Origin of the sequence: Rhodobacter sp. TJ_12 (assembly GCF_020023995.1) — a bacterium.
GTDB lineage: Bacteria > Pseudomonadota > Alphaproteobacteria > Rhodobacterales > Rhodobacteraceae > Rhodobacter.
Map to the genome: position 1 here is coordinate 1 of NZ_NRRD01000010.1, position 56,035 is coordinate 56,035.

A 56,035-nucleotide genomic window follows, 5' to 3' on the forward strand; every position below is an offset into this window, starting at 1 on the left:
CCCCGGCCCCCTGCCCCCCGGTCCCGTGACCGGCATCGCTCTCAAGCTGATGTCGGTCTTGTTCTTCATCGCCATGTCCAGCCTTGTCAAAGCCGTGGCCCCCCATGTGCCGCCGGGCGAGACGGTATTCTTCCGGTCGCTTTTCGCCCTGCCGGTGATCCTTGCTTGGCTGGCGCTTCGGCGCGAATTGCGCGTCGGGCTGAAGGTGCAAAACCCGATGGGCCATGTCTGGCGCGGCGTGGCGGGCACCACGGCGATGGGGCTGACCTTTTCCGGGCTCGCCCTTTTGCCGCTGCCCGAGGTGACGGCGCTGGGCTATACCGCGCCGCTTTTGGTGGTGATCTTTGCCGCAATGTTTCTGGGCGAGGAGGTGCGTGCCTTCCGGCTGTCGGCGGTGAGCCTTGGGCTGATTGGCGTGTTGATCGTGCTGTGGCCCCGGCTTGGCGGCGTCAGCGGCGACAACCCGACCGAAGCCTTGGGCGCGCTGGTGGTGGTGATGGGGGCGACCTTTGCCGCGCTGGCACAGGTGTTCATCCGCAAGATGGTCGCGACCGAGCGCACCTCGGCCATCGTGTTTTGGTTCACCATCACCTCGGCGGGGCTGTCGCTGATCAGCCTGCCCTTTGGCTGGGTGATGCCCGGCCCGCGCGAAGCGATCTTGCTGGTGTCTTGCGGCGTGCTGGGCGGCTTGGGGCAGATTTTCCTGACCTCGTCTTACCGCTTTGCCGATGCCTCGATCGTGGCGCCGTTCGATTACGCCTCGATGCTGTTTGCACTGGCGATCGGCTATTGGTTCTTTGACGAGGTGCCCACGCTGTGGATGCTTGGCGGCGCGGGGCTGATCATTTTCGCGGGCGTGATGATCATCTGGCGCGAGCATCGGCTGGGGCTGGAACGGCGGCGCGCGCGCAAGGCCGTCACGCCGCAGGGCTAATGGCGGCGCGAGCCTCCGTTCACAGCGAGTCACGGCGATTTGTCGCGCCAATATGACCCAGAACAATGACCCAAGGCCGATTCGGTGCTAGCTTGTGTCTGATGAAGCTGAAGGAGGCAGACATGACCCGTCACATCATCGACCATGCCGAGCCGAAGGCCGAAGGCACCCGCACCGCCCAATATGTGGATATCGACCGCAAGGATGGCGTGCATCCCGCCGTGGAAGAGTTGACCCAACGCCCCGAGGATCGGTCGGGCGCGAAAGTTCGGGAATTCGTGCGTATCGCGCGCGAAGAAGCCAAGGCGGAAGATTGATCCGGCTCTGACGCCGCGCGCTTTCGCCCATCGCAAACGCGTCCCCGGTTCGGGCCGGCGGTCGCGCAAACACTCACGGGACAAGATGCGCGAAGGGCACGCCTTTGGCGTGCCCCCGTAGCAAGGCTGGTTCCGTAGCAACTTCGGGCGGGCGCCGTTTCAGGGCCTGCCCGGAGGGTTGGCTCGACACGCGCCGCCTTAGGCGCGCACAAGCTTTTCGTAGCTTTCCGCGATATCGCGGGTTAGCGCGCCCACTTCGAAATGGAAGTCCCCGATCTGACCCACCGGGGTCACTTCGGCGGCCGTGCCGGTCAGCCAGCATTGTTCGAAGCCCGCCAGTTCCACGGGCTCGATATGGCGCTCGTGAACGGTGATCCCCTTGTCCTTCAGCATGGCGATCACCGTCTGGCGGGTGATGCCATTGAGGAAGCAATCGGGCAGCGGGGTGTGCACTTCGCCGTTTTTGACGAAGAACACATTCGCGCCCGTCGCCTCGGCCACATAGCCCCGGTAATCCATCATCAGCGCGTCCGAGCAGCCCTTGGCCTCGGCTGCGTGTTTCGACATGGTGCAGATCATGTAAAGACCCGCCGCCTTGGCCGCCGAGGGGATGGTATGCGGATCGGGGCGGCGCCATTTGGAAATGTCGAGCTTGGCGCCCTTCATCTTGGCATCGCCGTAATAGTTGCCCCATTCCCAACCGGCAACCGCCAGCCGCACCGGGTTGCGCCGCGCAGAGACCCCCATATCATCGCCCGCGCCCCGCCATGCCACGGCGCGCACATAGGCATCTTTCCAGCCATTCGCCTCAAGCATCGCGTATTTCGCGGCCTCGATCTGTTCGACCGAATAGGGGATCTCCATATCCAGCAATTCAGCCGATTTGCGCAGCCGCATCGAATGTTCCACGCCCTTGAAAATGCGGCCATTGTAGCAGCGCTCGCCCTCGAACACCGAAGACGCGTAATGCAGCGCATGGGTCAGGATATGGACCTTGGCTTCCCGCCAGTCGACCAGTTCCCCATCCAACCAGATCTTGCCATCGCGATCATCATATGCGCCGTCCATGCTGCCCTCCTTCGAGCCCTTATTTTCCATAAATTGCGCAAAACGGGCCAGCATAGGTCAGAAAGTTGCGCAATTACTGCGCTTCGGTAACAATTGATTCTTGGAAAGTCAACAAGACTGTCCTAAAAGGGTCAAAAGCGAGGTTCACATGGCCGATACCGGGGCACCCGGGGGCGAAACGCTCCTGTTTCTGACCGACGAACAACTGCGCAAGGGCATCGAGGCGATGTTCTTTGCCTATCGCGGCTTCACCGCCGACCCTGACCGCATTCTGGCCAAACATGATTATGGCCGGGCGCATCACCGGGCGATCCACTTCATCAATCGCGAACCGGGGCTGACGGTGACGACGCTCATTTCCGTGCTTGGCGTGACCAAGCAAAGCCTGAACCGGGTCTTGCGTACCTTGATCGAGGATGGGCTGGTCGAAAGCCGCGTCGGCACCCGGGACAAGCGCGAACGCCACCTGTTTTTGACCGAGGCCGGGCAAGAGCTGGAACATGCGCTCTCCAAGGCGCAGCGCGGTCGCTTGCGCGCCGCCTATCGCGCCGCCGGGCCGCAAGCGGTTGCCGGCTTCCGGCAAGTGCTGGAAGCGATGATGGACCCGGACCTGCGCCGCCATTACCAGATGCTCAAGGACGAGGAATGAGCGCCTCTGCGCCGCACCTGCTGATCGTCGATGACGATGAACGCATCCGGGGGCTTTTGCACAAGTTTCTGACGCGCAACGGTTTTTTAGTCACCGCCGCGCGCGATGCGGCGCATGCGCGCCGCCTGCTGGCGGGGCTTGAATTCAACCTGATCGTGCTGGATGTGATGATGCCGGGCGAGGACGGGCTTAGCCTGACGCGGGATTTGCGCACCAAGATGGCCACCCCGATCCTGCTTTTGACCGCACGCGGCGAAACCCGCGACCGGATTGAGGGGTTGGAGGCCGGAGCCGATGATTACCTGCCCAAACCCTTTGAACCCAAGGAATTGCTGCTGCGCATCAACGCGATCTTGCGCCGGGTGCCCGCGGCCACCGTCACCGGCCCGAAATTTCTGGGCCTTGGCCCGCTGCGCTACGAGGTGGAGCGGGGCGAATTGTGGCAAGGCGAGTCCCCGGTGCGGCTGACCGCGACCGAAGCGGCGCTGATGCGGATTTTCGCCGCGCGCCCGGGCGAGGTGATCGGGCGCGCCGATCTGATCGAGGAGTTGGGCCGCGACCGCTCTGCCAGCACCGAAGAGGGCGCGGGCGACCGCGCGGTGGATGTTCAGATCACCCGGTTGCGGCGCAAGATCGAGCCCGATCCGCGCGAGCCGCGCTATCTGCAAACGGTGCGCGGCGCGGGCTACATGTTGGCGCCGGATTGAGCATCACTGCTGCCTGAACGCGCAAGCCAAGCCCATGTGGCAGCGACAAAAAAGCGCGAATCGCCCCAACTTGCGGCATTTCGCCTCACCCCATTGTGATTGTCTGCTGGACTGACAAGGGCGTCGGCGTTAAACGGGTCGCATGGCTGGCTGCACCCTGTGCGGCCAGCAACGGCGCATCGGCTTGTAATTCAGGCTCGGGAAGGGAGAAGACTCGTGTCCCACGCAGAAGACTACGAAGGAACTCGGAGGGATTTCCTCTATCATGCCACCGCCGCGACGGGTGTCGTGGTGGCTGGTGCGGCCGTTTGGCCGCTCATTGACCAGATGAACGCTTCGGCGGACGTCAAGGCGCTCTCGTCGATTTTCGTCGACATCTCGAGCGTCGAGGTGGGCACCCAGCTGACCGTGAAATGGCGCGGCAAGCCGGTGTTCATCCGTCGTCGTGACCAAAAAGACATTGACCTTGCGCGTTCGGTGCCGGTGTCGTCGCTGCGCGACAAATCGGCCGAAAACGCCAACAAACCCGGCGCGGAAGCCACGGACCAAAACCGCACGCTCGACGAGGCGGGCGAGTGGCTGGTCATGATCGGCGTCTGCACCCACCTCGGCTGCGTGCCGATGGGCGGGGCTTCGGGTGATTTCGGCGGCTGGTTCTGCCCCTGCCACGGCTCGCACTACGACTCGGCTGGCCGTATCCGCAAGGGCCCCGCGCCGCGTAACCTTGACATCCCGGTGGCGGCCTTCGTCGACGACTCCACCATCAAGCTGGGCTGAGGGGAAGACATATGTCCGGAATTCCGCACGACCATTACGAGCCCAGAACGGGCATCGAAAAGTGGCTGCATGATCGCATGCCGATCGTCAGCCTGATTTATGACACCATCATGATCCCCACGCCGAAGAACCTGAACTGGTGGTGGATCTGGGGGATCGTCCTGGCCTTCACGCTGGTGCTGCAAATCGTCACCGGCATCGTGCTGGCGATGCACTACACCCCGCATGTTGATCTGGCCTTTGCCTCGGTCGAGCACATCATGCGCGATGTGAACGGCGGCTGGGCGATGCGCTACATCCACGCCAATGGCGCTTCGCTGTTCTTCTTGGCGGTCTACATCCACATTTTCCGTGGTCTCTACTACGGCTCCTACAAGGCGCCGCGCGAAGTGACCTGGATCATCGGCATGATCATCTACCTGCTGATGATGGGCACCGCCTTCATGGGCTACGTGCTTCCGTGGGGTCAGATGTCCTTCTGGGGCGCCACCGTTATCACCGGCCTGTTTGGTGCGTTCCCGGGCTTTGGCCCCGGCGTGCAAGAATGGCTTTTGGGTGGCCCGGCGGTCGACAACGCCACGCTTAACCGCTTCTTCTCGCTGCACTATCTGCTGCCCTTCGTGATCGTGGCCATGGTCGCGCTGCACATCTGGGCGTTCCACACCACGGGCAACAACAACCCGACCGGTGTTGAAGTGCGTCGCGGCTCCAAAGAAGAAGCCGAAAAAGACACCCTGCCCTTCTGGCCCTACTTCGTGATCAAGGACCTGTTCGCGCTTGCGCTCGTGATGGTCGTGTTCTTCGCGGTCGTGGCCTATATGCCGAACTACCTTGGCCACCCGGATAACTACATCCAGGCGAACCCGCTTTCGACGCCGACGCACATCGTTCCCGAATGGTACTTCTTGCCGTTCTACGCGATCTTGCGTGCCTTCACTGCGGACGTGTGGGTTGTGGCGATCGTCGACGGGATCACCTTCGGCATCGTGGACGCCAAACTGTTCGGCGTGCTGGCGATGTTCGGCGCGATCATCGTGATGGCGCTGGCGCCGTGGCTTGATACCTCGAACGTGCGTTCGGGCGCCTATCGTCCGAAGTTCAAACTGTGGTTCTGGCTGCTGGTTGCCGACTTCATCGTGCTGACTTGGGTGGGCGCGATGCCGACCGACTTCCCGTATGACTGGATCTCGCTCATCGCTTCGACCTATTGGTTCGCGTATTTCCTCGTGATCCTGCCGCTGCTTGGCGCGACTGAGAAGCCGCTGCCGATGCCGGCCACGATCGAGGAAGACTACAACAGCCATTACGGCAATCCGGCCGAGTGAGAGAAGAGGACTGAAATCATGAAAAAGCTTCTGATCTCTGCTGCTTCCGCGCTGATGATCGGCGCAGGTGGGGCGATGGCCGCGGGCGATCACCAGGTTCCGGATTACGCCTTCAGCTTCGAAGGTCCGTTCGGCACCTATGATGTCGCGCAGTTGCGCCGCGGCTTCCAAGTCTACGACCAAGTCTGCTCGGCGTGTCACGGCATGAAATTCGTGCCGATCCGCACGCTGTCCGACGACGGCGGCCCGCAATTCGACCCCGCTTGGGTGCGCGATTACGCGGCCGGTCTGGACTATGTCTACGATCCGGAAACGGACGAAGACCGTGACCGGAAGGAAACCGACATGTTCCCCGAGCGTAACGGCGACGGGATGGGTCCGGACCTTTCGGTGATGGCCAAGGCGCGTGCGGGCTTCTCGGGTCCGAACGGTCTGGGCATGAACCAGCTGTTCAAGGGCATCGGCGGTTCGGAATACATCCGCGCCTATGTCTCGCATTTTGAAGAAAACCCGGAATGTGCGCCTGACGGGATTGATGGCTACTACTACAACGCCATCTTCCAAAACGGCGGTGTGCCCGACAGCTGTAAAGACGCCAAAGGCAACAAGATCACCCACGGCAGCTGGGCGCAAATGCCGCCGGCGCTGTTCGATGACCTGATCGAATACGAAGACGGCACCCCGGCCACGGTCGACCAAATGGCCACCGACGTTGCGGCCTTCCTGACTTGGGCTGCCGAGCCGAAGATGATGGAGCGTAAGCAAATGGGCTTTGTGGCGGTGATGCTGCTCGGCCTGCTGACTGTGCTGCTTTATCTGACCAACAAACGGCTTTGGGCGCCCTACAAAGGCAAACGTCCCTAAGCCGTTCCCGAGCCTGAAATAAGAAAACGCGCCCTTCGGGGCGCGTTTTTATGTGTGCGGCGCCTTTGCTGATCGAAGAAAGGCACAAGACGCCATCGGTCGCAGCCTCGACATCGTGACGCCTGCCCGCAGACAGAAAGACCGATTTTGCGGGAAGGCGCCGCTTAGCCCTTGGTGCCGTAACGCGCCAAGAACATCTCGACCGCGCCATCAATGATCCGCTGGCGGCTTTCGTCGCTCACCTCATGGATCACACCGCAAACAAGGCAGTTGTGAATTTCAACCTTGCACAGTTCCGAAAACTGATCGGCGGCCAGATCGTAATCCTCGATCTGCAGTTCACCCCGCGCCACGGCGGTCTTGAGATATTCGACCAGCCGCGCGCGCACGAGCTGTGGGCCCGACGCATAAAATTGCCGCCCCAGTTCCGGAAAACGATCGCTTTCCGCCACGCAAAGCCTATAGGTCTGCCGCCCCAAATCCGACCGCAGGTAATCGATGATCACCCGCGCTGCATAGCGCAGCACTTGGGCCACGGGCTTTTCTTCGGCATAGATGAATTCCACCGCCTCATCGGCTTGGCGCTGGCATTCGCCGGTGGCGATGGCCATGAACAGCAAACGCTTGTCGGGGAAATAGCTGTAAAGCGTGGCCTTGGAGACGCCCGCCTCGCGGGCGATGTCATCGACCGATGCCCCTTCGAAGCCATCGCGCAAGAAAACCTTGCGCGCGCCCTCGATCACCTGATCGAATTTGCGACCCTTGCGGATCTTCGCCATTTGCTGTTCCATCCAGCGTCCCCCTAGGGCGATAATAGCCTTTCCGCCAGACCAACGGCAAGGGATCTGTATCGAATCAGGGCCTTGCAGGGCGGTCGGGGCTTGCGGGTCTTGTCCCCGCCCGGCCCCGCGCTAAACTGGGATCATGTTCAAGTTCCTTTCCGGCCTGCTGGCCGACCCGCAACCCCATACCGACCCGCTCACCTCTGAGGATGCGGAATTGGCGCTGGCAGCACTTTTGGTGCGGCTGGCGCGCGCCGACAATCATTATGACGCGGACGAACGCCAGCATATCGAACAGGTGCTGGCCGCGCGCCGGGGGCTCGGCCATGCCGAGGCCGCCGATCTGCGCCTGCGCGCCGAGGCCGCCGAGGCCGAAGCCCCCGATACGGTGCGCTTCACCCGCGCGCTGAAAGAGAAAATCGCTTACGAAGACCGGATCGGCGTGATCGAGGCGCTTTGGACCGTCGCCCTTGCCGATGATGCCCGCGCACCAGAGGAAGATGCGCTGATCCGGCTGGCCACCAACCTGCTTGGGGTCAATGATCGCGATTCGGGGCTGGCCCGGCAAAGGGTGGCCGCGCGGCGCGGCTAAGCCGTCCACATGCCCAAAGTTCCGGCGCTTGCCTGTCCTTTTGGCGGCTCCCCTTGGGTCAAGGCCAACTCGCCGTTGCATTCGGCACAAAAATCGCGCCAAGTTGACCGACCGGACAAACAGAAGCCGAGACGTGACCCAAGCCGTGACCGAACCCGCCCCCGTCATTGAAATCCGCAACCTGCACAAAAGCTATGGCCCCCTTGAAGTGCTCAAGGGCGTGTCGATCCGCGCCGAGAAGGGGCATGTCGTCTCGCTCATCGGCTCATCGGGGTCGGGCAAATCCACGCTTTTGCGCTGCTGCAACCTGCTGGAAGACAGCCAGCAGGGCGAAGTCGTCTTTGCAGGCGAGCCGGTGCGCTGGCAGGGCTCCGGGCTGGCCCGTCGTCCCGCCGACCGCGCGCAAGTCACGCGGTTCCGCACCAACCTGTCGATGGTGTTTCAGCAGTTCAACCTGTGGAGCCATATGACGATCTTGCAAAATGTCATGGAGGCCCCGGTCACCGTGCTCGGGCGCAAGCCCGCGGAGGTGGAGCCGCTGGCGCGCAGCCTTTTGGCCAAGGTGGGCATCGGCGACAAAGCCGACAACTGGCCCGCGCAGCTTTCGGGCGGGCAGCAGCAACGCGCCGCCATCGCGCGCGCGCTGTGCATGCAACCCGAGGCGCTTTTGTTTGACGAACCGACCTCGGCGCTTGATCCTGAATTGCAGCAAGAGGTGGTCAAGGTGATCAAAGACCTTGCCGCCGAACATCGCACGATGATCCTTGTGACCCATGACATGCGGCTGGCGGCCGAAGTGTCGGATCATGTCGTGTTTCTGCATCAGGGCCTGATCGAAGAGGAAGGCCCGCCTGAAACGCTTTTTGGCGCGCCCAAATCGGAACGCCTGCAACAATTCCTGTCGGCCACCGCGCCGGCCTGAGTGAAGACCCCAACTGTGGAGAGAGCCATGAAGAAGCTGATCCTGACTGCCGCGGCATTTGCGCTGACCGCGGGCACCGCTTTTGCAAACGACGTCGTGCGCATGGGCACCGAGGGCGCCTACCCTCCCTACAACTTCCTCAATGACGCGGGCGAGGTCGATGGCTTCGAGCGCGAACTGGGCGATATCCTGTGCGAAAAAGCCGGTCTGACCTGCGAATGGGTCACCAATGACTGGGACAGCATCATCCCGAACCTGCTGTCGGGCAACTATGACACGATCATCGCCGGGATGAGCATCACCGACGAGCGGATGGAAACCATCGACTTCACGCAAAACTACTATCCGCCGGCGGCCTCGGCCTATGCGGCGCTGTCGAGTGACGTCGATCTGATGGGCGGCGTGGTTGCGGCGCAGGTGGGCACGATCCAAGCCGATTACGTCGCCCAATCGGGTGCGACGCTTTTGGAATTCGCCACGCTGGATGACACGATCGCGGCAGTCAAAAACGGCGAAGCCGATGCGGTCTTTGCCGATAAAGACGCGATTGCCCCGTTTGTGACCGAAGGCGGCGACGTGGTGTGGGCTGGCGATGACGTGCCGCTGGGCGGCGGTATCGGCATTGGTGTGCGCAAATCCGACACCGAGCTGAAAGAGAAATTCAACGCCGTGATCTCGGAAATGAAAGCCGATGGCTCGCTCAACGAGATGATCCTCAAGTGGTTCGGCGACGAAGCCGCAACCTTCTGAAAATGACCGGGCGCGGGGGCAACTCCGCGCCCAATCCGCCCCATGTTCGATTTCTGCGCCGATCCCAAAACCCTTGAAGGCCTGTCTTGGCTGATGTGCTACCTGACCACGGGTAAGCACATGATGTTTTATAGCTCGTTCTTCGTCGTGCTGGCCTTGATGCTGATTGTGGCGCCCGTGGCGCTAGCCTTTGGCTTTGGCGGCGCGATTGCCGCGCGCTCGCCCATCGCGCCGCTGCGCTGGCTGGGCAAGACCTACACCTCCATGGTGCGCGGCATTCCCGATATCGTGTTTTTCCTCTTCGTGCCGGTGGCGATGGATCAGGGGCTGGAATATCTGCGTTATCTCTACAAATGCCCGCATGATGGCACGCCCGTCTGGGCCAATAACGAATTCAGCGTCTGCGCTGCCGCGAAATTGCCGCTTTCGACCTCGCCCCAGATCTGGCACGAGGTCTATGGCTTCGCGCTTGCCGTGATCGCGTTTGCCATCGTGTTCGGCGCCTTTGCCGCCAATGTGCTTTATGGTGCGATGAATGCGGTGCCGCGCGCGCAGTTGGAAACCGCCGAAGCCTATGGCATGTCGCCCGCGCAGGTGCGCCGCCGCGTGCTTATTCCGCAGATGTGGACCTATGCGCTGCCGGGCCTGTCGAACCTGTGGATGATCCTCATCAAGGCAACGCCGCTTCTGTTCCTGCTTGGCGTGGAAGACATCGTTTATTGGGCGCGCGAGTTGGGCGCGACGAAATCGCAAATCTATGACTATCCGCACCCCGACTGGCGTTTTTGGTATGTATTGGCGCTTTTGGTGTTTTACCTTGGCATGACGAAACTTTCGGAACTGGCGCTGGATCGGTTGTCCGCGCGGCTGTCGAAGGGCCAAGCCACGATGGCGGGCGAAGCACAACGGAAGGCCGCGGCATGAGCGATAGCTGCACCCAGATCATTGCGGATTATGCCTTCCGCTCGCTTGGCTATGGCGAACGGCTGCTGCCGCGCAGCGATTTCACGCTGTGCCATGAATTCACGCTGATCGGCTCGGGCCTGATCTGGAACGTCTATTTTGGCACGCTGGCGCTTTTGTTCGGCTTTTTCTTTGCCACGGGGCTGGCGCTAGCCAAGGCCGCGCCCAGCGCCGCGCTGCGCCGCCCGGCAGAGTTGTTCATCTTTGTGTTCCGGGGCTCGCCGCTCTTCATCCAGTTTTTCTTGGCTTATGAACTGCTGGTGATGCTGCCCAAGGCGGGCATCGATGTCTTTGGCATCACCATTGAAACCGCCTGGACGACGCGGGCTTGGGCTGGCGCGCTCTTTGTGCTGTTTCTCAACACCTCGGCCTATTCGGCGGAAATCTTCTATGGCGCGCTGCAAAGCGTGCCCAAGGGCGATATCGAGGCCGCCGATGCCTATGGCCTGACCGGCTGGACCAAGTTTCGCCGCGTGCTTTGGCCAACGATGCTGCGCCTTGCCTGGCCGTCCTATACCAACGAGGCGATCTTTCTGTTTCATGCCACGACGCTGGTGTTCTTTTCGGGCTTTCCCGCCTTTCAGCAACGCGGCGACGCGCTTTATTACGCCAAATTCTTTGCCGACAAGACCTTTAACCCCTTTATCCCCTACCCAATCACCGCCTTCTATTTCATCCTTGTGACGCTGGCGCTGATTGGTCTGTTTGGGATCGTCAACCGCCGTCTGAACCGCCACCTTCCGGGCCACCACCGCCCCAAGCTGAGGATCAGGCCGCAAATCATCAGGTGATATATGGACTGGCTCAAGGAACACCCCGAGGTGCGCACCATTCGTGTGGCAGCGGCCGACCTAAACGGGGTGGCGCGGGGCAAACGGATCCCCGCACGTTTTGCAAGCAAGGTGTTCAGCGAGGGCACACGCTTTCCCTTTTCGGTGATGAACCTCGACATCTGGGGCGAGGACATCGAGGAAAGCCCGCTGGTGTTCGAAAGCGGCGATTGCGACGGATTGCTGTTGCCGACCGAACGCGGGTTTTTGCCGATGCCCTGGCTGGAGGCGCCGACTGCGCTTTTGCCGATCTGGATGCATCACATGGATGGGCGGCCCTATGCGGGCGACCCGCGCCAAGCGCTGGCCCGCGTGGTGGCGCGCTACGCCGAACAGGGGCTACGCCCGGTGGTGGCGACCGAGCTTGAATTTTTCCTGATCGACGATTCCGGAAAAACCCTGCGCGTGCCACCCAGCCCCCGCTCCGGCAAGCGCCGCTCTGGCGGGGAAACGCTGTCGCTGCGCGCGCTCGATGCCTTCGACATCTTTTTCACCAAGCTTTACGAGGCCTGCGAGGCGATGGATATTCCCGCCGATACGGCGATTTCCGAAGCCGGGCCGGGACAGTTTGAAATCAATCTCATGCATCAGGCGGACCCGCTTAAAGCCGCCGATGACACATGGCTTTTCAAAATGCTGGTGAAGGGGCTCGCCCGGCAGCACGGCTTTGCCGCAAGCTTCATGGCCAAACCTTATGACATGTGGCCGGGCAACGGGATGCACACGCATTTTTCCGTGCTGGACGAAAGCGGGGCCAATATCTTTGACAATGGCACCGACAAAGGCTCGGATGCGCTGCGCCACGCGGTGGCGGGGTGTCTTGAGGCGTTGCCCGGCTCGACGCTCGTCTTTGCGCCGCATCAAAACAGCTACACGCGGCTGGTCCCCAATGCCCATGCCCCCACCGGCATCGGCTGGGCCTATGAAAACCGCACCGCCGCCTTGCGGATTCCGGCCTCCAGCCCCGCCGCGCGGCGAATCGAGCATCGCGTCGCGGGGGGGGATGTGAACCCCTATTTGATGATCGCGGCAATTCTGGGCGCGGCGCTGGTGGGGATCGAAGATGAAATGACCCCCGAGACGCCGATCAACGGCAATGCCTATAGCCAAAGCCTGCCGCAACTGCCCGCCACTTGGAACATGGCGATCAACAGCTTTGCCAATTGCCCAATCATCCGTCGCGTGTTTGAGGAAGAACTGATTGCGAACCTTCTGATGACCAAGCGGCAGGAACTGTATTACATGGCGGAACTGTCCGAAGAGGAACAGACCGAGCTTTATCTCGATACCGTTTAAGGGCACGCGGGGGTGGCCGCTGCGGCCAGCCCCTTGCCCAGCGCGCGCCCGAGGGCTAGGTTTCGGATGTCCAATCACGAGAACCTCATGCGCATCGGCATCCTGCAAACAGGCCAATCTCCCGACATTTTGCGGGAGGAAGCGGGCGATTACCCCGATATGTTCATGGCGCTTTTGGCGCCTCATGGCTTCGATCTGGTCACCTATGACGTTGAGCACATGCAGTTTCCCACCGACGTGCATGCCTGCGACGGCTGGCTGATCACCGGCTCGCGCCACGGGGCCTATGAAGAGCACGCCTTCATCCCCCCGCTCGAAGATTTTATCCGCAAGGCTATGGCCGCGCAGGTGCCGCTGGTGGGCGTTTGTTTTGGCCATCAGATCATCGCGCAGGCGATGGGCGGCAAGGTTGAGCGCTACGCGGGCGGCTGGGCCGTGGGGCCGCAAAGCTACGATTTCGAAGGCACGCCGATCACCCTGAACGCGTGGCACCGCGATCAGGTCACAAAGCTGCCTGAAGGGGCCAAAGTCATCGCCTGCAACGATTTTTGCGAAAATGCGGCGCTGATTTATGGTGACACGGCGTTCACCGTGCAGGCACATCCCGAATTCAAAGATAGCTTCGTCGAAGGGCTGATGACCGCGCGCGGCCCCGGGCTTGTGCCCGATACCCTTATGGCAGAGGCGCGCGAAAAACTGGGCAAAGGCAATGATTCCGCCGCGATTGCAGCGAAGATCGCGGCTTTCTTCCATCGGCACGAGGGCTGACCATGCCACAGCCGCGCCACCTGTGCCCCACCCCCGCGCCCCCCGGCATGGCCGAGGGGATGCCGCTGGCCCGGCTGATGCCCGACCCGATTGTCTGACTGTCTGCCCCCCTTCCCTTTCTTCGAAAGCAAAAGACATGTCTCAGATTCAGACCCATTGGACCGATCTTATCCCGCAGGCCGCGCAAGATTACATTGAAGGCCGCCGCTTGGATGAGGTGGAATGTATCGTGGCCGATATTGCGGGCGTCGCGCGCGGCAAGGCGATGCCCGCCTCCAAATTCGCCTATCAGGATCGGTTCTACCTGCCAAATTCGATCTATCTACAAACGATCACCGGCGAATGGGCCGACAACCCGATGGGCGCTTTTACCGAGCCCGATATGGTGCTGACCCCCGATTGGAACACCGCCTCGGCGGCACCTTGGACCGCCGATATCACGCTGCAAGTGATCCATGATGTGCATGACCAACAGGGCAAGCCGGTGCCGGTCGCGCCGCGCAATGTGCTGAAGCGGGTGGTGGCGCTTTACGAAGCGGCGGGGCTGAAACCCATTGTCGCGCCGGAGATGGAATTCTTTTTGGTCGCCCGCAATCTGGACCCGAACCAGCCGATTATCCCGCCGATGGGGCGCTCGGGGCGGCGTGCGGCGGGCAAACAGGCCTATTCGATGTCGGCGGTCGATGAATATGGCAAGGTAATCGATGACATCTATGACTTTGCCGAAGCTCAAGGCTTTGAAATTGATGGCATCTTGCAAGAGGGCGGCGCGGGTCAGGTGGAAATCAACCTTGCCCATGGCGACCCGGTCGCGCTGGCCGATCAGATTTTCTATTTCAAACGGCTGATCCGCGAGGCGGCATTGCGCCACGACTGCTTTGCCACCTTCATGGCCAAGCCGATTGAGGGCGAGCCGGGTTCGGCCATGCATATCCACCAATCGGTGATCGATACCGAAACGGGGCTGAATATCTTTTCCAACCCCGATGGTGGGGAAAGCGAGGCGTTCTTGCATTTCGTGGCCGGGATGCAAACGCATCTGCCCGCGGTGGTCGCGCTGCTGGCGCCCTATGTGAACAGCTATCGGCGCTACATTCCGGACTTTGCCGCGCCGATCAACCTTGAATGGGGCCGCGACAACCGCACCACCGGGCTGCGCGTGCCGATTTCCGGCCCCGAGGCGCGGCGGCTGGAAAACCGGCTCGCGGGGATGGATTGCAACCCTTACCTTGGCCTCGCCGCCTCGCTGGCTTGCGGCTATATCGGGCTGAAAGACAAGAAGATGCCCAGCCCCGAATGTTTGGGCGATGCCTATATGGGCGACAGTGATCTGCCCTATAACCTTGGCGATGCGCTTGATATTTTTGCCGATAGCGCACCGGTGCGCGACGTGCTTGGGGTGGAATTCTGCACCGTTTACGAGGCGGTGAAGCGCAATGAATACAAAGAGTTCTTGCAGGTCATCAGCCCGTGGGAACGCGAACACCTTCTGCTGAACGTGTGATCGATGAACCTGCTCTTCGCCAATGATCGCGCCGGGCAGTATCCGGCCAGTTTTTATGCCGAAACCCGCGACCCGGCCCCCGAACGCCCCAGTTTGCAGGGCGAAACCCGCGCCGATGTTTGCGTGGTGGGCGCGGGCTATACCGGGCTTTCGGCCGCTTTGCATTTGGCGCGCGCGGGGCGCCGCGTGGTGGTGCTTGAGGCGCATCGCGCGGGCTTTGGCGCCTCTGGCCGCAATGGCGGGCAAATCGGCTCGGGGCAGCGGCTTGATATGGCCACGCTTGAGAAAATGGCGGGGCAAGAGGTCGCCAAACGGCTGTGGGGCATGGCGGAAGAGGCGAAAGCCCTGACCTATGCCTTGGCCGACGAAGCGGGCGTGCCCACCCATCGCGGCATCGCGCATACCGGGCGCAAGGCGTCAGAAGTGCGCTGGCTGCATGAAGAGGCCGAGCATCTGGCCAAACACTACGGTTACACCCAGATCGAACCGCTTGACCGGGCCGCGACGCAGGCGTTGATCCCCTCCCCCGTCTATATCGGCGGCGATTTGGATCATGGCGCGGGCCATGTGCATCCGCTCAACCTCTGCCTCGGAGTCGCACGCTTGGCCGAGGCGGCGGGGGCAGTGATTTATGAAAATGCGCCCGTCACAAACATCATCCACGGCACCACCGCCAACAAACCCAGCCGGGTGGAAACCGCACAAGGCCATGTGATCGCCGATCAGGTGATCTTGGCGGCGAATGGCTATCTGGACCGGCTAGAACCGCAAATCGCCGCCCGTGTGATGCCGATCAACAATTACATCGTCGCGACCGAACCCTTGGGGGCGCGCGCGAAAGAGGTCTTTACCAAAGACATCGCTGCGCATGATCTCAAATTCGTCGTCAATTACTGGCGGCTGCACGAAGACCGGCTGATCTTTGGCGGCGGCGAAACGGTCAGCTACCGCTTCCCGCGCGATATCGCCGCCAAGGTGCGCAAACCGCTCGAAGAGATTTACCCGCAGCTGAAGGGCGTCAAAATTACCCATGCTTGGGGCGGCACGCTGGCGATCACCGTGAACCGGATGCCCTGCTTCCACCGCCCCGCGCCCAATTGCCTTTCGGCCTCGGGCTATTCGGGCCATGGCGTGGCGCTGGCCCTTCATGCGGGCAAGCTGATGGCAGAAGCAATCACCGCCACCGGCGACGGCTTCGACGTGATGGCACGCCTGCCGCAGCCCGCATTCCCCGGCGGTGGCGCGTTGCGCTGGCCGCTTTTGGTTGCGGGGATGAGCTGGTTTTCGCTGCGCGACAAGATCGGGCTCTAAGCGGCTTCTGGCCGCGTCGTCAAACTTTCACTTGGCCCCGAGGCGCGCAACTTCTAAAGCTTTCCCGAATGTCACATTCAGGAAAGCTGAACATGCCGCGTGATGGACTGACCGCCCCGAATTGCTACGACGCCGAACCGATCCCCGAAGCCGCCCGCGCCGAGATCGAGCGGCTGCTCGCAAGCGGAGACCTGTTCCGCTACACCTCTGACAATGCGCCCGTGGCCCAGCTAGAGGCCGAATTCGCCGAAATGATGGGCGTGCGCTACGCGGTTTGCGTCGCCTCTTGCTCGGCGGCGCTCTTCTTGTCGCTCAAGGCGCTGGATCTGCCGCGCGGTGCGCGGGTGCTGGTGCCCGCCTTCACCTTTGCCGCCGTGCCCTCGGCCATTGTCCATGCCGATTGCGTGCCGGTGCTGGTCGAAGTGGGCCAAAACTTCCGCATCGATCTAGAGGATTTCCGCGCCAAGTTTGATGACACGATCGACGCGGTGATGATCTCCCATATGCGCGGCCATACCTCGGATATGGATGCGATCATGGAACTCGCCAATGCCAAAGGCGTGCCGGTGATCGAAGATGCCGCGCATAGCCTTGGCACGCTCTGGCATGGGGAAAAGATCGGCACGATCGGCAAAATCGGCTGCTTCAGCTTCCAAAGCTACAAGCTTGTGAATGCGGGCGAAGGCGGCGTTTTGGTGACCGACGACCCGGAATTGGCCGCGCGCGCGATCATCATGTCGGGCGCCTATGAGCATAACTGGAAAAAGCACCCCGGTTTGGCCAACAGCTTCGCGCATTGGCAAAACAAGCTGCCGCTTTACAACACGCGGATGCAAAACCTCTCTGCTGCCGTGATCCGCCCGCAGTTGGGTGAAGTGGCGCGGCGCGTGCGCGATGGGCTGGCCAACCACGATTATGTTGCCGCGAAACTCAATGAGAGCCCGTGGCTGGATGTGCCGCCGCCGCTTGGGCCGGAAACGCGCGCGCCCGACAGTCTGCAATTCAACCTTGTGGGCGAATGGACGGATGCCGAAGCGCGCCAGTTGCAAGCGGAAACCAAAACTCGGGGCGTGGGCGTGTCTGTTTTTGGCCTCTCGCAAGACAATGCGCGCGCCTATTGGAATTGGCAATTCTTGGGCGATCTGCCCGATCTGCCGAAAACCCGCGCCATGTTGATGCGCGCTTGCGACACGCGCCTGCCCGCACGGCTCACCCGCCCCGAGCTTGATTTCATCGCCGAGGCGATTGTCGAGTCGGCAGCGGTCGTCAAAGGCTGATCCGGTCAGGGGGGCAGCGCCCCCCTACACCGCGTTAGATCCCAAGCCGGGGCATCTCGATCTTGGGACAGCGATCCATCACCACGCGCTTCCCTGCGGCGCGCGCGTCTTGTGCCGCCGGTTCATGCACAACGCCAAGCTGCATCCAGAGGGTTTTCACCTCGGCCCGCGCGGTCAAAACCTGCTCGACGATCCCCGGCACAGCCGCGGGCGTGCGAAAGATATCGACCATATCCACCGCAATCTCGCGCGGAATCGCGGCGAGATCGGCATAGACCACCTCGCCAAGATACGTCTGGCCCGCGAGCCCCGGATTGACGGGAATCACCCGATAGCCGCGCCCTTGCAGCCACGCCGCAACCTCATGCGCGGGGCGCGTGGGATTTGCCGAAAACCCCACGACGGCGATCACCTTGGTCTGGCTGAAGATTTCGCGTAGCTCTGCATCGGTCATAGCGGGCTTCCCTTGGCAAGAAAAAGCGCCCGAACCACAAGGGATTCGGGCGCGAAAGTGTGGAACGAGGGACAGTGACTTGAAACGCGGCGGTTCCGGGGCCGCGTTTCCTTAGTCAGACATAGGTATGTAAAAGGCGCGTTAAAGGGTCGCGGGGGAAAAAGCGCCGCGCCTCGCCCTTTCGTGATCACATGCGATTGGCGGCGGCATAAAGCGCAATCGCCGCCGCGTTCGACACGTTGAGCGACCCGAAATCGCTGGCAAAGGGCACCCGCACCAGCATGTCACAGGTCTCGCGGGTTTTTTCCCGCAGCCCCGGCCCCTCGGCCCCCAGCACCAGCCCGACAGGCCGCGTGCCCGCCTGTGCCAGCCCCGCGGCCAAGGTGATCTCGGCCTCCCCGGCCAGCCCCAAAAGCACATAGCCCATATTTTGCAATTCGCGCATCGCATCGGCCAGATTGACCACCCGCAAATAGGGCTGACGCTCCAGCGCACCCGAGGCGGTTTTCGCCAAAGCCCCGGTTTCAGGCGCAGAATGGCGATGCGGGGCCACCACGGCGCGCGCGCCAAACACCTCGGCCGAGCGCAAAATCGCGCCCACGTTATGCGGATCGGTCACCCGGTCCAGCAGCACCACCAGCGGCGCGCCCGCCCCTTGCAGCGCCACATCGCCCAGCTTGCCCCAATCGAGCGGCTTGACCTCGAGCGCGGCCCCTTGGTGCACCTGATCGGGGCCCAGCGGCACATGCGAGTCAAATTTGCGCGGATCGACGATCTCGGGCGCCAGCCCGGCTGCGGCGATTGCCTCACCCAGCTTATCCGCGGCGTTTTTCGTCAGCACCAGCCGTTGCTTCACCCGCGCCGGGTTCATCAGCGCATCGCGCACCGCATGCAAACCAAAAAGCCACAGCGTTTCCGCCGCCGCCGCACGTTTGGCCCGTTCCTTCTCGATCACCCAAGACGGTTTCTTCATCGCATGCTCCCGTTTGTGCCCTCTGTGCGCTGCCGCGCCCTCTTTGGCAAGGGGCGTGCGAAAAACCCGCTTGACGCCCACCGGCCCCTTCGCTACATCCGCCCCCGTCGGGTGACGAGCTGCAAGGTGCGGCAGCGGACTGTAACTCCGCCGGGGAGACCCATGCCTGGTTCGATTCCAGGGTCACCCACCACTTCCTTTTGGGAAGGGTGCGAAAACGGGGCCGTAAAGCCCCGTTTTGCGTTTGGGCCTAGCGCATCAGAACTTGCGGGCGGGCAAAGATCGCCTCTTCTTCCGTGCCATCATCATAGACAAGCCGCAGCCGGATGTTTTGCACCGAACCAAGCGGCTGGGCGATATAGATCGCATCTGTCTCAATCGCATTGGGCGCAGGCGTGCCCTCGTAGCACATTTCCATGAAAAAGGGCGTCGTGGGCGGGGCATCGTTGAGCCCGTAGAAAATTTGGCTAAGCCCGCAACGCCAACTGAGCAATTGCGTGAAATAGATCAAATCTTGGCCGTCATATTCGCGCACCGCCACCCATTGCCCCTTGGTGGCCGCCAAAATCGGGCGCACTTCGGCGGCTGTGGTGAATTGCTGGGCCTGCGCCGCGCCCGCCAGCCCTAGCCCGCCGATCAGCGCCGTCAAAAGGATCTTTCGCATCACTTCCCCCATCGCATGGCTTTCACGCCACGCCGAAAGCCCTTATGTCTTGGGCAAACAAGAGGCGCAGCCGGAACATCATGGCAAGGAAATCGGGCACCGGTCCATCCCCCAATGTCTTCTTCGTCGTGCAGGCGGGGCGGCTGGAATATGAGGCGGTGGTTTTCACCGCAAGCTTCCGCGCCGCAAACCCCGATTTTCAGGGCCGCCTGTTGGCGATGGAGCCCACCGGCGCGCGCTGGTCGCGCCCGGTGCAAATCTCGGACCCGGTGCGCAAATTCCTGTCCGACAATGGCGTGGAGATCGTGCCGTTCGAAAACCGCCATTTCGGCGAAAGTTACCCGCACGGCAACAAGATCGAGGCGATGGCCGCCCTGCCCGAGGGGCCGTTTGTCTTTTTTGACACCGATACGGTTTTCTTAGGCCCGCTTTCTTCGGTGGCCTTTGATTTCAACCGCCCTGCCGCCTCGATGCGCCGCGAGGGCACTTGGCCCGAGCCGCCGCTTTACAAAGTGGGCTACACCGAGATTTGGAAGAGCCTTTATGACAAGTTCGGGCTGGATTTCGAAAGCTCGCTCGACCTTAGCCAACCCAATGAATATTGGCGGCGGTATCTTTACTTCAACGCGGGCTGGTTCTTTGGCCCCGATGCGCCCAGTTTCGGCCAACGCTTTTTGGACTATGCGCATGCGATCCGCTGGGATACGCCCGACGAATTGGCCTGCCAATCGCTGGACCCTTGGCTCGATCAGGTGGCCTTGCCCTTAGTGATCCATTCCTTTGGCGGCGGGCGTCCGGGGCCAGAGCTTGACGGGCTGGATGGCGCAGTGACATGCCATTACCGCGCCCTGCCCTTGCTTTACGCACGCGAAAGCGATGCCGTGGTGCGCGCACTGGAAGCGGCGGTGACGCCGCAAAAGGTGAAAAAGATCCTACGCCTGCACGAGCCTGCGAAAAAGCTGATCTACCAAGGCAAGGGGATGAAACTGCGCGAAAAATTTGACCGCAGCAACCTGCCCAAGCGCGAACAGGTGATCCGCAATACGATCAAACGCGCGGGGCTTTGGCTGCGTTAAGCCCCGCGCTGGCTGCCCCACCCCTGAAAGCGAAGCCCCATCGCACAGCGACGCGTGGGGCTGATGTGTCAACGCCCCGCCCTACCACCAGAGGCACGGTGAACGGCGAGGTCTCGCCCGCAAGATGCCCCGCAAGATGCCCCGCAAATGCAAAGGCACATCCAAAGCCGCCCCCGCCAAAGCCATGTCAAACAAACGCAAAAACAATGTCATAACGGTAGACATGCCTCAGCAAGACCAAGGCCCCCAAAAGCCGCGCGACGCCTTTCAAACCCGAAGGGCGTTGCCGCACCGCGCTCGCGCCGGTAGGTTGCGCAAGGAATGAAACGGAGGCCCCTATGACCGACCATCGCTTTGAGACGCTGCAAATTCACGCCGGAACGGCCCCCGACCCGGCCACCGGCGCGGTGCAGGTGCCAATCTACCAGACCACCTCTTATGCGTTCAAAGATGCCGACCATGCGGCGCGGCTCTTCAACCTGCAAGAAGTGGGCTACATCTATTCGCGGCTGACCAACCCGACCGTTTCGGCGCTGGCCGCGCGGGTCGCCGCGCTTGAGGGGGGCGCGGGCGCCGTTTGCACCTCGTCGGGTCATGCCGCGCAGATCATGGCGCTGTTCCCGCTGATGGGGCCGGGGCTAAACATCGTCGCCTCGACCCGGCTTTACGGCGGCACGATCACCCAATTCAGCCAAACGATCAAACGCTTCGGCTGGTCGTGCACCTTTGTCGATTTTGACGATCTGGCGGCCCTTGAGGCGGCGATCGATGACAACACCCGCGCAATCTTTTGCGAATCGATTTCCAACCCCGGCGGTTACATCACCGACCTGCCCGCCGTCGCAGCACTGGCCGACAAAGCGGGCCTGCCGCTGATCGTCGATAACACGCTGGCCTCGCCCTATCTGTGCCGCCCGATCGAGCATGGCGCGACGCTGGTGGTGCATTCCGCCACGAAATACCTCACTGGCAATGGCACGGTGACCGGCGGTGTGGTGATCGATTCGGGTAAGTTCGACTGGTCGGCGAGCGATAAATTCCCCAGCCTCTCGGCCCCCGAACCAGCCTATCACGGGCTGAAATTCCACGAGGCCTTGGGGCCGATGGCCTTCACTTTCCATTCCATCGCCATCGGGTTGCGCGATCTGGGCATGACGATGAACCCGCAAGGGGCCCATTACACGCTGATGGGCATCGAAACGCTCAGCCTGCGGATGGACAAACATGTCGCCAATGCCAAGGCCGTGGCCGACTGGCTCGAAAAAGACCCGCGCATTGAATATGTCACCTATGCGGGGCTGGAAAGCTCGCCTTGGCATGGGCGTGCGCAAAAGCTGTGCCCCAAAGGGGCGGGGGCGCTGTTTACCGTTGCAGTCAAGGGCGGCTATGAAGCCTGCGTGAAGCTTGTCAACAATCTCAAGCTGTTCGGCCATGTGGCCAACCTTGGGGATGCGCGCTCGCTGATCATCCATTCGGCCTCGACCACGCACCGCCAATTGACCGAAGAACAGCAGATCAAGGCGGGCGCCGCGCCCAATGTGGTGCGTCTGTCGATCGGCACCGAGAATGTCGACGATCTGATCGCGGATCTGGATCAGGCGCTGACAGCCGCCACCGCCTAAGCGTAAAACCGCCCGTCTAGGCCCGGCATCGCCCCACCGGCGATTTCGGGCCTATAGGGGGGCGATCACGAACCGGTGGGCGGCTTTTCATATGCGCTTTTCTTCTATACCAAAGGGGGCTGATCCGTTGCCGATTTCGGCCCCCGTTGTGAGTGGTAAAGCCCGCGCATGAAACCGAACTTCGCCCTCAACCTGTCGCATGACGGCATCAGCGTCTTTTTCCGCGCCAAAACCGGCTGGGAACTGCTTGGCGAGGTCGCGCTAGATGCGGAAGATTTCAACGAGCGGCTGACGGCGCTGCGCCGCAAGGCCAAAAGCCGCGCAGGGTCTAAACCCGTGACCAGCAAGCTGGTGATCCCGGCTTCGCAAATCCTTTACACCGAACTGGACGCGCCCGGCCCCCATGCCGCGACGCGCCGCAAGCAGATCGCCACCGCGCTAGAGGGGCTGACGCCCTATGCGGTCGAGGATCTGGTCTTCGACTGGTCGGGGCACGCAGACACGGTGCAGGTGGCTGTGGTCGCGCGGGAAACCTTGGCCGAGGCGGAAGCCTTTGCCGAAGATCGCGGCTTTGCCCCGGTCAGCTTCGTCGCGGTGCCCGAGCCGGGCCAATTCGCGGGCGAGCCATGGTTTGGCCCCAGTTCCGTGGCCGCCGCGCATCTGTCTGAAGGCGCGCGGATCGAGCGGGACCAAGACCCGCTGCCGCTGGCCGCGCTGCTGAACGCCACGCGGGACGCCACCGGCGATGCGCCCGAGGTTACAGAGACCGCAGAACCCCAAAGCGACACCCCCGAAGAGCTGCCGACACCGGAAGCTGCTCCAGACGCACCGCCGGTGCCGGAAACCGCTGCGGAACCGGAGCCCGCTCCCCAAGCGGTGACGGAGAACGCCCCTGAGCCTGAGCCTGAGCCTGAGCCTGAGCCTGAGCCTGAGCCTGAGCCTGAGCCTGAAGCAAATCCGGTCCCTGAGGCAGCACAATCCCCAACCGAAGCGATTGCCGCAACGGCATCCGATACACCGGAGACGGTGCCCTCGGCGGCGAAGACGGCCCCAGAGTTGCCGCCCGAAGCGCCCGCCTCGCCCCCCGAGACCACGCCGGAACCGGCCGCCCCCGTTGCCGCAGAAACCGACACGGGCGACGGGGCCGAGTCTGGGGCCGAATTTGACGCGCCCGCCGCAGTCGCCCCCGCACGGGACGCAAGCGCACAGGACGTAGGCTCCGAAGACACGCCGGTTGCCGAGACCGTGACCGATTCCGCCGCCGAGGCGGCCCCCATGGCGGACTCTGTCGATCTGGGACAACGCGATCTGAAAGATGTGGACTGGACGCAGGTGGCCCCACTGTCTGACGCGGCCCCCACATCCAAGGAGGCTGACGAAACCACCGGCGACGAAACGGCCACAAACACGCAAGCCGAAACCGTCGCGCCTGAGCCTGAGCCCGCAAGCGCGGCACAGGCCCCCGCGCAAGCGGATGCAACGCCCGCCCCCGAGGCGACACAGACCACCCCGGAAGCCGAGACGGCAACCGAAGTCGACGCCCCAACCGACACGTCCACGGCTTCTGCCAAGACCCAGCCCCAAGCGGCCGGGCCAAAGCCACTGCGCGCGCCCGAGCGTGCAACCGGCGTGCCCCCGCGCCCCGGCCTAAAACAGCCGCCGCGCGCGCCCTTGACGCCGGAAATTTCGGACATTGGCCCCGCACCGCGCCCCCCGGCGAACAAACCTGTCAAGGCGCCCGCACCCGCGACCGCGAGCACCGGCGCGGCGGTCGGCGCGCCCAAAGCGCCCAGCCCCACGGCGAAGCCCTCAACCGAGACCGATGCGCCGCGCCCGCCGGTTCTGGGCGCGCCGACGCCCAAGAAATCCGCCGGGGTCATTGCCCCCGGCTTGGCTCTGCCCAATGATGAAGCGCGCGGCACCGGCACTGGCGAAAAGCTGCGCGAAGTCGCAGGCAAAGTCGCGGGCGCCGGGCTGCGCACTGCCGCGCTTGGCTCGGCAGCGCTTGGCAGCGGCGCGGGCAAGGCGCTGGCCAAGGCCCGCACGATGCGCCCGCGCGTCGAAATCAAACCCAATCCCACGCCAGACACGCTGGACCCGGAAAAGACCGTTTTTGGCGCACGCAAAGCGCCACAGGTCGGGGGCAAGCCGAAATATCTGGGCGTTGCGCTGATGGGGGGGCTTGTCGGCTTCATGGCGCTTGCCGCGCTGTGGGCCAGCTTCCTGGGCACCGAGGAGACCAGCGCGCCCAAGTTGGCCGCGACACCGGAAGCCGTCGCCCCGCAGCCCCCCGCGACCGAAGCGGCAATGCCACCGGCGGAGGTGGCCGAAACCACCGCCCCCACCCCCGAAGCCCTGCTGAATGTGCCCGCCACCACGCTGGAGGCGGCGCGCGCACAAGCAAGAACCGCGCTGGAGGCCACCACAGATACCGGCGCGGATACGGGCACCCCGCCGACGCCGGACCAGATGGCAAACCTTGCGCCGCTGCCCGAAAGCCCGGTCCCCGCCGCACGAATGGCGCCCACCGAGACTGGCGCGGCCGAAACCGCGCCTGATGAGGGCTCCGAGACGGCGACGGTGACGGTTCCCGGCCTTGCGCCGCTGGCGCCGCTTGGCTCTGACGCGGCACCACTGACGGAGCTAGCGCCCGAAGCCGAGCCTGAACCCGAAATCGCGGTGGAACCGACGCCCGAGGGCACGGTCGCGCCGGGGGGCTTTACGCTTTATGCCGGGCAACCGCCGCGGCTGCCGCGCCCGCGCCCGCAAGACGTGATCACAGCGGCAGAGGCCGCACGCGCCGCCGCCGAAGCGCCCTATGCCGACCCCGCGCTTGCAGGCTATCGGCCCAAGGCCCGCCCCGCAGCGGTAACGCGTGCTGCTGCGCAAGCCGCAGAAGCCGCCGCAGAAGAAACGCCCGCAGCCGCACCGCCCTCAACTACACCAGAAGAGCCCACAACCGCCCCGGCGGCACCAGAGACACCGCAACGCGATGGGGCCCTAATCCCACCGGGGCCCAGCCCACGGCTAAGCACCGCGCAAGCGGCAATTGTCACCAAGGCGCGCCCGAAACCGCGCCCGGCAAGCGTTGTGCAAGCGGCGGCCACCGCCGTGCCAGAGCCCACGCCCGAAATCGAATTGGCCGCCACCTCGCCCGCGCCTGCCGCGCCCGAGGCCGCTGCCGCGCCGTCGTTCCCCAATGCGTCGGCCAGCGCGCTTGCCGTCTCGCGCCGCCCGGTGGCGCGGCCGCGCAACTTTCAAGCCTCGGTCGAACGTGCGCTGGCGGCCGCACTTGCCGCCGAACCGGCGCGCCCCGCCGCCGCCCCGGCGCCCGCACCGCAACCCGAACCGCGCGCAACCGCGCCTCGGGTGCCCAGCTCGGCCTCGGTCGCGCGCCAAGCAACCCAACGCAATGCCATCGATTTGGGCGATGTCACCCTGATCGGCCTTTACGGCACGCCCAAAAACCGCAGCGCGCTGGTGCGCATGCCCAATGGCCGGTTCTATAAGGTCCGCGTGGGCGACCGGCTCGATGGCGGCAAGGTGGTTGCGATCGGCGATAGCCAGCTGACCTACCAAAAGGGCAACCGGTCGCATACGCTTAAGCTGCTCAAGGGCGGCTGAGCGGCTTTCCCCTCGCCCAAAAGAGCGTTGTCGATTTGTTGATGCGCTTTGGCGGCGCGCAGCCGGATCGCGCGCGCCTTACGCCGCTGATAGGGCTTGTGCCCCGGCGGCGTTGCGCTAGGCTAGCCCTGATCCCCGCGTCTTGCCCTGACACCGCCACCGACCGGACCCGACCGGCGGTGCGGGGCCTCGAATGTGAGTTCCAATGGAAGGTTTTCTGCTTCAGGCCACCCTTTATTTGACCGCGATCGTCGTTGCGGTGCCAATCGCCACCCGGCTGGGGCTTGGGTCGGTGCTGGGCTATTTGTTGGCCGGCGTCATTATAGGGCCGGTGTTCGGCCTTGTCGCCGATCAAGCGCATGACCTGCAGCATTTTGCTGAATTCGGCGTGGTGATGATGCTGTTCCTGATCGGGCTCGAGATGAACCCGCGCGCGCTTTGGTCGATGCGCGACAAGCTGTTGGGTTTGGGCGGGTTGCAACTGCTGCTGACCACCACCGCAGTTGCCGCCGTCGCGCTGGTGGTGGGGCAACCGCCCCGCGCGGCGCTGGCGCTGGGGGGCATCTTGGCGCTTTCGTCCACCGCGATCGTGATGCAAACGCTCAATGAAAAGCGGCTGATGCAAACGGCGGGCGGACGATCGGCCTTTGCGGTCTTGTTGATGCAAGATATCGCGGTGATCCCGATGCTGGCGCTTTTGCCGCTTTTGGCGCTGCCCGGCGCGCGCGAATTGGCGCGCAGCGATACCGCCGGGCACGGGATGGCCGCGCAATGGCTCGATACGCTGCCCGCTTGGGGGCTAACGCTTGCCACGCTGGGCGCGGTCGGGCTGGTGGTGGTGGTCGGCCATTTCCTGATCCAGCCGCTGTTTCGCTTTGTTCAAGCCTCCAAACTGCCCGAGGTGCATACCGCCGTCGCGCTGATGATCGTGGTGGGCATTGCCTCGTTGATGAATCTTGTTGGGCTGTCGCCCGCGCTTGGCACCTTTTTGGCCGGGCTGGTGCTGGCCGATAGCGAATTCAAACATGAGCTGGAAAGCAGTGTCGAGCCGTTCAAGGGCCTGTTGATGGGGCTGTTCTTCATCGCCGTGGGCGCGGGCATCGATTTGCGGGTGCTGTTCGCCGGGCCGTTGAAGATCTTGCTCTTGGTGCTGGCCTTTGTCGCGCTGAAATCGGCCATTCTCTACGGGCTGGGGCGGCTTTTCGGCCTGCGCGGTTCGGACCGGTGGCTTTTCGCCTTTGGGTTGGCGCAGGCCGGGGAATTTTCGCTGGTGCTGGTGTCTTTCGCCACAGCGCAGCGGATTTTGCCGCCGCCGGTTGCCGAAAAGGTGCTGTTGGTGATCGCGCTAAGCATGTTGATTTCGCCCATTCTGTTCTTGATGCATGAACGGCTGGCCCGCCGCGCCACACCCAACGCCGGGCCGGACCCCGATACCGTGGATGAACACCATCCGATCATCATTGCCGGGGCGGGGCGTTTTGGGCAGGTGGTGAACCGCATGGTGACGATGTCGGGCTATGCCACCACGGTGATCGATGCCGATCTGCCCACGGTGCAACGGCTGCGCACCTTTGGTTTCAAGGCCTATTTTGGCGATCCGACGCGGCCACAGCTTTTGGCGGCGGCGGGGCTGTCGAAAGCGCGGGTGATGGTGGTGGCGCTGGATGATAAATCTGCCGCCAATGCACTGGTCGCCTATGCCCGCAAGGAACGGCCCGATCTGCATATCATCGCCCGCGCGCGCGACCGCTATCACGTGTACGATCTGTATGCCGCCGGTGCGAATGACATCGTGCGCGAAATGTTCGATAGTTCCTGCCGGGCGGGGCGCTATGTGCTCGAAAACGTGGGGCTCAGCGCCTATGAGGCGCATGAATTGGAACGGATGTTCTGGAAGCTGGACCGGTCCTCGGTGCGCGATCTGGCCGAGGTTTGGCAACCCGGCGTGCCAGTGGAAAAGAACGCGACCTATGTGGCGCGGTCCAAAGCGCTCAATGCCGGGTTTGAAACGCAGATGACCGCGCATATCGCCAAGCGGCGCAACAGCGAGGGCACGGGCCCTCAAGATGCCGATGTGATCGAGGAAGGCTGAGCCCGGCCCGTTGCACCGCTTTATGGCCCCCCTTTATGCGGGGCCTTTTGGGCGACGCCCCGCGCGGCGGGACGACACATTGCTTAGCTGCCGCGCTGAATGATCTCGCGCACCCAGTCGGGCGCGACGACATGGCGATCCGAAAAGATTTCGAACGCGTCGATGCCTTGGTGAAAGTAAAGCTCATAGCCGCTTAGGAACTCGGCCCCGAGCGCCTCGACCTGCGCGCGGAATTGCGTATTTATGGGCGTGTAAACCGCATCAAAGGCCCAGCGCGGGGCGCCGGTCACACCCTCGGGCAAGGGGGACCCCTCGCGCCCGACCATGCCCAAAGGCGTGCAATTGACCACCCCGTCAAAGCCGGTCAGATCGGCGCCCGTGCCGGGCGTGCCCGCGCTGACCTTCATCAACGGCGCATGGCGCGCAAGCGCAGCCGCCAAGCTTTCGACCTTTGCCGCATCCATATCGACCAAAACCAATTCCGTGGCATGCAGATCGGCCAGACCAAAGGCCACCGCGCGCCCCACCCCACCGGTGCCGAGCAAGAGCACGCGCCCCGGCAGCACCGCGCCGAAAGTCGCGTGATAGGCTGCCTTGAAGCCGGAATGATCGGTGTTGAATGCCAAAGGCCCCGCGGGCGTAAACTTGACGGTATTGGCCGCGCCCATCGCCGCCACCACCGGATCGCCCGGCGCGACCAGCGCCGCCGCCTCTTCCTTGAATGGATAGGTCACATTGACCCCGTCAAACCCCTGCGCCACGCAATCGGCCAGCACCTCGGAAAAGCCTTTGCCGCGTTCGGCCGGAATGATCAGATCATAGGTCACATTGCGGTTGAGCGAGAGCCCACAGGTAATATGCAGCGCGGGCGAGCGGGTGGCGGTGATATTGCCCCCGATCAGACCAAGGCGAAGGGTGCGCGGCGAAGGATGTTGCGTCATGAAGTCCATTTCCGTTAGGCCGAGCGACGCGCAAGGCGCGGCGAGTCGGGGGCGCGAAAGATGCGCCAATCTAGACCGCACCTCCCCCCCGGAACCATGTTTTTCCAAGCCCGAAAATGCATTTAAACGCATTTTTAGCGCAAAAAATTAACATCAAGGCAGGGATGAATTTCGCAATTGCAATAGAACCCGCGCGCGCCGCAAGCTAGGGTTCGCCGAACCTTTGACCGGAGGCAAAATTGTCGAAGACCATCTTCATCCTGAATGGCCCGAACCTGAACCTGCTGGGCAAGCGCCAGCCCGAGATTTACGGCGCCGACACGCTTGACGATGTCGAAAACAACTGCCGGGCGCTGGCCACCAGCCTTGGCTTCGATATCGAGTTGTTTCAGTCCAACCATGAGGGCGTGATCATCGACACGATCCACCGCGCCCGCGAAGAAGCCGCCGCGATCATCATCAACCCCGGCGCGTTCACCCATACTTCGGTTGCCATTCTCGATGCGCTCAATGCCTATGACGGGCTGGTATTCGAATGCCATATCTCGAACGTGCATAAGCGCGAAAGCTTCCGCCACCACAGCTTTGTTTCCAGTCGCGCCGATGGCGTGATGGCGGGCTTCGGCATCGAGGGCTATGAGCTTTGCCTGCGCCGGGCCTGTTCGCTGTTGTCGAAATAAGCCGATGCTGACCGTTCTGGCCCTGCTGCTGCCCGTCTATTTGCTGGTAGCGGCGGGCTATGTGGTGGTGCGCACCAATTGGGTGGCCGGGTCCGAAATGGGCTCGCTGGGGCGGTTGGTGCTGCGGGTCTTTATTCCCGCCATGCTGTTTTACGCGCTGTCCAGCGCACCTTTGCATGAAACGATCCGCCCCGACTTTCTGGCCGCCTATGGGCTGGCTTCGGTGACGATGTGGGGGGCGACACTTGCGCTGTCGAAAGCGCTGGGGAATGGCCGCACCGACGCGGGGCTGGAGGCGATGGGCGCCTCTGTCTCCAACTCGGCCTATTTCGGCTTGCCGGTCGTGACCATGGTGTTTGGTCATGAATTGGCGCTGCGGGTATTTGCGCTCAACCTGCTGGTGGAAAACCTGATCGTTTTGCCGCTGGCAATTGGCTATCTGGACACCGCCGGGGGGCGGGTCAGTGCCAAGGGGATTTTGCGCACCATCACCCGCAACCCGCTTTTGATTGCCTCGGTCGCGGGGCTCGCTTTTGGCGCGACGGGGCTGCCCCTGCCAGAGCCGCTCATTCGCACCTTTGAGATGTTGGGGCCCGTGGCAGCCCCGGTGGCGCTTTTGGTGATTGGCGCGGCGGTCGCCGATCTGAAAGCCAGCGCAATTGCCGGGGGCGCGTTGCGGCTCATCCCGATCAAGCTGATTGCCTTTCCGGCGCTGACAGCGACGCTGATGTTTGGCTTTGGGGTGGAGCCCACGCTGGCGAAGGCAGGCATTTTGACCGCCGCCGTGCCGATGATGTCAAGCTTCGCACTGTTCGGGCTGAATTATGGCCGCCCGCAACTGGCGGCGAGCGCGGTGATTTTCACCACCGCGGTTTCCTTTGTCACGCTGACCGCGCTGATCACGCTGATGGGGGTCTGACCCCCGTCAGTCGGCTCTGGTGTAAAGCGCGCCACTGTCCAGCATCGCATCGACCTCAGCATCCGTGAAACCTAGTTCCAGCGCCAGATCCCGGTTGTGCTGGCCCAGCCCCGGTGCGGCGACCGGCGTGCCCAGATCAAGACCCGAGAATTTGAACGGAAGGTTCGGCACTTTCACCTTGCCCAGTTTCGGGTGGTCTTGTTCCAGCACCATATTGCGCGCGACGACCTGCGGGTCATTTGCCACTTCGGCAATGGTTTGAATGGGCGCGGCTGGCACGCCCGCAGCATCCAGCGCGGCAAGGGCGGCGGCGCGGCTGGGTTGCGCGGCACACCAAGCCCGCACCAGAACAATCGCCTCGGCATTATGGTCATTGCGATTGGCCGCGCCGTGGAAACGGGCATCGGCGGCCAGCGCCTCGCCCCCAATCAGATGCGCCAGCTTCAACCATGTGTCATCCACCTGTGCCGCGATCACCAAATCGCCATCGGGGGCAGAAAAACAGCCGTAAACGGTGGAATCGGGCAGGTTATCGCCGGTGCGCTTGGGCATCTCGGCCCCGTCCGACATCAGGTAGCCTTGCAGCGCATAGTCATGCATCGAGACCATGCAATCATAAAGCGCAAGATCGACATGCTGGCCGCGCCCGGTTTGCATCCGGCTGATGATTGCGGCCAGAACAGCGGTCGCACCATGGCTGCCGGTATACATATCCGCCAAAGGCATGCGGAACAGCGGCGGCGGTGCACCCTCGGTGCCAACAATCGACATCGCGCCCGACATCGCTTCGGCAATCAGCCCAAAGCCGGGGCGTTCGGACAGCGGCCCGGAATGGCCAAAGGCCGAAACCGAGGCATAGATCAGCCTTGGGTTCAGCTGCGAAAGATCCTCATAGCCCAGCCCCAGCTTTTTCAGCGCGCCGGGCCGGTAATTTTCCACGAACACATCCGCCGTAGCGGCAAGACGCTTCATCAACTCCACCGCCTGCGGCTGGCGCAGATCAAGGCACAAGCCCCGCTTGCCCATGTTCTGTTGCAGGAAATAGCCCGAAACGCCTTCGCGTTGGGTGGGCGAGGCCCGGCCCGCATCGCCCGCGCGCGGGCGTTCCACCTTGATCACATCGGCGCCCAACGCGGCCAACTGGCGCGACAGGAACGGCCCGGCAAGGAAGTGGCTGTAATCAATCACCTTAATGCCCGTCAGGGGCAGCGGCGCGGCGGGTGTGGTCATAGCGGGCTCCTTTTCTTGCGCCCTAGCTACAGGCCCGGCCCCGTCCGCCCAAGCCCAAGGCGGCGCCCCGGCGGCCCGAACCCGGCGCGTGGCGATGGTTTTCCGCCCTCACACAGGGCTTGATGCATCAAACGCCATCAAGGTCGCGGATATTTTCGCGCAAGATCAGCTCGGCCGGGATCGGGCGTAAATCAGGTGGCGTGCCGCGATGCTGGGCGATCACCGCCGCCACCGCGCGCGCCGCGATGGCCGCCATATCCTGATGGATCACCGCCGCCATCCGGCCTTCGATCAAGGCCACGCGTGACAAAGCTGTCAGATTGAAGGTCACGAAACAGACCCGCCCCAAGCTGCCGGCATCGGCCAATGCGCGTTCGATCCCACGGTTGCCCGCCGCAAAATTCACGATCCCCTCCAGATCGGGGCGCCGCGCCAGCAGATCACGCGCAAGGCGAAAGCACTCCTCAGGCGTGTCATTGGTCGAAAGCGTTTCAACCACCGTGATCTTGGGAAAATCTTCGCGCAGGATCGAGCGCAGCCCCGCCTCGCGTTCTTCATGGCTGCGATAGATCGCCTCGGAAAAGAAATAGGCGATCTTTCCCTGTCGCCCCAACATATTGGCCAAGATCTGCCCCGCCAGACGCCCCGCGCCACGATTGTCCAGCCCGATATAGGGCAGGCCCGTAACGCCCGGCAGCGTGGTCAATACGCTGACCACCGGCACCCCGGCTGTGATCAATTGGCCGATCGCATCGCGCACCAAAGGGTGTTCGGCGGGCTGCACGATCACGCCTCCGGTGCCATCGCCAAGACATTCCTTGAGTGCCGCCGCCTGCGCCGCCGCATCGGTGCGGCGCAGAAAATCGAGCCGCAGCGCCACCCCCGTATCGCGCGCCACCGCACGCAAACAGCGGCCCAAAGACTCATTGGCAAAGCCCGGCGGGCCACCCAAAAACGCGCGCAGCGACAGCCCCGGCGGGGCGGGCGGCAACAGCCTTGGCCGCGCCCCCGAGGCCGCCAATTCCCGCTCCGCAGCGCGCACCTTTTCCACCGTGGCGGCGCGCACACCGGGGCGCCCATTCAGCACCCGATCCACGGTCGCCGTACCCACCCCCGCCAAAAGCGCGATATCGGAAATGCGGGGTTTGGGCGGGGCACTGTCACTCATACAAATCAGAATGAGGCATCAAAATTGCCGCGTCCAGCCCCTTAGACCCCGGTGGTGACCGCGCGCATTTCCGCGCGCAACAATTCGATCAGTTCCTCGGCAAAGATCGAACGCGGGGTTTCGCTGTTCACCACCGCATAGGTGCGAAAGGTGGTTGGCTCTTTCAGTGCGATCACCTTCAGCCCGTCCAGAACTTGATCGGCCACCGAAAATTCATCGATCAGGGCGACCCCTACGGCTTGGCGCACCAACGCTTGCACGGTCTGGCCAAAGCGTGCCTCGATGATGAAATCGACCGGAAGCCCCGCATCTTTCAAAGGCCGCGCAACAATCGCCCCATAAGGGTCAGAGGGCGAAATCCCGATCATCGGGTTTTTCGCCAGATCATAGATCGAGACGCGGGATTCCGCGGCCAATTCATGCCCATCGGGCACCAAGGCGACCACCCGCCCGGTGCCCAAAGGCAAACAGGTCAGCCCCGGATGGTCGATCTTGAAGCTGTTGGCGACCAACTCGCCTTTACGCAGCAACAAATAATCGATGCTTTCTTCGATCTTCGTCTGGTCGATGGTCATGCGCAGATCGGGGTAGCGTTCGCGCAAGCGCCGCACCGCATAGGGCAACACCCTTTGCGCGATCGACGGGACCGAGGCAAAGGCAAAGACCCGGTTTTCGCCGCGTTTGAGCATATCGATCGAGCTTTGCAGGTTTTCGACCTTAGCAAAGACCTCGTTGATCTGGGAAAAGATCCCCCGCGCCTCTTCGGTCGGTGCGAACCGGCCATGCGCGCGCGAAAAAAGCCGCAGTCCCAACTGGCTTTCCGTGTGCTTCATCACCCGGCTGATGCCCGGCGCAGACACGCCCAGCAAGTCCGCCGCGCCCTTGACCGTGCCGGTAATCAAGATGGCCCGGATCACCTCGATCTGCCGCAATGTGAGCATGAACCCTCCTTGGCGCACCGGCAGAAATTAACATCACATACGCATCAAGGCAAATACGGATATTTGTTGTTATGAATTGCGCCGCCTATGGTCACGCCAACCCGAATGGGAGCGGGAATGACCATGACCTTATCCAAAGCGGTGCTGATCGAAGACGAATTTCTGCGCGACGGCTTGCAAAACGAGACGCGCGTTTTCTCGGTCGCGGAAAAGCTGGCCTATGTGCAAGACCTGATTGCCGCCGGGGTAAAGCGCATTCAGGTGGGCAGCTTTGTGCATCCGAAATGGGTGCCCACGATGGCCAACACCGATGAACTGTGCGCCGCGCTGCCCGAAGCCGAAGGCGTGACCTATACCGCGCTGGTGCTGAACGGCGCGGGGCTCAAGCGCGCGCAGGCGGTGGGGCTGAAGCATCTGTCGCTGTCGGTTTCCGCGTCGGAAACGCATAGCCGCAAGAACACCAACCGCAGCATTGATGAAGGCCGCGCCGCGATGGCCACGGTAATTGAAGCCGCGTTGGCCGATGGCATTGCCGTGCGCGCGGGCATTCAGTCCGCGCTTGGCTGCGGCTTTGAAGGCAAGATCGACCCCGCGGTGGTGGTATCCATTGCCAAGCAATGGTCCGCCCTTGGGGTGGATGAGATCAACTTGGCCGATACGGCGGGGCTCGCCAATCCGGTGCAGGTGGCCGATCTGTGCGCGCGGGTGCGTGACGCGATTGCGCCCGAGGTGGCGCTGTCGCTGCATTTGCATGACACGCGCGGGCTGGGCATGGCGAATATGCTGGCGGGCCTGCAAGCGGGCGTGCGGGTCTTTGACACCGCGCTTGGCGGCCTTGGCGGCTGCCCGTTCATCCCGAAAGCCGCAGGTAACATTTCCACCGAAGATGTGGCCTTTGCGCTTGAAGAAATGGGCTTTGAAAGCGGCATCAACTGGCGCGCCTTGCGCGGTGCCGTCGCCCGCGCCGAAGCGCAGCTAGAGCGCCCCCTGCCCGGACGCATGGGCCATATTTTCCAACCCGGTGAAGCGCAGGAGAATGCCGCATGAGCCGCCTTTATGCCCTTGAATATTTGACGGTTCCCGGCCTGACCCCGCGCGAACTTGTCACTGTGGCCGCCGATGCGGGCTATGATGCGGCAAGCTTCCGGCTCATTCACATGGGCGTGGCGGGCGAGCCCGATTGCGACCCCTGCGACGCACAAATGATCCGTGAAACCAAGGCGGAACTGACTGCGCGCGGGCTGAAAGCCTATGATGTGGAATTGGCGCGCATCCTGCGCGAAACGCCCGCCGCTGACTATGAGCGCGCCTTTGCCGCCGCCGCCGAATTGGGCTGCACGCAGGCCATTTCCTCGGCTTGGACGGATGTGCGCAACGACCTGCCCTTTATCGTGGAACGCTTCGGTGAAATCTGTGCCCTTGGCGCGCAATATGGGCTGACGGTGAACCTTGAATATCCGGCCTTTTCGCGGCTGTGCTGCATTGAAGATGCGCAAGAGGTGCTGACACTGACCCGCGCGCCGAACCAAGGCCTCTTGATCGACACGCTTTATCACTATTTCACCGGCGGCAAGCTGGCAGACCTTGCCCGCGTGCCGAAGAAATGGGTCAACTTCCTGCATGTGAACGACACCCATCACATGGCCTTTTCCAAGGCCGAGATGATCCATATTGCCCGCGACGCGCGGCTTTATCCGGGCGAAGGGGTCATTCCTTTCGCGATGATCGCCGCCACCTTCCCCGAGGCCGATATTGCCATCGAACTGCCCAATGCCGAGCGCATGGCGGTTCTTGGCCCCACCGAACACGCCCGCCGCGCGCTTATGGCCGCGAAACGCTTTTTCGACGATGGCGAAACCGCCACCGTCAGCGCCGCTTGAGCGCCCAGCCACTCAGGAGACCCGATATGGCCCGTGAACTCACCCAAGAAGAAATGGCGACCGCCGATGCGATGATCGCCCGCGCGCGTGCCGCGATGGAAGAAATCAAAGACTACGATCAAGAGCAGGTGGACCGTCTGGCCCGTGCGCTTGGCTGGAACTGCGGCAACGAAACCACCTTCTTGCGCATTGCCCAGATGGGCGTGGATGAAAGCGGCATTGGCGACCGTGCGGGCCGCGCGGGCAAACGCTTCAAAATCTTGGGCGTGTTGCGCGATGCTTTGCGTGGCAAATCGGTTGGCGTGATCGAAGAAGACACCGCCAAAGGCCTGACCAAGATCGCCAAGCCCGCCGGCGTCATCGCCTCGCTTATCCCGACCACCAACCCCGAGCTTACCCCCCCGGTGACCGGCATCTACGCCATCAAATGCAAAGATGCGGTGATCTTTTCGCCCCACCCGCGGGCCAAGAAAACCACCTTTGAGATGGTGCGTGTGATGCGTGAAACGCTCGCCAAACTGGGCGCGCCGCGCGACATTTTCCAATGTGTCGAGAACCCCTCGATCCCGATGACCGATTACCTGATGGCCCATTGCGATCTGACGATGGCGACGGGCGGCAAGCCGATGGTGCAGGCGGCCTATTCCTCGGGCAAACCGGCTTACGGCGTGGGCGCGGGCAATGCGACGATGGTGATTGATGCCGATGCCGATATTGATGAAGCGGCGATGAACTCGCGCATCTCGAAAACCTCGGATTTCGGCTCGGGCTGCTCGGCCGATGGCAACTTGGTCATCCATTCCGCCGTGTATGACGCGATGAAAGCGGCGCTGATCCGCGAGGGCGGCTATCTGTGCAACGCCGAAGAAAAAGAGCTTTTGGCAAAGGCGCTGTGGAAAGAAGACGGCTCCCGCCGCATTGAAACCGTGGCGATTGCCGCGCAGCGGATCGCCGAATTTGCGGGTTTCACCATCCCCGATGACCGCAAGTTCTTGATGGTCGAACAAGACGAGATCGGCAAAGAGCATAAATTCTCGGGCGAGAAGCTATCGGTCACCATGGCGCTTTATAAAGCCGCCGATTTTGACGATGCGCTGGCCAAAGTCCGCGCGATTTATGAGGTGGGCGGCAAAGGCCATAGCTGCGGGATCTATTCCTTCAACGAAGAGCATATCCTGCGCCACGCCGAAAACGCGCCGGTTTCCCGCGTGATGGTGCGCCAGCCGCAATCCAAGGCCAATGCGGGCTCCTTTGAAAACGGCATGCCGATGACCTCTTCGCTGGGTTGCGGCATCTGGGGCGGCAACATCACCAACGAAAACGTCAGCCTTAAGCACTATATGAACGTGACTTGGGTCGCGCGCCCGATCCCGATGGATCGTCCTTCGGACGAAGAACTGTTCGGCGAATTCTACAACACCGAGGTCATGTAAGAATGGTCACGACACATATCGAACCGGGCAAAGACCTGATCTCGAACCAGCTTTGCCGCTACCTTGAAGGCCGGGGCGTGAAACACGTCTTTGGCTTGTGCGGGCACACCAACATCGCCGTTTTGGCGGCGATGTCGGAAAGCGGCATTGAGTTTGTGAATGTGCGCCATGAGCAAATCGCGTCGCACGCCGCCGATGGTTACGCGCGGGTGACCGGCAAAGCCGCGGTCGTTCTCAGCCACCTGTCGCCGGGCCTGACCAATGCGGCCACCGGGGTGGCGAATGCCGCGCTTGATTGCATTCCTATGGTGGTGATCGCCGGGGATATCCCGTCTTACTACTACGGCAAACACCCGCACCAAGAGGTGAACCTGCACGCCGATGGCAGCCAGTATGAGATCTACCGCCCCTTCGTGAAGCGCGCTTGGCGGGTCGACACCCCCGAACTGCTGCCCGAAATCATGGAAAAAGCCTTCGCTTTGGCGGAATCGGGTCAGCCCGGCCCGGTGCTTGTGAACGTGCCGATGGATTACTTCTCGGCACAGGTTCCGAATGCGCTTTGGGATCGACTTTCGGCCAATACCAAAGACCTGCGCAAACCCTCGCTCGATGACGAAACCGCGCGGGAGATTGTCGGCAAACTGCTTTCCGCAGAACGCCCGGTGATCTACGCGGGCGGCGGCGTCGCGCTGGCGAAAGCGTGGGATGAGCTGAAAGCGCTGGTCGATCATCTGCAACTGCCCGTCGCCCATTCGCTGATGGGCAAAGGCTGCCTGCCCGATGATCATCCGCTGGTGCTGGGGATGACCGGCTTTTGGGGCACCACCTTCACCAATGCGCAAACGCTTGGGGCGGATTGGCTCTTGGCGCTTGGCAGCCGCTTCAAGGAAGCCGATAGCTCATCGTGGTATCCCGAATATACGTTCGACATTGGGCCGGGCAAAACCAGCCTGATCCATATCGATATTGAGCCGCAGGAAATCGGGCGCAACTACCCTGTCGAGATTGGCGCGGTGGCGGACTTGAAAGCAGCGCTGAAAGTGCTGGTGCGGGTGGCCAAAGAAATGTGCCCCGAAGGCGTGCAGCGCCCCGAACTGGTGGCTGAAATCGCGAAGTTCCGCGCCGAGTTCAAAGCCTCAAACACAGCGATGCAGACCTCAGACGCCTTCCCGATGATGCCCGAGCGCATCTTGGCCGACCTGCGCGCAGCCATGCCGCGCGACGCAATCCTGACCTCGGATGTGGGCTGGAACAAAAACGGCGTCGCGCAGCAGTTTGACATCTACACCCCCGGCTCGATCCTGATCCCGGGTGGCTTTGCGACGATGGGCTTTGGCCCGCCCGCCGCCGTGGGCGCCAAAGTGGCGGCCCCTGATCGCGTGGTGATCTCGCTTGTGGGAGATGGCGGCTTTGGCCAAAACCCCGCCGTGCTGGCGACCGCCGCCGCCGAAGGGCTGGCCGTGATTTGGGTGGTGATGAACAACAATGCCTTTGGCACCATCGCGGGGCTGCAAAAGGCGCATTATGACCTGACCTACGGCACCACTTTCCAAAAGGCCGAAAGCCCGCTGGAGCAAACGCCCGATTACGCCGCGATCGCGCGTGCCTATGGCGTGGACGGGGTGCGCGTGGCCTCGGCCGCCGACTTCAAACCGGCGCTGGAAGCGGCGATTGCCTCGGGCAAGCCCACGGTGATTGATGTGGCGATGATCAACAACCCCACGCCCACCTCGGGGCATTGGAACATTTTGGACATCTACTCGCCCGAGGGCGGCGTGGGTCACGTGACCACCGACTAAATCAGACCCCGGGCCGCCCCTACCCCGGCGGCTCGGCCCCCTGCCCCGTGGGCCAACGGGCAGGGAAAAGACGGGCGGCAGGGCAAACCACTTCCTCCCCATTTGCGGTTTGCACCTGCCGCCCGGCTTCGACTAAACTGCCCCTATCGGAGCGTCCCGCTCCCCAGATCAAGAATAACAACCGCTTGCAGCCCGCTGCACCGCCCGGAGGCCCTGATGCGCGCGATTTCCTCGATCTCTTTCTCCGGCCAACTTGAAGACAAGATCACCGCCGCTGCCGACAACGGCTTTACGGCGATTGAAATCTTCCGCGAAGATATCATCGGCTTTGATGGCACCCCCGACGATATTGGCGATTTCGCGCGCGAAGCCGGGATCCGGGTTCTCTCGCTGCAAAGCCTGCGGGACTTCGAGGGGTTGACCGGCCCCGCCCGGATTGAAGCGCTGGCGCGCGCGGAAAAGTTTCTGGAACTGGCCCAGCGGATCGGTGCGGAAATGCTGATCCTGTGCGCCAATACCCGGCCCGACAGCAGCGCTGAAGGGGCCTTGGAAGATTTGCGTTTGTTGGCCGATATGGCGGCGGCACGCGGGCTGAAGGTGGGCTATGAGGCGCTTGCCTCGTCGCGCCATATCACGTCCGTCGCGGCGGCCCATGCGGCGGTAAAGGCCGTCGGGCGGAAAAATTTCGGCCTTGTGATCGGGACCGTGCATCTATTCGCCTCGGCCAGCGGGTCTTTGGAAGATGCGCTCGCCACTCTGCGTGAGATCGAACCGGGTGATATTTTCCTTGTCCATCTGGCGGATACGCCCACCACCCGCATCGATCCGGCGCTGATTGCGGCCTCGTTCCGGCTGTTTCCGGGGCAAGGCTCGCTGCCCGTCGCCGCGCTTTACAGCCAACTGATCGTGCAAGGCTTTGAGGGGCCGCTGTCGATTGAAACTTTCAACGATCAAATCCGGTCGCTACCCGCCACGCGGATTGCCGAAGATGCGATGCGCGCCTTTCATTTGTTGGAAGAAACCCATGCCCGCGCCGCCAATCCGCGCTCGGATGTGCGCGCGCCGGGGTTGATCGAATTCACCGCGCAGGGCGAGGATGCAGAGGATTTCATCCGCCTGTTCACCGCGCTTGGCTTTGCCAAAACGCATGAAAACGGCGCAATCAGCCTGTGGCAACAGGGGCAAATCACGCTGGCGCTGAACACGACCACGCAGGGGCTCGCCCATTCGATCTATCTGGTGCAGGGGGCCTCAGTCTCGGGCATCGGGTTGGTGGTGGATGACATGCCGCTCATGCTGGACCGGATCGGGCTGTTTCACGGCGAGGCGGTGGATTTGGCCGAACCCTATGGGCTGGCGCGGCTGCGCGGCCCGGGCGGGTCGGTGCTGTTCTTGCAGCCCGGGGCCTACACCCCCGGGGCGGACTTTTCCGCAACCGGCGCGGCGCCCGGCACCGGGCTGACCCATATCGACCATGTCGCGCAAGCGCTGCAACCGAACCTGTTCTTGTCGGGGCTTTTGTTCTACCGCGCCACCTTCGATCTGCGCGCGCATGAACTGCGCGACGTGCTGGACCCGCATGGCACGGTGCATTCGCGCACGCTGGTCAGCGATGATGCCGCCTTCCGGCTGTCGTTGAATGCAAGCTTCGGCGCGGGCACCACGACGCAGCGTTTCTTGGGCAAATCTGGCTTCGCCCCGGTGCATCACATTGCCTTGGCGAGCGACGATATTTTCGGCCTTGCCGCGCGGATGGCGCCGCAAGACGTTTTAACCGTGCCCGCAAATTACTATGAAGATCTGGCACTGCGCTTCGATCTGGCCCCCGATTTCATCGCCCGTCTGCGCGAGGGCAATCTAATGTATGACCGCGACGAAAAGGGCACCTATCTGCAGCTTTATACCCGTGCGATCAACGGCTTCTTCTTTGAGGTGGTGGAGCGGCGCGGCTATACCGGCATGGGCGCGGCCAATGCGCCGGTGCGGATGCTTGCCCAATTGCGCGAGATCGAGGCCGAAGAGGCGCTGAACCTGCTGTGAAGCGCAGCGCCTGATCTGATTTCAGCAAAGATGATGCATCATGCGAACGGGTCATACAGGCCCGGCTCGCCCTTCATCAAAGACCGCCCCATGACGGTGCGGTGAATTTCCGACGTGCCATCGAAAATCCGGTAGATGCGGGCATCGCGGTAATAGCGTTCAATCGGCAGGTCTTTGCAAAAGCCCATACCGCCAAAGACCTGCACCGCGCGGTCAACGACCCGGCCCAGGGTTTCGGCGGCCTGCACCTTCACAAGGCTGATGCGGGTGCGCGGGTCCTTGCCCGCATCGATTTCCAACGCGGTTTGCCACAGCGCCAGCCGTGCGGCGTTGATCTCCATCGCGCTGTCGGCCAGCATCTGCGCCACCAGTTGAAACTCGCCAATGGCTTGGCCGAATTGCTTCCGCTCGCGGGCATAATCGATCATCAGATCCAGCACTTTGGTGGCTTTGCCGATAGAGCGCGCGCCCACTTGCGCCAGCCGCACCCGGCCCAGCACGCCCAAGGCCATACGGAACCCCATGCCGCGCGCGCCCAGCATGTGAATGGGTTTCAGCGGCACGTCGTCGAAATGCAGTTCCACATGCGAGGTGCCGCGCAGCCCCATCATCGGCTGGTCGCGCCCGATGGTCAGCCCCGGCGCGCCTTTATCGACCAAAAACAAGGAAATACCCTTTGCGCCCTTGTCCGGGTCCGTCACCGCCGACACGACGAAGAAATCCGACACAAGCCCATCGGAAATGAAATGCTTGCTGCCCGAAAGGCGCCAGCCGCCCTGCCCATCTTCGACCGCTTTGGTGCGGATCGAGGCAGCGTCGGAGCCCGCGCCGGGCTCGGTGATGGCAATGGAACAGACCCGCTCGCCGCGCACGGCAGGGGTCAGCCAGCGATCCACCTGCGCGCCTTCGCAGGCCAAAAGCACCTCATAGACATTGCCAAAGGCCCGGCGGATCAAGATATCGGAGGTGCGGCCGAACTGTTCTTCGACCAGCATCGTGTCAAAAGCCGACAAGCCGCCGCCGCCGAATTCCTCGGGAATGTTCATCGCATAAAGGCCCAGGTCACGGCTTTTTGCAAAAATCCGGTCGGCATGTTCTTGCGCCAATGCGCCGCTTTCCTCGACCTCGTTTTCCAGCGGCGCGAGTTCCTCGGCGATGAAATCGCGCACCGTTTGCACAAGAAGTTGCTGCTCGTGGGAAAGGGTCAGATCCATATCATCCTCTGGGCTGGAAAGCTGCCCCTGCGTAGAAAACCGCGTCGCAACGGTCCAGCACAACGCCCCGCACAAGCGCAGCGATGCACGCCGCAAGCCATGGAAAACGCATCATCCGCCGAAATGATGCATCAAAACCCGCACTAGCGCGGGATGATCGCGCCCGGCTGGGCGATCACAGCGCAAGCCTGTAGATGGGCACGCCCCAATGCTTCGGTCTCCGAGGCGCCTTGCAAAACCGCCGCCAGATAGGCGCCGTTGAAACTGTCGCCCGCCGCAGTGGTGTCGACCACGCGCGGCGCAGGCGCATAGGCGGGCACGGCTATGCTGGCATCAAAAGGCAGCGCCCCCGCCGCCCCGCATTTCAGCGCGCCTTTGGCAAACCCCGCCGCGCGGAACCGGGAAAGAACCTGCGCCGGATCGGTTTCCTCGCCCAGCGCCATTTCATCATCGACCGAGGGCAAGGCAATATCGGTCACCGACCACGCGGCGGCAATCGCGCTGCGCGCGGTGGCAACGTCTTCCCACAGCCGGGGGCGATAATTGCTGTCAAACACCACCATCGCGGGATGCGCGGCCAGATGATCGATCAACCGCGCCCGCACAGCGGGCGGCAAGATCGCAAGGCTGATCGCGCTGAAATAGATCACGTCCACCCCCTCAAGCTGGTCAAATCCATCTTCAAACAGGGTGCGCGCTGCCGATTGGTTGCGCCAATAGCTGAAAGAGCGTTCGCCCGCCGCATCGGTGGCAATCGCATAGATGCCGGGCAGCCGGTCAGGGTGGTGGGTGATGCGATCGGTTCCCACCCCCTCTGCGCGGAAATAGGCCTCCATCCGGGCCGACATCGCATCACGTCCCAAGACGGTGACATAGTCGACCTGCGCGCCGGGAAAGCCGCGCGCCAGATAGATCGCGGTATTGAGCGTATCGCCCGCATAGCCGATCTGCGCGCCCGCACGATCCGGGTTCAGCTCGATCATCGCTTCGCCGACACAGGCAATCTTCATCGCATCCTCACATCACCGCGCCAACCTGCCACGGCAGGAATTCATTATCGCCAAGGCCTTGCGCCTCGGATTTCGTCACTGCGCCCGAAGCCACGCGCAGGATTTCTTCGAATATCTGCGCACCCTTCTCGGCCAAGCTGACGCCCGAAAGCACATCGCCCGCATTCAGATCCATATCCTCGGGCATCGCGTCAAACAGCCGGTCCGAGGTGGCAATCTTGATCGTTGGGGCCGGTTTGGAGCCAAAGGCCGAACCGCGCCCGGTGGTAAAGACCACCAGTTGCGCGCCCCCCGCGATCTGCCCCGTGGCCGAAACCGGGTCATAACCGGGCGTATCCATGTAAACGAGGCCTTTGGCCGTGACCTGTTCCGCATAGTCATAATAAGCGCGCAGCGGCGTCGACCCCGCCTTGGCGACCGCGCCAAGCGACTTTTCCAAGATCGTGGTGATGCCGCCTTGCTTGTTGCCCGGCGAAGGATTGTTGTCCATCGAACCACCACCTTGGGCGGCATAATCTTCCCACCACGCAAGGCAGGAAGTGAGTTTTTCGGCAACGTCCGCCGTGGTGCGGCGCAGCAAAAGCTGTTCAGCACCGTGAATTTCTGGCGTTTCGGACAAGATCACCGTGCCGCCCTGCGCCACGATCATGTCGGATGCCACGCCCAGCGCCGGGTTCGCGGTGATGCCCGAGAAGCCATCTGACCCGCCGCATTGCAGCCCAATCGTCAGGGCGGAAACCGGGCAAGGCTGGCGGGTTATGGCATTTACCTGCGGCAGCAAGCGGCGCACCTCGGCCTTGATCTTCTCAATCGTGGCGCGGGTGCCGCCCATTTCTTGGATCGTCAACCCGTGAAACCGCTCGGCCCCCGCATCGCCAAACCGTGCCTGCATCCGGGCAAGCTGCATCACCTCACAGCCAAGCCCCACAAAGATCGTGGCGCCCACATTGGGGTGGGTGGCGGTGCCCCAAAGCACACGCTCCAGGTTATCTGCCCCGCGCCCGGCCGCAGCCATGCCGCAGCCGGTGCCATGGGCGAAAGCGGCAATCCCATCGACATTGGGAAAATCTGTCAACGCGCCTTCGGCCATCAGTTCTTGCGCCGCGTGACGAATGACCGTTGCCGAGCAATTCACCGTCGCACACAGCGCCACCATATTGCGCGTGCCCACGCGGCCATCGCCGCGCAGATAGCCCATGAAGCTGCGCGGCGCCATTGCCGGAACGGCGGCCTCGGCCTGCGCCAAATCCGCCCCCACCGCATAGCCGCGATCATGATCGCTAAAGGCGCAATTGTGGCTGTGGACATGCGCGCCTGCCGCAATGGTTTCGGTGGCCAGACCGATGATCTGGCCAAACTTCACCACCGGCGTCCCCGGCGCCATCGCCACCCGCGCGATCTTGTGCCCAGCGGAAAGCGGCGCAGGCAGCGGCGCGCCAAGATCCAGCGGATCGGCCCCTGCCGCGGCGCGGGCCGTCAGCACCGCCACCGTATCGGCGGGGTTGAGGATCAGCACCTCAGCCATGCGCCACCGCTGCCATCACACCGCGCAATTCGGCCAAGCCGCGCATCCGCCCAATAAGCGGATAGCCCGGGAAGGTGCCGCGCCCGATGTCGGCCAACAGTTCATGCCCATGATCGGGACGCATCGGAATGACCGCATCGGCCCGCCCCTCGGTCACGCGGCGCGCCTCTTCGGCCAAAAGCGCCTTCACCACGGCGACCATATCGGTATCGCCCCCCAGATGCGGCGCTTCTTCAAAGCTGCCATCGGGGTCTTTCTTCACATTGCGCAGATGGGCAAAGTGAATGCGCGGGGCAAAGCGCGCGGCAATCGCCGCCGGATCATTGGCCGGGTTCGCCCCCAGCGAGCCGGTGCACAGCGTCAACCCGTTCGCCACGCTTTCGACCGCCTGCAAGATCCAAGCAATGTCTTCGGCATTCGAGACCACACGCGGCAGGCCCAAAATATCGCGCGGCGGATCATCGGGGTGCACGCAAAGGCGCATCCCCAGTTCTTCGGCCGTCGGGATCACCTCTTCGAGGAAGCGTTTATAATTGCGCCGAATTTCGGCGCGCCCAATCCCCTCATAAAGCGCCAGTTGATCGCGCAGCCCCGCAATATCATAACGATCAAACGCGCCGGGAAGCCCCGACATGATCGCGTGCAACAGAGCGTTGCGATCCGCCTCGGTCGCGCCTTGATACCACGCGGCGGCACGGGCACGCACCTCGGGCGCATAATCCGCCTCGGCCCCGTCACGGCCCAGCATATGGATCTCAAACGCGGCCATCCGATAGGCTTCGAACCGCAAGCAGGTGCCGCCGCGCGCGACGGGGGCTTGCAGATCGGTCCGCGTCCAATCCAGCACGGGCATGAAGTTGTAGCAGATCGTTTTGATCCCCTCTGCCGCCAGATTGGCCATCGACTGCCGGTAATTGGCAAAAAGCGTGGTCAAATCGCCGTCGTCGCGCTTGATGCGCTCATGCACCGGCAGGCTTTCCACCACCGACCAGCGAAACCCGGCCTGCTCGATCTCGCCCTTGCGCGCCGCAATCGCCGCGCGCGGCCAGACCTCGCCATAGGGGATTTCATGAAGCGCATGCACGATCCCGGTGGCGCCCGTCTGGGCGATTTCGGGCAAGGTGATGCGATCAAATTCGGGGCCATACCAGCGCCAACATTCTTGCATCACACCACCTCCTCAACGGCCTTGCGCGCACCCAGATCCACCAACCGGCCATAGGCTTCGGTCACGGGCGCTTGCAGCAGCGCGGCCATTTCGGCCGAAAACACATCGCGCAGACCCAAAAGCGCGGCGACCTTGCCTTCGGGCGTATCGGCCCCGTCGGACAGCGCGCGCAACCGCGCGGCCAGCGGGTCTTTCACCTCGATCGGCGCGCCGGTTTCATCGGTGCCGCCGACGTAGCGCATCCAAGCCGCCACCGCGAGCACAAGCCCCGGCGCCGTTCGGCCCGCCGCAAAAGTCTCGGCCAAGGTGCCCAGAATGCGCTGCGGTAATTTTTGGCTGCCATCCATCGCAATCTGCCACGTGCGGTGCCGGATCGCGGGGTTTGCGTAGCGCGCGGCCAAAGCCTCGGCATAGGCGGCAAGGCTTTCGCCGGGGGGCGGGGTCAGCGCGGGAATGATTTCATCGGCCCAGAGTTTTTTCACAAAACGCGCAAAAACCGGATCGGCCATCGTGTCGGCAATTGTCTCATGGCCCGCCAGATACCCAAGATAGGCAAGCGCGGAATGCGTGCCGTTGAGCATGCGCAGTTTCATATGCTCATAGGGCGTGACATCGGCCACCATTTGCGCGCCGACCGCGCCCCAATCGGGCCGCGCACCATTCACGAAACTGTCTTCGATCACCCATTGGCGGAACGGCTCATGCATTACGGGCGCCGCATCATGGCAACCCGTCAGCGCTTCGACCTGCGCAATGTCCTCGGGCTTGGTGGCGGGCACGATCCGATCCACCATCGTGGCCGGGAAACGCCCCTTTTCCGCGATCCAATCGGCCAAGGCCGGATCGATTTCGCGCGCCAAAGCCAGCACCACGCCGCGCAGCACCTTGCCGTTATGAGGAAGGTTGTCACAGGTCATCGCGGTAAAGGGTGCGACGCCCGCCGCCTTGCGCCGTTGCAGCGCGCGCACAATATAGCCCGGCGCAGAGCGTGGCAGCGCCTGCGCAATGTCATGCACGATATCGGGATGGGTCAGGTTGAGCGCGCCGGTCGAGGGTTCATGGCAATAGCCCTTTTCCGTAACCGTCAGCGAAACGATCTGCACCGCAGGATCGGCCATCGCCGTCAACACGGCCTCTGGGTCTTCGGGCGCGACCAGCACGCCGGCAATCACCTGCACCGCATGCGGTTTCACGCCCTCGGGCGCAAGTTCCAGCGCGATATAGCTGCCGCCTTGCGGGGCCAGCGCATCGCGCGTGCCCGCGCTTTGCAACGACACGCCCAGAATGCCCCACTCCCCACCCGAGGCCGCAATCGCCTCTTCGGTGAAAATCGCGCCATGGGCACGGAAAAAGGCCCCAAGGCCAAGGTGGACGATGCCGACCTTGGGCGCGGGGGCAACACGGTCAAGGCGGGGGGCAGTGTCAGCGGGCAAGCCAGCCTCCATCGACATTAAGCACCGCGCCATGGATGTAACGCGCGGCGGCAGAACACAGGAAAGCGGCCGTGCCGCCGATATCTTCGGGCGCGCCCCAACGGCCTGCGGGAATACGCTCCAAGATCGCCTTGTTGCGCACCGGATCGGCGCGCAACGCCTCGGTGTTGTTGGTGGCGATATAGCCCGGGGCGATGGCGTTGACGTTGATCCCCTTGGCCGCCCATTCATTGGCCAAGATCTTGGTCAGCCCCGCCACGCCATGTTTTGACGCGGTGTAAGACGGCACACGAATGCCGCCCTGAAAGCTGAGCAGGGACGCGATATTGACCACCGCGGCAGGCAGCGTGTCTTGCGCCAGCGCGGCCTCGGCAAAGGCTTGGGTCGTAAAGAAAACCGCCTTTAGGTTGACATCCATCACCGCGTCCCAATCGGCTTCGGTGAAGGACAGGCTGTCGTCACGGCGGATGATCCCGGCATTATTGACCAAGATCGAATAGCCCTGCCCGTCGAACACGCCTTGGCCCGCCATCGGATCGGCAAAATCGAGCGCCAGAAAATCGCCCTGCCCGCCCGCTTCGGCGATCCGGGTCAGCGTTTCATCACAGTCGCGCCGGCCCGCACAGGTGACCCGCGCGCCTTGTGCGGCCAAAGACACCGCAATCGCCTGCCCGATGCCGGTATTGGCCCCGGTCACCAGCGCGCGCCGCCCGGTCAGGGAAAACGGGCTCACCGCAACGCCTCCGGCTGAATAAAGTCCATGTCGGTGTAATCGACATTGTCGCCCGCCATCGCCCAGATGAACGTGTAAGGCCCGGTGCCCGCGCCCGCATGGATCGACCACGGCGGCGAGATCGCCGCCTCTTCATTGCCCACGAACAAATGCCGGGTTTCGGTGGGTTCGCCCATCAGATGCATCACCCGGGCGCTGTCATCCATGTTCCAGTAAAGATAGGCCTCCATCCGGCGGTCATGCAGGTGCGCAGGCATGGTGTTCCACACAGAGCCATCCAAAAGCGTGGTATAGCCCAGCACCAATTGGCAGCTTTCCATCACCAGCGGATGGATGAACTGGTTGATGACCCGCTTGTTGGCGGTGGCCGTATCGCCCAGCCGCAGTTCTTTGGCATCCGCGAGCCGGATCAGCCGCGAGGGGCAGGTGCGATGCGCGGGCGCCGAGGTGATGTAAAACCGCCCCGCCCCCGCGAAACTGACCGGGCCAGTGCCCATGCCCAGATAGAGCACGTCGCCACGCGCCATCGTGTAGCTTTCGCCCGCCGCCGTCACGGTGCCGGTCTCGCCAATATTGACGATGCCCATTTCGCGCCGATCCAGAAACGAGGGCGTGCGCGTTTCGTCGACCTTATCCAGCGTCAGCGTGCCCGCGCCGGGCACCGCGCCGCCCAGAACGAACCGGTCGTAATGGGTATAGACAAGGCGGATTTCGCCCGTCTCAAACAGGTTTTCTGCAAGGAAATGCTGCCGCAGCCCCGCAGTATCGAGGGTTTTCGCGTGGTCTTGATGCACGGCGTGGCGGGTTTCGACACGAAGCATGGTCTCTCCTTTCACAGAAAATCGTCGCGGCGGGGGGCGAAGCTGTCGATCAGCACCCCCGGCTCAAGGCACAGGCAGCCATGCACCGCGCCCGAGGGGATTGAAAAGGCATCGCCCGGGCCCACCTCGAACCGTTCTCCGGCCAGCTCGAAGCGGAACCGGCCCGATTGGCAATAGGTGGTCTGGACATGGGGGTGGGAATGCAAAAGCCCCTCGCCCCCCGCCTCGAAGGTGAAACGCACCACCATCAGATCGGGCGTTTCGGTCAGCACCTGGCGCGTGGCGCCAGGTCCGGTTGCAACAACGGGATAGCTTTGCATCATCCCCTCCTTAGTGGAATACGCTGGGCAGCCACAACGACAGGGCGGGGACATACGTCACCAGCATCAACGTGCCGAAAGCGGCGATATAGAAGGGCCAGATCGAACGGATCACCGACCAGATCGAAACGCGCCCCACCGCGCAGCCGACAAACAGCACCGCCCCCACCGGTGGCGTGCACAGCCCGATCCCAAGGTTCAGCACCAAGATCACGCCAAAATGCACCGGGTCGATCCCGAAGGCCTGCGCCACCGGCAAGAAGATCGGCGTGCAGATCACGATCAGCGGCGACATATCCATGAACGTGCCAAGGATCAGCAACACCACGTTGATCAACAGCAAGATCACGATCGGGTTGTCCGAAAAGCCTTGCAGCGCGCTGACCAGTGCCGTGGGCACCTTGAGGAAGGCCAAAAGCCAGCCAAAGGCCGCCGCGCAGCCGATCACCATCAGCACCATGGCGGTAGTGCGCACCGCCGCTTTGGTGGCGGCAACGAATTCCGAAAAGCTGAGTGTGCGATAGACCAGCGCGGTCACAAAGATCGCATAGACCACGGCAATGTTGGAGCTTTCCGACGCGGTAAAGATACCCGAGCGCACCCCGCCAAAGATGATCGCCACCAAGATCAAACCGGGCAGCGCATTGGCGAAGATCCGGCCCATCATATGCCATCCGGGGAATGGTTCGGTCGGATAGCCGCGTTTCTTGGCCACGAAATAGGCCGCCACCATCAATGACAGCGCCAGCGTGATGCCCGGCACGATGCCCGCGGTGAACAGATCCGCGATCGAGATTTTGCCCCCCGCCGAGATCGAATAGATGATCATATTGTGGCTGGGCGGCAGCATCAGCGCGATGATCGAGGCCACAACGGTGATGTTCACCGCGTAATCGGTGCCATAACCGCGTTCCTTCATCTGCGGGACCATTAGGCCCCCCACGGCAGAGGCATCCGCCGCGGCAGAACCAGAGACGCCGCCAAACATGACCGAGGCCATGATGTTCACCTGCCCAAGCCCGCCGCGCAAATGACCCACAAGCGCCCCCGCAAGCGCCACCAGACGCCGCGCAATATCACCGCGCACCATTAGATCGCCCGCATAGATAAAGAACGGAATGGCCATAAGGGCGTAAACAGAAACCCCCGAGTTCAGCCGCTGGAACACCACCACCGGCGGCAGACCCAGATAGACGACCGTCGCAAAGGAGGCAGCGCCAAGGCAAAAGGCGACCGGGGTGCCGATCAGCAAAAGCGACACGAAGGTGCCAAAGAGAATCCACAGTTCCATGGCTTAGGCCTCCGCTTCGGTGGGTTTGGGGGTTTCGTCTTCGTGGTCATCCCCGAAGCGCGAGGTGGGCAGGCCAGCGGCGCGGCGCGCGATCCGCTCGATGCAAAACAGCACCAGCAGGCAACCGCCCACGACGATGGGCAAAAAGTCGAAAGCGCCGGAAATCCCAAGGCTGGGCAGCTTGTTGTGGACGGTGCGTTCCGCCAGTTCCCAGCCGAACTTCACCATGCCCACGGCAAAGGCGCCCACCACCACATCCGAAACCGTGTAAAGCCAGAGCTTCACCTTTTGCGGCAGGAAATAAAGCACCACGTCAAAGCTGAGGTGATAGCCTTCGCGGATGCCCACGGCGGCCCCCAGAAAGATGAACCACCCCATGATCATCACTGCGGCCGGTTCCGTCCACGGCAGCGACGAATTCAAAACGTAGCGGAAGAAGACCTGCATCGCGATGAACGCCGTCATCACGACCACGCCGGTTCCGGCAATCCAAAGCGCGACATTGCCCAGAAATCCGGTCACCCGCGCCACTTGCAACATGAAGTCCTTCACCGACCCCTCCCCGAGCTGCATCGAAAAACGCCGCGCGAAGGCCCGACCCCTCGCGCGGCGTATATGGGTCAGATCACTCGGTCGCTTGGATCCGAGCGACCAGATCCTTGAGCACGTCAGAGGTCACGTATTTTTCGTAAACCGGCTCCATCGCTTCGATGAACGGGGTCTTGTCGATATCGGTGACCACCTCGACCCCCGCCGCTTCCAGCTTGGCTTCGGATCTGGCTTCTTGCTCGGCCCAAAGGCGGCGCATTTCCGGCACCGAATCCCGCGCGGCTTGGCGCACGATCTCTTGGTCCTCGGCGCTCAGCCCGTCCCAGGTCCTTTTCGACATCACCAGCACTTCCGGCACGATCAGGTGTTGATCGAGCGTGTAGTATTTGGCGACCTCAAAATGGCCCGAGCTGTCATAGGACGGCCAGTTGTTTTCCGCCCCGTCAATAACGCCGGTCTGGATCGAGCTATAAACCTCGCCATAGGGCATCGGCGTCGCATTGGCGCCCACCGCGCTGACCATATCGACAAACAGATCCGACTGCATGACGCGGAACTTCATGCCTTCCAGATCGGCCATCGATTTGATCGGTTTTTGGCTGTTGTAGAAGCTGCGCGAGCCGCCATCATAGAAGGCCAGACCGATCAGATCATGTGGCGTGAAAGCATCCAGAATCTGTTGGCCAATCTCGCCATCCATCACCGTGTGCATGTGATCGACCGAGCGGAAGATATAGGGCAGCGAGGGAACTTGCGTTTCTTCGATGATATTGTTGAACGGCCCAAGGCTGACGCGGTTCATATCGATCACGCCGAACTGGGTTTGTTCGATGCTGTCTTTCTCTTCGCCAAGCTGGGCAGAGTGATAGACTTCGATGCACAGACGGCCATCGCTGCGCTCTTGCAAAAGCTGCCCCATATATTTCACCGCTTCCACGGTGGGGTAGCCATCCGGATGCGTGTCCGACGAACGGAACGTGGTTTCACAGGCCGTTGCCGCGCCCGCGAACGCCACGCCCGCCAACAGCGCCGCAAGGGTGGTCAGATGTTTCATGGTTTTTCTCCTCCCATGAGTTGGCTCAAAGCCGGTAGGCTTGCCGTGCAAGCCGGTGAGCGAGGTCTTGGGCGACCTCGAAGGCCTCATCCTCCGCCAGCCGCCCGGTGGCGACCAACGTGGCGAGGAAGGCAGAGTCGACCCGGCGCGACACATCATGACGCGCGGGGATCGAGCAAAAGGCACGGGTGTCGTCGTTGAAGCCGACGGTGTTGTAAAAGCCCGCGGTTTCGGTGGTCATCTGGCGGAACCGCCACATGCCCTCATAGCTGTCATGGAACCACCACGGCGGCCCCAGCCGCAGGCAGGGATAGACCCCCGCAAGCGGCGCCAATTCGCGCGCATAGGTGGTTTCATCCAGCGTGAACAGGATCACCGTCAGGTTCGGCTCTTCGCCCACCGCGTCCAGAAGCGGCTTGAGCGCGGTGACGTAATCGGTGCGGCTTGGGATGTCATAGCCCTTGTCGCGGCCAAAACGATCCAGCACCGGACCGGAGTGGTTGCGGAAGGCGCCGGGGTGAATTTGCATCACCAGCCCGTCATCAAGCGACATTTTCGCCATTTCCGTCAGCATCTGCCCGCGGAACGCCTCGCGCTCCGCGGTGTCGGCCAGCCCCGTCATGACCCGGTCGTAAAGCGCAGCCGCTTCGGCCGGACCAAGGTTGTGAGTGGTGGCAGTGGGGTGGCCGTGATCGGTAGAGGTTGCGCCGAACTGCTTAAAATAGGCGCGCCGGTTGCGATGCGCGGCCAGATAGCCCGCATAAGAGCCCGGATCTTCGCCCGCCAGCGCGCAGAACTGTTCGACGTTTTGCACAAAGCCGCCGAAGTCCGGGTCGACCACCGGATCGGGGCGATAAGCGGTGATCACCCGCCCCGTCCAGCCGCTTTCGCGGATCATCCGGTGCCATTTAAGATCATCCAGCGGGCTTTCGGTGGTCGCGATCACCTCGATCCCGAACCGCTCGAACAGCGCGCGCGGACGAAACTCGGGCTTGGCGAGGCACGCGGCGATGTGGTCGTAATACATGTCGGCGGTGGCGGCGCTGAGCCGCTGATCCAGACCGAAGACATTTTCAAACGCATGGTCGAGCCAGATCCGCGAGGGCGTCGCGCGCAGCAGATGAAAGTGTTCGGCAAAGCGGCGCCAGACCGTGCGGCCATCGGTTTCCACCGGCCCGCCATCGGCGCGCGGCACGCCCAGACTTTCCAGCCGTACCCCTTGGCTGTGCAGCATCCGAAACACGTAATGATCGGGCGTTACAAAAAGCTGGGCCGGGTCCGGAAAGGCCGCATTTTCGGCAAACCAACGGGGATCGGTGTGCCCATGGGGGGACAAGATCGGCGCATCCTTGACGGTATCATAAAGCGCCCGGGCCATGCCCCGCACCCGTTCTTCAACCGGAAACAGGCGGTCAGCGTCCAGCAGAGCCATGGTTCCTCCCCCATTCTCTTGGTATTGCAACGGTGGACGACGCCACCTTGATAAACTAATATGCTAGTATAGCCGCGCCGTCAATGAGGATGGACATGACCGACACATTGCAGTTACCCAAGCTCGATTTTACGCCGACGACCGTGGCAGATCAGGTGTATGCCGAGTTGCACCGGCAGGTATTGTCGCTTGAATTGAAGCCCGGCGCGAAGCTGTCGGAAGTGGAGGTTGCCAAGGCAATGGGCGTATCGCGCCAGCCCGTGCGCGATGCGTTTTATCGCCTGTCAAAGCTGGGGTTCTTGCTGATCCGGCCTCAGCGCGCGACCACGGTCACGCTGATTTCTGCGGCGGCGGTGATGCGGGCGCGCTTCATTCGCACGGCGCTGGAAGTCGAGACGATCCGCACCGCCGCGCCGCGCCTGACCGAGGCCGATCTAGACGCGCTGGCGGCGAATATCGCGGCGCAGGATGTGGCGATCAAGGCCGATGACCGGGGCGGGTTTCATCAGCTTGACGATGCGTTTCACCGCGAAATCTGTGCCCGGGCGAATCTGTCCTTCACGTGGGAGCTGATCTCGGAAAACAAAGGGCATATGGACCGGGTGCGGATGCTGTCGCTGTCTTTCGCCTCGCGCACCGCATGGGAAGATCACGTCGCGATTCTGGCCGCGCTGCGGGGCCGCGACCCCGACGCCGCCACCGCGGCGATGCGCGCGCATCTGAGCCGGATCAAGGAACAGATCGACCGTATCTTGGAACAAAACCACGCCTATTTCGCCGATGAACCGGCGGATCTGCGCCTCGATTTCTAGACCGTTTGTGCCCAGCGCCGCGCCCGCCCATGCAGGGCGCGCGCGTGCCGGTGGTGCTGTTTCGCTAAGGCTCAGTTGACCCGGATGTTGAACACATAGGTGCCGCCATCGACGCGATGATCCACCATCTCATTACCGGTAGACCGGCAGAACGCCTCGAAATCCTTGACCGCGCCCGGATCGGTCGCCTGAATTTCCAAAACCTGCCCGGCGGTCATTTCCTTGATCGCCTTTTTCGCACGCAGGATCGGTAGCGGGCAGTTCAGTCCCTTTGCATCAAGCACTTGGTCAGCCATCATCTGTTCCTTCCTCAGATGTAAAGATTGATGTCGCAGCGCGTCGCGGCATCGACCCATGTGGCCGCGCCGCCCAGTTCCAGCCCGTCGATCATGTCGCTTGTCTTGTATTCGAACAAATCCATGGTCATTTGGCAGGCGATGATCTTCACATCGGCCTCGACCGCCATTTCGCGCAACTCTTCGATCGAGGCGACGCCCTTTTTCTTGAGCATGTCCTTCATCATCGCGGTGGTCAGCGCGGTGGCACCGGGCATTGCCGCAACGATATTGGGCATCGCCATATGCCTGCCACCCATCGGCATTTCCATCGCCGCATTGCCCAACGGGTTGATCTTCAGATCAGGCTTTTTCTTCAGCAGCGTCAGCCCGTAAAAGGTGAAGAACATCGTCACCTCTAGCCCCATAGCCGCAGCTGTGGTGGCCAAAATGAACGGCGGGTAGCCCCAATCGAGCGTGCCCTTGGTGACGATGATCGACATGGATTTCGCTTCTGTATCCGTCATGCTCCCTCCCTTGAGCCCGGGCAATCCTTCACAGCCCGGCCGCCACGGTCAGCCAGTGGTCGGGGCCTCCCTGCCCCGTTTCACATCCTCCCGGGCGGGGCCCGAGAGGAAAAGCTGGGTCAATCAGGCCGTGCAGCCGGCGAAATTTTCGGCTTCCATCTTGGCCTCATAAGGTCCGGCCACTTCGCTGCCCGGGGTCAGAACCGCCGCCGCAGCGGCCGGATCTTCGGGCTTCACCCGCACCATCCAGCCCGCCCCATAGGTATCGGTATTGGCCAGTTTCGGGCTGCCGGTCAGCTCTTCGTTGATCGCCACGATTTCCGAGCGGAACCCGATTTTCGCCGGGCCGACCCATTTGCCGCTTTCGACCGTCGCCACCGATTTACCGGCATCGATCGTCTTGCCAACCTTCTTGGCGGTAAAAGCGACCAGCGCCCCGGCCATAGCCGTGGCGATCATCGTCATCCCAACGGTATAGGTGCCGTCGGACTCGGCACGATACCAAAGATTGTTGGGCACATCATAAAAAAGCTCGTCGGGCAGGTTACATCCGCGCACGATGGGCATGTCGTCCTCCTCCTCAGGCCGCCCCCGCCGCATGCAGCGGACGCGACGCACAACAAAATTCGCCCAGCCCCGTCTGCTCCAGCTTGCCGCCGACGAAGAGGGCCAAATGCTTCACCACCATCGCCTCCAATC

The 56,035-nt window shown here is 62.7% G+C and carries 54 protein-coding genes and 1 tRNA gene (1 of these 55 cut by a window edge); 30 read left to right on the plus strand and 25 right to left on the minus strand.

Annotation, left to right across the window (positions count from 1 at the left end; translation table 11 throughout):
- The first annotated feature begins 10 nt into the window (after positions 1-10).
- Both CKO11_RS09050 and CKO11_RS09055 read left to right on the plus strand, forming a co-directional pair.
- Complete coding sequence (locus tag CKO11_RS09050) at positions 11-934, plus strand: DMT family transporter (protein ID WP_223637326.1); 924 nt, start codon at positions 11-13, stop codon at positions 932-934.
- A gap of 122 nt (positions 935-1,056) precedes the next feature.
- Entirely contained in the window at positions 1,057-1,251 is a 195-nt protein-coding gene (locus CKO11_RS09055; protein WP_223636902.1) for a hypothetical protein, read from the plus strand.
- A 198-nt stretch (positions 1,252-1,449) separates the two neighbouring features.
- Here CKO11_RS09055 and CKO11_RS09060 read toward each other — a convergent pair whose 3' ends face one another.
- Positions 1,450-2,319: a branched-chain amino acid aminotransferase gene (locus tag CKO11_RS09060; protein ID WP_223636905.1), complete on the minus strand. Its 870-nt coding sequence runs from the start codon at positions 2,317-2,319 to the stop codon at positions 1,450-1,452.
- A gap of 148 nt (positions 2,320-2,467) precedes the next feature.
- Here CKO11_RS09060 and CKO11_RS09065 point away from each other — a divergent pair, with 148 nt between their 5' ends.
- The 5 genes from CKO11_RS09065 to CKO11_RS09085 all read left to right on the plus strand — a co-directional run bounded on the left by CKO11_RS09065 (position 2,468) and on the right by CKO11_RS09085 (position 6,641).
- Positions 2,468-2,968, plus strand: coding sequence for a MarR family winged helix-turn-helix transcriptional regulator (locus tag CKO11_RS09065; RefSeq protein ID WP_223636908.1), 501 nt, complete (start codon positions 2,468-2,470; stop codon positions 2,966-2,968).
- On the plus strand, positions 2,965-3,675 hold the full coding sequence (locus CKO11_RS09070; RefSeq protein ID WP_223636911.1) for a response regulator: 711 nt from the start codon (positions 2,965-2,967) through the stop codon (positions 3,673-3,675). Before CKO11_RS09065 ends, CKO11_RS09070 begins: the two co-directional genes overlap by 4 nt.
- 216 nt (positions 3,676-3,891) lie before the next feature.
- The gene (petA, locus tag CKO11_RS09075; protein WP_223636914.1) at positions 3,892-4,452 is read left to right on the plus strand and encodes a ubiquinol-cytochrome c reductase iron-sulfur subunit; all 561 of its coding nucleotides are present in this window, start codon (positions 3,892-3,894) and stop codon (positions 4,450-4,452) included.
- A gap of 11 nt (positions 4,453-4,463) precedes the next feature.
- On the plus strand, positions 4,464-5,777 hold the full coding sequence (gene petB, locus CKO11_RS09080; protein WP_223636916.1) for a cytochrome b: 1,314 nt from the start codon (positions 4,464-4,466) through the stop codon (positions 5,775-5,777).
- Positions 5,778-5,795: 18 nt separating this feature from the next.
- Entirely contained in the window at positions 5,796-6,641 is an 846-nt protein-coding gene (locus tag CKO11_RS09085; RefSeq protein WP_263298435.1) for a cytochrome c1, read from the plus strand.
- 164 nt (positions 6,642-6,805) lie between these two features.
- On the opposite strand, the gene CKO11_RS09090 is transcribed toward CKO11_RS09085, so the two are convergent.
- Positions 6,806-7,432, minus strand: coding sequence for a TetR/AcrR family transcriptional regulator (locus CKO11_RS09090; protein ID WP_223636919.1), 627 nt, complete (start codon positions 7,430-7,432; stop codon positions 6,806-6,808).
- 133 nt (positions 7,433-7,565) lie between these two features.
- Here CKO11_RS09090 and CKO11_RS09095 point away from each other — a divergent pair, with 133 nt between their 5' ends.
- The 10 genes from CKO11_RS09095 to CKO11_RS09140 all read left to right on the plus strand — a co-directional run bounded on the left by CKO11_RS09095 (position 7,566) and on the right by CKO11_RS09140 (position 17,636).
- A complete protein-coding gene (locus CKO11_RS09095) occupies positions 7,566-8,015 on the plus strand; it encodes a TerB family tellurite resistance protein (protein ID WP_223636922.1) in 450 nt (149 codons plus the stop codon).
- A 133-nt stretch (positions 8,016-8,148) separates the two neighbouring features.
- Positions 8,149-8,937 (plus strand): ABC transporter ATP-binding protein, encoded by a 789-nt coding sequence (locus CKO11_RS09100; protein ID WP_411742005.1) that lies wholly within the window; start codon positions 8,149-8,151, stop codon positions 8,935-8,937.
- Positions 8,938-8,964: 27 nt separating this feature from the next.
- Positions 8,965-9,687, plus strand: a complete 723-nt coding sequence (locus CKO11_RS09105; protein WP_223636925.1) for a transporter substrate-binding domain-containing protein — start codon at positions 8,965-8,967, stop codon at positions 9,685-9,687.
- Between the two features lie 42 nt (positions 9,688-9,729).
- The gene (locus tag CKO11_RS09110) at positions 9,730-10,611 is read left to right on the plus strand and encodes an ABC transporter permease (protein ID WP_223636928.1); all 882 of its coding nucleotides are present in this window, start codon (positions 9,730-9,732) and stop codon (positions 10,609-10,611) included.
- Entirely contained in the window at positions 10,608-11,441 is an 834-nt protein-coding gene (locus CKO11_RS09115) for an ABC transporter permease (protein ID WP_223636931.1), read from the plus strand. Before CKO11_RS09110 ends, CKO11_RS09115 begins: the two co-directional genes overlap by 4 nt.
- Before the next feature lie 3 nt (positions 11,442-11,444).
- The gene (locus tag CKO11_RS09120; RefSeq protein WP_223636947.1) at positions 11,445-12,776 is read left to right on the plus strand and encodes a glutamine synthetase family protein; all 1,332 of its coding nucleotides are present in this window, start codon (positions 11,445-11,447) and stop codon (positions 12,774-12,776) included.
- Between the two features lie 87 nt (positions 12,777-12,863).
- Positions 12,864-13,544, plus strand: coding sequence for a type 1 glutamine amidotransferase (locus tag CKO11_RS09125; RefSeq protein ID WP_223636950.1), 681 nt, complete (start codon positions 12,864-12,866; stop codon positions 13,542-13,544).
- Positions 13,545-13,680: 136 nt separating this feature from the next.
- Complete coding sequence (locus tag CKO11_RS09130) at positions 13,681-15,048, plus strand: glutamine synthetase family protein (RefSeq protein WP_223636953.1); 1,368 nt, start codon at positions 13,681-13,683, stop codon at positions 15,046-15,048.
- 3 nt (positions 15,049-15,051) lie between these two features.
- A complete protein-coding gene (locus tag CKO11_RS09135; RefSeq protein WP_223636964.1) occupies positions 15,052-16,359 on the plus strand; it encodes an NAD(P)/FAD-dependent oxidoreductase in 1,308 nt (435 codons plus the stop codon).
- A 92-nt stretch (positions 16,360-16,451) separates the two neighbouring features.
- Positions 16,452-17,636, plus strand: coding sequence for a DegT/DnrJ/EryC1/StrS family aminotransferase (locus CKO11_RS09140; protein ID WP_223636967.1), 1,185 nt, complete (start codon positions 16,452-16,454; stop codon positions 17,634-17,636).
- 34 nt (positions 17,637-17,670) lie between these two features.
- Here CKO11_RS09140 and CKO11_RS09145 read toward each other — a convergent pair whose 3' ends face one another.
- Together CKO11_RS09145 and rlmB are read right to left on the minus strand one after the other, a co-directional pair.
- Positions 17,671-18,090: a CoA-binding protein gene (locus CKO11_RS09145; protein ID WP_223636970.1), complete on the minus strand. Its 420-nt coding sequence runs from the start codon at positions 18,088-18,090 to the stop codon at positions 17,671-17,673.
- A 187-nt stretch (positions 18,091-18,277) separates the two neighbouring features.
- Positions 18,278-19,063: a 23S rRNA (guanosine(2251)-2'-O)-methyltransferase RlmB gene (gene rlmB, locus CKO11_RS09150; RefSeq protein ID WP_223636973.1), complete on the minus strand. Its 786-nt coding sequence runs from the start codon at positions 19,061-19,063 to the stop codon at positions 18,278-18,280.
- Between the two features lie 109 nt (positions 19,064-19,172).
- Between rlmB and CKO11_RS09155 the strand changes: the two genes are divergently transcribed.
- A tRNA-Tyr gene (locus CKO11_RS09155) sits at positions 19,173-19,256 on the plus strand.
- 57 nt (positions 19,257-19,313) lie between these two features.
- Here CKO11_RS09155 and CKO11_RS09160 read toward each other — a convergent pair.
- Positions 19,314-19,727 (minus strand): hypothetical protein, encoded by a 414-nt coding sequence (locus CKO11_RS09160; RefSeq protein ID WP_223636976.1) that lies wholly within the window; start codon positions 19,725-19,727, stop codon positions 19,314-19,316.
- 80 nt (positions 19,728-19,807) lie between these two features.
- Between CKO11_RS09160 and CKO11_RS09165 the strand changes: the two genes are divergently transcribed.
- The 4 genes from CKO11_RS09165 to CKO11_RS09180 all read left to right on the plus strand — a co-directional run bounded on the left by CKO11_RS09165 (position 19,808) and on the right by CKO11_RS09180 (position 28,141).
- The gene (locus CKO11_RS09165) at positions 19,808-20,803 is read left to right on the plus strand and encodes a hypothetical protein (protein ID WP_223636979.1); all 996 of its coding nucleotides are present in this window, start codon (positions 19,808-19,810) and stop codon (positions 20,801-20,803) included.
- A gap of 338 nt (positions 20,804-21,141) precedes the next feature.
- Complete coding sequence (locus CKO11_RS09170; RefSeq protein ID WP_223636982.1) at positions 21,142-22,425, plus strand: O-acetylhomoserine aminocarboxypropyltransferase/cysteine synthase family protein; 1,284 nt, start codon at positions 21,142-21,144, stop codon at positions 22,423-22,425.
- A 168-nt stretch (positions 22,426-22,593) separates the two neighbouring features.
- Entirely contained in the window at positions 22,594-26,049 is a 3,456-nt protein-coding gene (locus CKO11_RS09175; RefSeq protein WP_223636987.1) for a hypothetical protein, read from the plus strand.
- A 205-nt stretch (positions 26,050-26,254) separates the two neighbouring features.
- The gene (locus tag CKO11_RS09180; protein WP_223637011.1) at positions 26,255-28,141 is read left to right on the plus strand and encodes a cation:proton antiporter; all 1,887 of its coding nucleotides are present in this window, start codon (positions 26,255-26,257) and stop codon (positions 28,139-28,141) included.
- Positions 28,142-28,224: 83 nt separating this feature from the next.
- Here the strand turns inward: CKO11_RS09180 and CKO11_RS09185 are convergent, their stop codons facing one another.
- A complete protein-coding gene (locus tag CKO11_RS09185) occupies positions 28,225-29,082 on the minus strand; it encodes a shikimate dehydrogenase family protein (protein ID WP_223637014.1) in 858 nt (285 codons plus the stop codon).
- A gap of 239 nt (positions 29,083-29,321) precedes the next feature.
- Here CKO11_RS09185 and aroQ point away from each other — a divergent pair, with 239 nt between their 5' ends.
- Positions 29,322-29,762, plus strand: coding sequence for a type II 3-dehydroquinate dehydratase (gene aroQ, locus CKO11_RS09190; protein WP_223637017.1), 441 nt, complete (start codon positions 29,322-29,324; stop codon positions 29,760-29,762).
- A 4-nt stretch (positions 29,763-29,766) separates the two neighbouring features.
- Positions 29,767-30,681, plus strand: a complete 915-nt coding sequence (locus CKO11_RS09195) for an AEC family transporter (RefSeq protein ID WP_223637020.1) — start codon at positions 29,767-29,769, stop codon at positions 30,679-30,681.
- Between the two features lie 6 nt (positions 30,682-30,687).
- Here the strand turns inward: CKO11_RS09195 and CKO11_RS09200 are convergent, their stop codons facing one another.
- The 3 genes from CKO11_RS09200 to CKO11_RS09210 all read right to left on the minus strand — a co-directional run bounded on the left by CKO11_RS09200 (position 30,688) and on the right by CKO11_RS09210 (position 34,020).
- Entirely contained in the window at positions 30,688-31,911 is a 1,224-nt protein-coding gene (locus tag CKO11_RS09200) for a CaiB/BaiF CoA transferase family protein (RefSeq protein WP_223637022.1), read from the minus strand.
- 127 nt (positions 31,912-32,038) lie between these two features.
- Positions 32,039-33,079: a LacI family DNA-binding transcriptional regulator gene (locus CKO11_RS09205; RefSeq protein WP_223637024.1), complete on the minus strand. Its 1,041-nt coding sequence runs from the start codon at positions 33,077-33,079 to the stop codon at positions 32,039-32,041.
- A 41-nt stretch (positions 33,080-33,120) separates the two neighbouring features.
- Positions 33,121-34,020, minus strand: coding sequence for a LysR family transcriptional regulator (locus CKO11_RS09210; RefSeq protein ID WP_223637027.1), 900 nt, complete (start codon positions 34,018-34,020; stop codon positions 33,121-33,123).
- 117 nt (positions 34,021-34,137) lie between these two features.
- On the opposite strand from CKO11_RS09210, the gene CKO11_RS09215 reads away from it, so the two are divergent.
- The 5 genes from CKO11_RS09215 to CKO11_RS09235 all read left to right on the plus strand — a co-directional run bounded on the left by CKO11_RS09215 (position 34,138) and on the right by CKO11_RS09235 (position 41,172).
- Positions 34,138-35,067 (plus strand): hydroxymethylglutaryl-CoA lyase, encoded by a 930-nt coding sequence (locus CKO11_RS09215; protein WP_223637030.1) that lies wholly within the window; start codon positions 34,138-34,140, stop codon positions 35,065-35,067.
- Entirely contained in the window at positions 35,064-35,900 is an 837-nt protein-coding gene (locus tag CKO11_RS09220) for a sugar phosphate isomerase/epimerase family protein (RefSeq protein WP_223637033.1), read from the plus strand. The genes CKO11_RS09215 and CKO11_RS09220 overlap by 4 nt, the downstream gene beginning before the upstream one ends.
- Positions 35,901-35,926: 26 nt before the next feature.
- On the plus strand, positions 35,927-37,333 hold the full coding sequence (locus CKO11_RS09225) for an aldehyde dehydrogenase family protein (RefSeq protein WP_223637049.1): 1,407 nt from the start codon (positions 35,927-35,929) through the stop codon (positions 37,331-37,333).
- A 2-nt stretch (positions 37,334-37,335) separates the two neighbouring features.
- Positions 37,336-39,132 carry a thiamine pyrophosphate-binding protein gene (locus CKO11_RS09230; protein ID WP_223637052.1) on the plus strand — a complete coding sequence of 599 codons (1,797 nt, stop codon included), beginning with the start codon at positions 37,336-37,338 and terminating at the stop codon, positions 39,130-39,132.
- Between the two features lie 216 nt (positions 39,133-39,348).
- A complete protein-coding gene (locus CKO11_RS09235; protein ID WP_223637055.1) occupies positions 39,349-41,172 on the plus strand; it encodes a bifunctional sugar phosphate isomerase/epimerase/4-hydroxyphenylpyruvate dioxygenase family protein in 1,824 nt (607 codons plus the stop codon).
- 38 nt (positions 41,173-41,210) lie between these two features.
- Here the strand turns inward: CKO11_RS09235 and CKO11_RS09240 are convergent, their stop codons facing one another.
- From CKO11_RS09240 to uxaC, 12 genes are all read right to left on the minus strand, one after another.
- Positions 41,211-42,386 (minus strand): acyl-CoA dehydrogenase family protein, encoded by a 1,176-nt coding sequence (locus tag CKO11_RS09240; RefSeq protein WP_223637058.1) that lies wholly within the window; start codon positions 42,384-42,386, stop codon positions 41,211-41,213.
- A gap of 143 nt (positions 42,387-42,529) precedes the next feature.
- Positions 42,530-43,396 (minus strand): sugar kinase, encoded by an 867-nt coding sequence (locus CKO11_RS09245; RefSeq protein WP_223637061.1) that lies wholly within the window; start codon positions 43,394-43,396, stop codon positions 42,530-42,532.
- A gap of 7 nt (positions 43,397-43,403) precedes the next feature.
- Complete coding sequence (locus CKO11_RS09250; protein WP_223637064.1) at positions 43,404-44,921, minus strand: UxaA family hydrolase; 1,518 nt, start codon at positions 44,919-44,921, stop codon at positions 43,404-43,406.
- Positions 44,914-46,089 (minus strand): mannonate dehydratase, encoded by a 1,176-nt coding sequence (uxuA, locus tag CKO11_RS09255; protein ID WP_223637067.1) that lies wholly within the window; start codon positions 46,087-46,089, stop codon positions 44,914-44,916. Before uxuA ends, CKO11_RS09250 begins: the two co-directional genes overlap by 8 nt.
- The gene (locus CKO11_RS09260) at positions 46,089-47,522 is read right to left on the minus strand and encodes a mannitol dehydrogenase family protein (protein ID WP_411742006.1); all 1,434 of its coding nucleotides are present in this window, start codon (positions 47,520-47,522) and stop codon (positions 46,089-46,091) included. Before CKO11_RS09260 ends, uxuA begins: the two co-directional genes overlap by 1 nt.
- Entirely contained in the window at positions 47,512-48,255 is a 744-nt protein-coding gene (gene kduD, locus CKO11_RS09265; protein WP_223637070.1) for a 2-dehydro-3-deoxy-D-gluconate 5-dehydrogenase KduD, read from the minus strand. The genes CKO11_RS09260 and kduD overlap by 11 nt, the downstream gene beginning before the upstream one ends.
- Positions 48,252-49,076 (minus strand): 5-dehydro-4-deoxy-D-glucuronate isomerase, encoded by an 825-nt coding sequence (gene kduI / locus CKO11_RS09270; protein WP_223637073.1) that lies wholly within the window; start codon positions 49,074-49,076, stop codon positions 48,252-48,254. The genes kduD and kduI overlap by 4 nt, the downstream gene beginning before the upstream one ends.
- A gap of 11 nt (positions 49,077-49,087) precedes the next feature.
- Entirely contained in the window at positions 49,088-49,396 is a 309-nt protein-coding gene (locus CKO11_RS09275; RefSeq protein WP_411742007.1) for a cupin domain-containing protein, read from the minus strand.
- Positions 49,397-49,406: 10 nt separating this feature from the next.
- Positions 49,407-50,687, minus strand: coding sequence for a TRAP transporter large permease (locus tag CKO11_RS09280; protein ID WP_223637079.1), 1,281 nt, complete (start codon positions 50,685-50,687; stop codon positions 49,407-49,409).
- 3 nt (positions 50,688-50,690) lie between these two features.
- Positions 50,691-51,239, minus strand: a complete 549-nt coding sequence (locus CKO11_RS09285) for a TRAP transporter small permease (RefSeq protein ID WP_223637082.1) — start codon at positions 51,237-51,239, stop codon at positions 50,691-50,693.
- Between the two features lie 73 nt (positions 51,240-51,312).
- On the minus strand, positions 51,313-52,290 hold the full coding sequence (locus tag CKO11_RS09290) for a TRAP transporter substrate-binding protein (protein ID WP_223637085.1): 978 nt from the start codon (positions 52,288-52,290) through the stop codon (positions 51,313-51,315).
- Positions 52,291-52,315: 25 nt separating this feature from the next.
- On the minus strand, positions 52,316-53,722 hold the full coding sequence (gene uxaC, locus CKO11_RS09295) for a glucuronate isomerase (protein WP_223637088.1): 1,407 nt from the start codon (positions 53,720-53,722) through the stop codon (positions 52,316-52,318).
- A gap of 95 nt (positions 53,723-53,817) precedes the next feature.
- Here uxaC and CKO11_RS09300 point away from each other — a divergent pair, with 95 nt between their 5' ends.
- Positions 53,818-54,534 (plus strand): GntR family transcriptional regulator, encoded by a 717-nt coding sequence (locus CKO11_RS09300; RefSeq protein WP_223637091.1) that lies wholly within the window; start codon positions 53,818-53,820, stop codon positions 54,532-54,534.
- A gap of 71 nt (positions 54,535-54,605) precedes the next feature.
- Here the strand turns inward: CKO11_RS09300 and CKO11_RS09305 are convergent, their stop codons facing one another.
- The 4 genes from CKO11_RS09305 to CKO11_RS09320 all read right to left on the minus strand — a co-directional run.
- Positions 54,606-54,830, minus strand: coding sequence for a sulfurtransferase TusA family protein (locus tag CKO11_RS09305; protein WP_223637093.1), 225 nt, complete (start codon positions 54,828-54,830; stop codon positions 54,606-54,608).
- A 14-nt stretch (positions 54,831-54,844) separates the two neighbouring features.
- On the minus strand, positions 54,845-55,336 hold the full coding sequence (gene dsrE2 / locus CKO11_RS09310) for a sulfur carrier protein DsrE2 (protein WP_223637096.1): 492 nt from the start codon (positions 55,334-55,336) through the stop codon (positions 54,845-54,847).
- A gap of 123 nt (positions 55,337-55,459) precedes the next feature.
- On the minus strand, positions 55,460-55,903 hold the full coding sequence (locus CKO11_RS09315) for a glycine cleavage system protein H (RefSeq protein WP_223637099.1): 444 nt from the start codon (positions 55,901-55,903) through the stop codon (positions 55,460-55,462).
- 13 nt (positions 55,904-55,916) lie between these two features.
- Positions 55,917-56,035, minus strand: partial view of a hypothetical protein gene (locus CKO11_RS09320; RefSeq protein WP_223637102.1) — the final stretch only. Its footprint extends 301 nt past the window's final position; 119 of the gene's 420 nt are visible here — the last part of the coding sequence; its start codon lies beyond the right edge, outside the window — the gene reads right to left on this strand; its stop codon occupies positions 55,917-55,919.

What these genes read in the sequence shown, in the direction of transcription:
- kduI (WP_223637073.1), bottom strand. Translation starts at nt 49,076, where the DNA reads ATGCTTCGTGTCGAAACCCGCCACGCCGTGCATCAAGACCACGCGAAA.
- uxaC (WP_223637088.1), bottom strand. Translation starts at nt 53,722, where the DNA reads ATGGCTCTGCTGGACGCTGACCGCCTGTTTCCGGTTGAAGAACGGGTG.
- CKO11_RS09275 (WP_411742007.1), bottom strand. Translation starts at nt 49,396, where the DNA reads ATGCAAAGCTATCCCGTTGTTGCAACCGGACCTGGCGCCACGCGCCAG.
- CKO11_RS09110 (WP_223636928.1), top strand. Translation starts at nt 9,730, where the DNA reads ATGTTCGATTTCTGCGCCGATCCCAAAACCCTTGAAGGCCTGTCTTGG.
- dsrE2 (WP_223637096.1), bottom strand. Translation starts at nt 55,336, where the DNA reads ATGACGGATACAGAAGCGAAATCCATGTCGATCATCGTCACCAAGGGC.
- CKO11_RS09235 (WP_223637055.1), top strand. Translation starts at nt 39,349, where the DNA reads ATGCGCGCGATTTCCTCGATCTCTTTCTCCGGCCAACTTGAAGACAAG.
- CKO11_RS09090 (WP_223636919.1), bottom strand. Translation starts at nt 7,432, where the DNA reads ATGGAACAGCAAATGGCGAAGATCCGCAAGGGTCGCAAATTCGATCAG.
- CKO11_RS09220 (WP_223637033.1), top strand. Translation starts at nt 35,064, where the DNA reads ATGAGCCGCCTTTATGCCCTTGAATATTTGACGGTTCCCGGCCTGACC.
- CKO11_RS09205 (WP_223637024.1), bottom strand. Translation starts at nt 33,079, where the DNA reads ATGAGTGACAGTGCCCCGCCCAAACCCCGCATTTCCGATATCGCGCTT.
- CKO11_RS09195 (WP_223637020.1), top strand. Translation starts at nt 29,767, where the DNA reads ATGCTGACCGTTCTGGCCCTGCTGCTGCCCGTCTATTTGCTGGTAGCG.
- CKO11_RS09130 (WP_223636953.1), top strand. Translation starts at nt 13,681, where the DNA reads ATGTCTCAGATTCAGACCCATTGGACCGATCTTATCCCGCAGGCCGCG.
- CKO11_RS09225 (WP_223637049.1), top strand. Translation starts at nt 35,927, where the DNA reads ATGGCCCGTGAACTCACCCAAGAAGAAATGGCGACCGCCGATGCGATG.
- CKO11_RS09065 (WP_223636908.1), top strand. Translation starts at nt 2,468, where the DNA reads ATGGCCGATACCGGGGCACCCGGGGGCGAAACGCTCCTGTTTCTGACC.
- CKO11_RS09315 (WP_223637099.1), bottom strand. Translation starts at nt 55,903, where the DNA reads ATGCCCATCGTGCGCGGATGTAACCTGCCCGACGAGCTTTTTTATGAT.
- CKO11_RS09120 (WP_223636947.1), top strand. Translation starts at nt 11,445, where the DNA reads ATGGACTGGCTCAAGGAACACCCCGAGGTGCGCACCATTCGTGTGGCA.
- CKO11_RS09185 (WP_223637014.1), bottom strand. Translation starts at nt 29,082, where the DNA reads ATGACGCAACATCCTTCGCCGCGCACCCTTCGCCTTGGTCTGATCGGG.
- CKO11_RS09085 (WP_263298435.1), top strand. Translation starts at nt 5,796, where the DNA reads ATGAAAAAGCTTCTGATCTCTGCTGCTTCCGCGCTGATGATCGGCGCA.
- CKO11_RS09240 (WP_223637058.1), bottom strand. Translation starts at nt 42,386, where the DNA reads ATGGATCTGACCCTTTCCCACGAGCAGCAACTTCTTGTGCAAACGGTG.
- CKO11_RS09115 (WP_223636931.1), top strand. Translation starts at nt 10,608, where the DNA reads ATGAGCGATAGCTGCACCCAGATCATTGCGGATTATGCCTTCCGCTCG.
- CKO11_RS09245 (WP_223637061.1), bottom strand. Translation starts at nt 43,396, where the DNA reads ATGAAGATTGCCTGTGTCGGCGAAGCGATGATCGAGCTGAACCCGGAT.
- CKO11_RS09160 (WP_223636976.1), bottom strand. Translation starts at nt 19,727, where the DNA reads ATGCGAAAGATCCTTTTGACGGCGCTGATCGGCGGGCTAGGGCTGGCG.
- CKO11_RS09280 (WP_223637079.1), bottom strand. Translation starts at nt 50,687, where the DNA reads ATGGAACTGTGGATTCTCTTTGGCACCTTCGTGTCGCTTTTGCTGATC.
- CKO11_RS09230 (WP_223637052.1), top strand. Translation starts at nt 37,336, where the DNA reads ATGGTCACGACACATATCGAACCGGGCAAAGACCTGATCTCGAACCAG.
- CKO11_RS09105 (WP_223636925.1), top strand. Translation starts at nt 8,965, where the DNA reads ATGAAGAAGCTGATCCTGACTGCCGCGGCATTTGCGCTGACCGCGGGC.
- CKO11_RS09300 (WP_223637091.1), top strand. Translation starts at nt 53,818, where the DNA reads ATGACCGACACATTGCAGTTACCCAAGCTCGATTTTACGCCGACGACC.
- CKO11_RS09175 (WP_223636987.1), top strand. Translation starts at nt 22,594, where the DNA reads ATGAAACCGAACTTCGCCCTCAACCTGTCGCATGACGGCATCAGCGTC.
- CKO11_RS09200 (WP_223637022.1), bottom strand. Translation starts at nt 31,911, where the DNA reads ATGACCACACCCGCCGCGCCGCTGCCCCTGACGGGCATTAAGGTGATT.
- CKO11_RS09180 (WP_223637011.1), top strand. Translation starts at nt 26,255, where the DNA reads ATGGAAGGTTTTCTGCTTCAGGCCACCCTTTATTTGACCGCGATCGTC.
- CKO11_RS09305 (WP_223637093.1), bottom strand. Translation starts at nt 54,830, where the DNA reads ATGGCTGACCAAGTGCTTGATGCAAAGGGACTGAACTGCCCGCTACCG.
- CKO11_RS09210 (WP_223637027.1), bottom strand. Translation starts at nt 34,020, where the DNA reads ATGCTCACATTGCGGCAGATCGAGGTGATCCGGGCCATCTTGATTACC.
- CKO11_RS09135 (WP_223636964.1), top strand. Translation starts at nt 15,052, where the DNA reads ATGAACCTGCTCTTCGCCAATGATCGCGCCGGGCAGTATCCGGCCAGT.
- CKO11_RS09170 (WP_223636982.1), top strand. Translation starts at nt 21,142, where the DNA reads ATGACCGACCATCGCTTTGAGACGCTGCAAATTCACGCCGGAACGGCC.
- CKO11_RS09095 (WP_223636922.1), top strand. Translation starts at nt 7,566, where the DNA reads ATGTTCAAGTTCCTTTCCGGCCTGCTGGCCGACCCGCAACCCCATACC.
- CKO11_RS09290 (WP_223637085.1), bottom strand. Translation starts at nt 52,290, where the DNA reads ATGAAACATCTGACCACCCTTGCGGCGCTGTTGGCGGGCGTGGCGTTC.
- petB (WP_223636916.1), top strand. Translation starts at nt 4,464, where the DNA reads ATGTCCGGAATTCCGCACGACCATTACGAGCCCAGAACGGGCATCGAA.
- CKO11_RS09140 (WP_223636967.1), top strand. Translation starts at nt 16,452, where the DNA reads ATGCCGCGTGATGGACTGACCGCCCCGAATTGCTACGACGCCGAACCG.
- CKO11_RS09215 (WP_223637030.1), top strand. Translation starts at nt 34,138, where the DNA reads ATGACCATGACCTTATCCAAAGCGGTGCTGATCGAAGACGAATTTCTG.
- CKO11_RS09165 (WP_223636979.1), top strand. Translation starts at nt 19,808, where the DNA reads ATGGCAAGGAAATCGGGCACCGGTCCATCCCCCAATGTCTTCTTCGTC.
- CKO11_RS09145 (WP_223636970.1), bottom strand. Translation starts at nt 18,090, where the DNA reads ATGACCGATGCAGAGCTACGCGAAATCTTCAGCCAGACCAAGGTGATC.
- CKO11_RS09250 (WP_223637064.1), bottom strand. Translation starts at nt 44,921, where the DNA reads ATGGCTGAGGTGCTGATCCTCAACCCCGCCGATACGGTGGCGGTGCTG.
- CKO11_RS09060 (WP_223636905.1), bottom strand. Translation starts at nt 2,319, where the DNA reads ATGGACGGCGCATATGATGATCGCGATGGCAAGATCTGGTTGGATGGG.
- CKO11_RS09125 (WP_223636950.1), top strand. Translation starts at nt 12,864, where the DNA reads ATGCGCATCGGCATCCTGCAAACAGGCCAATCTCCCGACATTTTGCGG.
- uxuA (WP_223637067.1), bottom strand. Translation starts at nt 46,089, where the DNA reads ATGCAAGAATGTTGGCGCTGGTATGGCCCCGAATTTGATCGCATCACC.
- rlmB (WP_223636973.1), bottom strand. Translation starts at nt 19,063, where the DNA reads ATGAAGAAACCGTCTTGGGTGATCGAGAAGGAACGGGCCAAACGTGCG.
- CKO11_RS09055 (WP_223636902.1), top strand. Translation starts at nt 1,057, where the DNA reads ATGACCCGTCACATCATCGACCATGCCGAGCCGAAGGCCGAAGGCACC.
- CKO11_RS09070 (WP_223636911.1), top strand. Translation starts at nt 2,965, where the DNA reads ATGAGCGCCTCTGCGCCGCACCTGCTGATCGTCGATGACGATGAACGC.